Genomic DNA, 56587 nt, shown 5'->3' on the forward strand with positions numbered 1-56587 from the left:
TCCCGCGCCAGCAGCCACAGCTCGTCGCCGCGTGCGAGCAGTTCCCGTGCGACCTCGGCGCCGATGCCCGAACCGGAACCGGTGATCAGATGCGTAGCCATGGCGCCAGCCTAGGGGCGCGGGGGGACGGGCAGGCGGGTGCCCCGATTGCCGTAGGCCGCCCGGTGCCCGGTGGCAGTCACTGCAAAAAATACGACAATCACATACAAGGTTCCCGTACCACCACGAAAGCAGAGACACGTCCATGGCCAACACGACGTCGTTCAGCACCCGAGACCTCGGCATAGACCTCGGTACCGCCAACACCCTCGTGTACGCCCGCGGACGCGGTGTCGTACTCAACGAACCCTCCGTCGTGGCCGTCGACTCCCGGACCGGCCACGTGCTGGCCGTCGGGCACGAGGCGCGGCAGGCCGTCGGCCGGACGCCGGGCACCATCGTCGCGACCCGCCCCCTCAAGGGCGGCGTGGTCTCGGACTACGAGGCGGCGGAGGGCATGCTGCGGCAGTTCATCGCCAAGGCGCGCCGCAGCCGCAGCCGGGCCCCCCGGATCGTGGTGTGCACCCCGAGCGGGGTGACGGGCGTCGAGCGCCGCGCCGTCCTGGAGGCGACATCCCGCGCCGGAGCACGCTCGGTCCACCTCATCGAGGAGCCGATGGCCGCGGCGATCGGGGCCGGGCTGCCGGTCTACGAGCCCTGCGGCTCCATGATCGTCGACATCGGCGCCGGCTCCACCGAGGTCGCGGTCATCTCCCTGGGCGGCATGGTCGTCGCCCGCCACTCCCGCATCGCGGGCGACGCGCTCGACGCGGCCATCGCGGCGTACGTCGAGAGGCAGCACACCATCGCGGTCGGGGAGCGCACGGCCGAGCAGATCAAGATGACGCTGGGCCGCGAGGAGCAGATCATGGTCCGCGGCCGCGACAAGGTCACCGGCATGCCGAAGACCGTGCAGCTCGGCTGCGAGGCGGTCCTGGAAGCCCTGGACGCGCCGACGCAGTCCATCGTGGACGTCGTGTGCGGCACCTTCGACGCCTGCCCCGCCGAGCTGTACGGCGACATCATGGAGCGCGGCATCGTCCTGACCGGCGGTGGAGCCCTCCTGCACGGGCTGGACGAACGGCTCTCCCGCGAGACCGGCATGCCCGTCACCGTCGCCGACGACCCGATGGGCTGCGTCGCCGTCGGGACCGGCCGCTGCCTGGAGGACTTCACCCGGTTGGAGACCGCGTTCGCCGCTCCGGCCACCGTCGCGGTGGCGTAGGTCGCCCGCGTCCGGGTACCCGCACGCGACGGGAACACAGAACCCACCGAACCGGTAAGGAGCGAGGTCAAGGGATGTACGCCGTCAAAAGCACGCTGCCCGATCAGGAGCTCAAGGTCGTCGGTGACGCCCTGCAGGGCGCCCTCGTCGACCTCGTCGACCTGTCGCTGGTGGCCAAGCAGATCCACTGGACCGTCGTGGGTCCGCGCTTCCGCACCATCCACCTCCAGCTCGACGACGTCGTCGACACCGCACGCCAGTACTCCGACACCGTCGCCGAGCGCGCCTCCGCCCTCGGCGTACCGCCGGACGGCCGGGTGGGGACCGTCTCCTCGCACAGCGGCATCGGCCACGTCGTGGACGGCTGGCAGCAGGACACCGACGCCGTCGCGACGATGACGGCCGCCCTCGGCACGGTCGTCGAACGCATGCGCGAGCGCATGACGGCCGTGGGCAAGGTCGACCCGGTGACCGAGGACATCTTCATCAGCGTCACCGGCGAGCTGGAGAAGCACCACTGGATGTTCCAGGCCGAACACAAACAGTGACGCGCGGGGGCGGCGAGGTGTCCGCTCCGCACGGATGACGGAAGACCCCCGGCACGACGGCCGGGGGTCTTCCGTCGTCGGCGGCGCCCTGTGGTGGACTGGCGGCATGTCGACCCGTGTGCTGTACCTGCTCGGCTGCGCGGCGCCGCCCGTGCGGTACATCGACCGGCCGGTCCGCACCGCCCAGGCCGAGGGGTGGGAGGTGTGCCTCGGGCTCACACCGACGGCGGCTGAGTGGCTGGAGGAGCGTCTTCCCGAGTTGGAGGACCTGACCGGGCACCCGGTGCGGCACCGGCAGCGGCGGCTGGGCACGCGGTCGCCCTGGCCGCCCGCGACCGTCTCCGTCATCGCCCCCGCCACGCTCAACACCGTCAACACCGTCGCGCTCGGACTCACTCCCACGTGGCTGTCCGGCCACGCCGTCGAGGCCGTCGGGATGGGGCGGCCCCTCGTCGTCCTGCCGTGCGTCAACAGCGCGTACGGCACGCACCCGCAGTTCGCCCGATCGGTGGAGACGCTGCGCGGGGCGGGAGTGCGGGTGCTGCTGGGCGCGCCGGACGGCTTCGTGCCCCGCCCGCCCGGCCGGGGCGATGCCGAGGGGTATCCGTGGCACCTGGTGTCCGACGCCCTGCGCGAGGTGCCGCCCACCCGGTGAGCGCTGGGGCGGGCCGCCCGACGCCACCCGGCCGGGGTCCTACGCTGGTGGCGTGATCACGTTGATGACGTACGGCGGTACGGCGGCGGCGGACGCGCCCGGTACCCGCACCGGTGGTGTCCCCCTGGCGGCCGCCGGGTTCGTCTGGCCGCACTGCGCGACCTGCGGGGGCGCGATGCAGTTCCTCGCCCAGATCCGGCTGGAGGATCTCGCGGGGGCGGGCCGTGGCCTCTTCGCCGTGTTCCTGTGCGCCAACGACCCCGGCCGGTGCGCGTCCTGGGCGCCGCGCTCGGGCGGCAACCGGGCGCTGGTGCTGCCCCCGCGAGCGCTGACGGCCGCCGCTCCCCCGGCGTCCGGACGCACCGGTCTGGGTGAGGTCAGTGCCGTGACGTACGTGGACGTCGACGCCGCCACGTACTTCGACGCCGCCACCGGCTGGGCCAAGTCCGAGGAGCGCTCGCCGCGCGAGGTGCTGGGCAAGCTGGGCGGGGAGCCCGAGTGGCTGCAGGGGGACGAGACGCCCCGCTGCACGGGCTGCGAGGGCGTGATGACGCTGGTGGCACAGCTGGAGGAGGGCCACGACCACCGCACGGCGGCCGACTTCGGCGGCGGTGGCTCCGGGTACGGGTTCCTCTGCGCGCCGTGCGGCGAGGCCGTCTTCCTCTGGCAGGCGTAGGCCGGGCGCGCGCCGGGTGGTGGAGCCGGGTCAGGAGGCGCGCTTGCGCGTCGCCTTCTTGGCGGGCTGCTTCTTCGCCGTCTTCTTGGCGGTCGTCTTCTTCGCGGGCTCCTTGGCCGCCGACTTCTTCCCGGACGCGGTCTTCCCGGCCGTCGACTTCTTGGCCGGTGCCTTCTTGGCGGGTTGCTTCTTCGCACCGCCCTCCCCGGCCTCCTCGCGCTTGAGCGGGGTGACGGTGCCCGCCGCGCCGCCGCGGGCCTCCCGGGCCGCCGCGACGCTGCTCTCCAGGGCGGCCATCAGGTCGATGACCCGGCCGCCGCGCGGTTCGGCGGGTGCCTCGGCCGGTTCCCGGCCCTCCTGCTTGGCCTCGACGAGTTCCTCCACCGCCTCCCGGTAGTCGTCGTGCAGGTCCGCCCAGTCGAGGTCGCCGAGGGACTCCATCAGCGTCTCGGCCATGTCCAGTTCGGCGTCACGCACGGTGACGTCGGATGAGGGGGCGAGGCCGTCGGCGGAGCGGACCTCGTCGGGCCAGAGCATGGAGTGCAGGACGAGGGTGTCGTCCAGGGCACGCAGCAGCCCGAGGGACTCGCGGCCGCGCAGCGCGAACTTGGCGACGGCGACCTTCCCGCTGCGGCTCAGCGCCTCCCGCAGCAGCACGTAGGGCTTGGCGGCGGAGGTGGTCTCGGCGCTCATGTAGTAGGCGCGGTCGAGCTGGATGGGGTCGATCTCCTCGACGGGGATGAAGGAGAGGATCTCGATGGTCCTGGCCGTGGGCAGCGGGAGGGAGGCCAGGTCCTCGTCGGTGAGGAGGACGGTCTCGCCGCTGTCGGCCTTGAAGCCCTTGCCGATCTCCTCCGGCGGGACCTCGATCTCCTCCAGCTCGCAGAACTTGCGGTAGCGGATGCGTCCGCCGCAGCCGTGTGCGGTGTGCACCTGGTGGAAGCTCACGGAGTGGCTCTCCGTCGCCCCGTAGAGCTGGATGGGGATGCTGACGAGGCCGAACGAGATCGAGCCCTTCCAGATGGACCGCACGTCACCACTCCTCGCCGGTCGCCGTCCGCTCTGACGCCCTCCGCACCTCTTGTGCGTTTGATGAGGTTCCCATGGGATTATCAGGTTATGCCGCCGATGACGAACGTGGCGGGCCGACGGCTGGCCCTCAGCAACCTGGACAAGGTCCTCTACCCCGACGGCACCACCAAGGGCGAGCTGCTTCACCACTACGCCACCTGCGCCGACGTCCTCCTCCCCCACCTCGCCGGACGTCCGGTCAGCTTCCTGCGCTACCCCGACGGCGTCAGCGCCGAGACGTTCTTCGCCAAGAACGTGCCGCCCGGCACGCCCGAGTGGGTGACGGTGGCCGAGGTGCCGCGCTCCAGCCGCTCGACGGGCCGGCAGATCGTCATCGACGACCTGCCCTCCCTGATGTGGGCGGCCAACCTCGTCACCGAACTGCACGTGCCGCAGTGGCACGCCGACGCTCCCGCGCAGGCCGACCGGCTCGTGCTCGACCTGGACCCCGGCGCTCCGGCCACCGTCGCGCAGTGCTGCACGGTGGCCGCCTGGCTGCGGGAGCGGCTCGCCGCCGACGGGCTGGAGACCTGGCCCAAGACGTCCGGCGGCAAGGGGCTGCACCTCATGACCGCGCTGCGCCCCACGCCGTCCGAGGCGGTGAGCGCCTACGCCAAGCGCCTCGCCGCCGAGGCGGAGCGCGAGCTCACCGGTCTCGCGGTGCACCGCATGGACCGCAGCCTGCGCCCGGGGAAGGTGTTCATCGACCACGGCCAGAACAACGCGGCCAAGACCACCGCCGCTCCCTACACCGCGCGCGCCGCCCGCACCCCGACCGTCTCCACGCCGCTGACCTGGGAGGAGGTCGACGCCGGAAGCGAGGGCGCACCGCTCGTCCTGCGGATCGGCGATCTGCCGGAACGTGTCGGGACGCACGGGGACCTCTTCGCACCCCTGCTGGACACGGCGCGGGCCCGCCCGCTGCCGACGCGCTGACGCCTCCCCCACGCGGGGGCATACCGCCCCGCCAGGCAGCGGGGTGGCATGCCCCGGACGGGTGACGGGGCCACCGTAGAATTGCCGCACCATGGCCTACCTCGATCACGCCGCCACGACGCCCATGCTGCCCGAGGCGGTACGGGAGCTGAGTGCGCAGCTCACCGTCACCGGAAACGCCTCCTCCCTCCACGCGGCGGGGCGCCGGGCCCGCCGCACCGTGGAGGAGTCCAGAGAACGGGTGGCCGCCGCGCTCGGGGCCCGGCCCAGCGAGATCGTCTTCACCTCGGGCGGCACGGAGGCCGACAACCTCGCCGTCAAGGGCCTGTTCTGGGCCCGCCGCGCCGCCGACCCGCGCCGGACCCGCGTGCTGGCCAGCCCCGTCGAGCACCACGCGGTGCTGGACGCCGTGCACTGGCTGGCCGACCACGAGGGCGCCCGCGTGGAGTGGCTGCCCGTCGACGCCGTCGGCCGCGTCCACCCCGAGGCCCTGCGCGAAGCCCTCGCCCGCGATCCGCACGACGTGGCCCTCGCCACCGTCATGTGGGCCAACAACGAGATCGGCACCCTCCAGCCCGTGCCGGAGCTGGCGGCCGTGGCCGCCGAGGCGGGCGTGCCCCTGCACGCGGACGCCGTGCAGGCGCTCGGCCAGACCGCCGTCGACTTCGGCGCGACGGGCCTGGCCGCCATGGCCGTCAGCGGCCACAAGACCGGTGGCCCCTACGGCATCGGCGCCCTCGTGCTGGGCCGCGACCAGAGCCCCGAGCCGCTGCTGCACGGCGGCGGGCAGGAGCGCGACGTGCGTTCCGGGACGCTGGACGTGCCCGCCGTCGCCGCCTTCGCGGTCGCCGCCGAACACGCGGCGGCCCGGCACGCGGAGTTCGCCCGCGAGGTGGGCGCCCTGCGGGACGCGCTGGTCGAGGCCGTGCGGGCCGCCGTGCCCGACGCCGTCCTGGGCGGCGACCCCGACCCGGCCGGCCGGCTGCCCGCCAACGCGCACTTCGCCTTCCCCGGCTGCGAGGGCGACTCCCTGCTGCTCCTGCTGGACGCCCAGGGCATCGAGTGCTCGACCGGTTCCGCCTGCACGGCCGGGATCGCCCAGCCGAGCCACGTCGTGCTCGCCACCGGGGCGGACCCGGAGCTGGCCCGGGGCACGCTGCGCTTCTCCCTCGGGCACACCTCCACCGCGGCGGACGTCGCCGCGCTGGCGGAGGCCATCGGGCCCGCCGTGGCCCGCGCCCGCTCCGCCGGGCTGAGCTGACGCCGCCCGGTGGGCGGGGGCGCGCCCACCGGGTGTGTTACGGGAGTGATCTCCTGGGGTAGGCGGGTCGAAGGCAGGCCCGCTGTCCAGTCCGAAGGGAAGCGCATGACGTCCAACACCCCTGAGCCCCAGGATCCACGCCCGGAGGGCCCGATGGGCCGGCAGGGCCCCTACGACAAGCCGAGCGACCCCTACGGGCCGCCCGGTGGCACCGGTGCGCCGGGCTCGCCCGGCGCACCGGGCACCCCGCCCGGCTACGGCGGCCCGGGCGGCGGCGGGCCCCCCGGATACGGCGGGCCGGGCGGTTACGGCGCGCCCGGTGGCTACGGCGGGCCGGAAGGGTACGGCGGACCGCCCCGCAGCCCGCGCAACGGCTTCGGCATCGCCGCGCTCGTGCTCGGCATCGTCGGCGTCCTGCTCTTCTGGACCGTCATCGGCGGTCTGCTGCTCGGGCTGCTGGCGGTGATCTTCGGCATCCTCCACCTGCGCCGCAAGAAGAGCGGTGAGGCGGCGGGCCCGATGGGTCTCATCGGCCTCATCCTCGGCGCCCTGGGCCTGGTCGGCTCGGTGATCGTCCTCATCGCGGGCGTCTCGCTCCTGAACTCCGAGGAGTTCGGCAGCTACCGCGAATGCCTGAACGACGCGGGCAACGACCAGGCGAAGATCGAGGAGTGCGCCCGCGAGTTCAACGAGGACCTCAACCGCTAGGGGTGGCTCCCCCGCCGGACGGCTGCGGCACGGGCCGGGCGTCCCGCACCATGCGCAGGTAGCGCTCCCAGTCCCAGTGCGGACCGGGATCGGTGTGGTCGGCGCCCGGCACCTCGTTGTGCCCGACGATGTGCGTGCGGTCCCTGGGCAGGGAGTACCGGTCGCAGATGTCGGCCGTCAGCCGCGCCGAGGCCCGGTACATGGCGTCGGTGAAGTCGCCGGGCCGGTCGACGAACCCCTCGTGCTCGATGCCGACGCTGCGTTCGTTGTACGCGCGGTTGCCCGCGTGGTAGGCGACGTCCAGTTCGCGGACCATCTGCGTCACCCGACCGTCCGACGTCCGCACGACGTAGTGCGTGGCGGCCCGGTGGCCCGGATCCTGGAAGACCTTCAGCGCGGTGGCGTGGCTGCCCTGGATGACGTGGACGACGACGCGGTCGATGGTGAAGTCGTGCGGGCGGCTGGCGAGCCGCCAGTTGGCCTCGGAGGCGGCGAGCCACTCGGCCTCGGCGAAGTCCACCTCGCCCTCGGTGCGCGGCACGGCGTTGCCCGGCACCCGGTACCACAGGCCGCGCAGGTCCTCCCGGAACCCGTAGCCGAGGCCGCCGAGCGCGACCGCCGTCCCGCCGGTCAGCAGCGCTCTGCGGCTGACCCTCCCCCGGCGCTCGACCTGCTGCCCTCCGGGCTCCGCGGCCATCTGCCCCCCTGCTGCTCTCGTCCTGCGTGACGTTCCGGTTCCGGTGCGCGGGCCGGCGCGCGTCCCGGCGCCGGCCTCGCGGCCTTCCCCGTACCGACAACGCCGCGGTCTCCCGCGCGGTTCCACCGGGAGCACGGCCGGAGGGTGTCGGCGGCGGCACGTACCCTGGGAGGCGCTATGACTGACTCCACCGCTGCCCTCCCCACCGGCCCGAGCCCCGACCGTCGGCTGCGGGTGCTCGCCGCCATGTCCGGCGGGGTCGACTCCGCCGTGGCGGCCGCGCGCGCGGCCGAGGCGGGGCACGACGTCACGGGCGTCCACCTGGCCCTGTCGGCGAACCCGCAGTCGTTCCGCACCGGCGCCCGGGGCTGCTGCACCCTGGAGGACTCCCGCGACGCCCGCCGCGCGGCCGACGTCATCGGCATCCCGTTCTACGTGTGGGACCTGGCGGAGCGCTTCAAGGCCGACGTGGTGGAGGACTTCGTCGCCGAGTACGAGGCGGGGCGCACCCCGAACCCGTGCCTGCGCTGCAACGAGAAGATCAAGTTCGCGGCGCTGCTGGACAAGGCACTCGCCCTCGGCTTCGACGCCGTCTGCACCGGCCACTACGCGACCGTCGTGGTGGGCGCCGACGGGCACCGCGAGCTGCACCGGGCGAGCGACGCCGCCAAGGACCAGTCCTACGTCCTCGGGGTGCTGGACGAGCAGCAGCTCGCGCACGCCCTGTTCCCCCTCGGCGACACCCGGGCGACCAAGGAGGAGATCCGGGCCGAGGCCGAGCGCCGGGGGCTGGCGGTGGCGAAGAAGCCGGACAGCCACGACATCTGCTTCATCGCCGACGGCGACACCCAGGGCTTCCTGGCGCGGCACCTGGGCACCGCCGAGGGCGACATCCTCGACGAGACCGGGGAGCGGGTCGGCACCCACACCGGGGCCTACGGCTACACGGTCGGGCAGCGCAAGGGGCTGCGGCTCGGTCACCCGGCGCCGGACGGCAAGCCGCGCTACGTGCTGGACATCTCGCCGGTGGACAACACGGTGACCGTCGGCCCGGCCGAGGCGCTGGACGTCACGGCGCTGACGGCGATCCGCCCGCGCTGGTGCGGGACGCCCCCCGCCGGTCCGGGCGCGTACACCGCGCAGTTGCGGGCGCACGGGGCCGAGACGCCGGTGACGGCGGAGCTGGCCGACGGGGAGCTGCGCGTCGCCTTCGCGGCACCGGTGCGCGGGGTGGCGCCGGGGCAGGCCGTCGTGCTCTACGACGGCACCCGTGTCGTCGGCTCCGCCACCATCGCGACGACGACGCGCGCCGTCCGCGCCCGGGGCTGACCCCGGCTCACCGGGTCACCGGGTCAGGACCCGCGCCAACTGCCGGGACTGGGCGACGAGCCGGTCCGCGCTGTCCCACACCTCGGCGTCCTCCTCCAGGAAGCCGCCCGCGAGGTTGCGGGTGGTGATCGCGACGCGGACGGGTCCGGGCGCCGGCCGGCAGCGGATGTGCGCGGTGAGCTCCACCGTCGGCACCCACCCCGTGATGCCCAGCTCGAACGCGGTCGGCGGCAGGGCGTCGACGGCGAGGAGGAGGGCCAGCGGGTCCAGGTCGCGGCCGTCGGCCAGGGCGAACCAGGCGCGCATCTCGCCGCGTCCGCTCGGGGCTCCGACGGCCCAGCCCACGGTCGCGGGGTCGAGGCGCAGATCCAGCCGGGCCGCGATCGGGGGTGCCGTGGCGGGGTCGTGGTGGGGGTCGTCAGCGGCGCTCAGGCACTGGTCGGCGGGCGGTATCGGCGGGGGCTCCGCGCTGGTGCGGACCTCGTCGGTGAGGCGGTCCAGGTCCCCGTAGGTGGCGAGCACGCGGAGGCGCTCCGTCTCGGTGCCGTCGTTTGCGCGCTGGAGCAGCGTGGCGGACCCGGCGGCGAGGGTGCGGCCCGGCGGTGCCGGGTCGGTGCGGACGACGGCCGGGCCGGGACGGCTGGCGGTCAGGTAGTGCGCGGTGACGGTGAACGGGTCCGGCTGGGCGAGGGCGTCGCCGAGGGCGCGGGCGGTGAGGGCCAGCAGGTAGCCGCCGTTGACGGCCTCCCCGATCGCCCAGCCCGCCGAGAGGTCGGCGTCGTAGAGCCCGGGGTGCCCGCCGTCGCGGCGGCGCACCTGCGTGTCACGGTCGAACTCGCTGTTCCCGAGGGTGGCGGGCGGCGATGCGGCGGCCCGCCCGTCGTGCAGTGCCTGAGTCATACCGGGACCGTACAAGCTTTTATTACCACTCGGTAGGTTCAGGGGTGGGATCATCGTCCCCATGCTCCACGTGCTCTACCTGGTGGGTGTCGCCGCCTTCGCGGCCAGCGGGGTCCTCGCGGCCCACCGCGCGAACATGGACCCCTTCGGCGGGCTGGTCCTCGCCTTCGCCGCCGGTGTCTCCGGCGGCACCCTGCGCGACCTCATCCTCGGCCGCGATCCGCTGTACTGGACGCAGGACTGGATCCTGCTGACCGTCATCGCGTCCGTCGGCGTGGTCACCATGGTCTACCTGCGCTTCCGCACCCTGCCGCACCGCACCCTGCTGCTCGTGGACGCCGTCGGGCTCGCCGTCGTCACGGTCATCGGCGCGCGGGCCGCCCTGGAGTCCGAGGTGACGCCGCTGGCCGTGCTGATCCTGGCCGTCCTGACCGGCGTCACCGGCGAGGTGGTCCGGGACGTCCTGTGCGGGGAACTGCCTCCGCTGCTCCTGCGCGAGGAGGTCTACGCCACGGCCGCGTTCGCCGGGGCGCTGTGCTACCTGCTGCTCGACTGGGCGTCGGTGGGCCAGGGCGCCGCGACGGTCGTCTCGGCCGCCGTCGTCCTGGCGCTGCGCATCGCCGCCATGTACTTCGGCCTCAGCCTCCCGAGGTCCCACTCGCACCTGGAGCAGGAGCAGGGCTGAGCGACGGGCCGGGTCCGGCGACGGCGGCCTTGCCGCCGCCGGGACCCGGCCGCGTCACACGGGCGACGTCTCGGGCGTCGACGCCGGCGACGCCTCCCCGGCGGCCCGGGTGATCGTGCCGTCGGCGATCTCGGCGGCGTAGTGGCACGCCACCCGGTGGCCGTCGCCGACATCGCGCAGCGCCGGCCGTTCCGTGGCGCACAGCGTCTCCTGCTTCCACGGGCAGCGCGTGTGGAAGCGGCAGCCCGTGGGCGGATCGGCCGGGGAGGGCAGGTCGCCGGTGAGCAGGATGCGCTCGCGACCGTCCTCCACCACCGGGTCCGGCACCGGGACGGCCGACATCAGGGCGCGGGTGTAGGGGTGGCGGGGCTCGGCGTACAGCAGGTCGCTGGGCGCCTCCTCCACCAGCGAGCCGAGGTACATCACGCCGATGACGTCCGAGATGTGCCGGACGACGGCCAGGTCGTGCGCGATGACCAGGTAGGTCAGGCCCATCGACTCCTGGAGCTCCTCCAGCAGGTTCAGCACCTGCGCCTGGATCGAGACGTCCAGCGCGGAGACCGGCTCGTCGCAGATGATCACGTCCGGTTCCAGCACCAGGGCGCGGGCGATCCCGATGCGCTGCCGCTGGCCGCCGGAGAACTCGTGCGGATAGCGGGAGAGCGCGTTGGCGGGCAGTCCGACCTTGGCGAGGATGTCCAGGATGCGCTTCCTGCGCTCCCCGGCGTCCGCGCCGATGCCGTGCGCGGTCATGCCCTCGGTGAGGATCGACTCGATGTTCTGCCGGGGGTCGAGGCTGCCCAGGGGGTCCTGGAAGACCATCTGGAGGCGTCGGCGCGCCCGGCGCATCTCCTCGCCCGGCAGCGCGGCCAGGTCGGTGCCGTCGAAGACGACACCGCCCGAGGTGATGTCCACCAGCCGCAGGACCGCGCGACCCAACGTCGTCTTGCCGCAGCCGGACTCGCCCACCAGACCGTAGGTCTGGCCGGCCTCCACCGACAGCGACACCCCGTCGACGGCGTAGACGTGTCCCACGGTGCGGTCGAAGAAGACGCCCCGCTTGACCGGGAAGTGGACCTTGACGTCGTCGAGTTCGAGCAGGCTCATGAGCCGGCCTCCGTCTTCTTCAGGTCGGCTGTGTTCCCGTGGTCCCCGCCGTCCCCGTGCATCTCGTGCTTCACCGGGTTCACGCACCGGGCCAGGTGCCCCGGGGTGTGCGGCTCCGTCAACTGCGGGGTGCCGGTGAGGCACTCCATCGTGTAGGAGTCGCAGCGTGGGGCGAAGGCGCAGCCGTCCGCCCAGTCGATGCGGTCGTTGATGGAGCCGCGGATGGGCCGCAGCGGTTCGCCGCGCGGGGCGTCCAGCCGGGGGATCGAGCCGAGCAGCCCGTGCGCGTAGGGGTGGGTCGGTGCGGCGAACAGCGGACGCCGCGCCGCCGACTCGACGACCTTGCCCGCGTACAGCACGTTGACCTGGTCGCACAGCCCGGCGACGACGCCCAGGTCGTGGGTGATCATCAGCAGGGCGGTGCCCTCCTCGTCCACCAGCTCCTTGAGCAGCTCCAGGATCTGCGCCTGGATGGTGACGTCGAGGGCGGTCGTCGGCTCGTCCGCGATGAGCAGCCGGGGCGCACAGGCCACGGCCATCGCGATGAGCGCGCGCTGCCGCATGCCGCCGGACAGCTGGTGCGGGTACTCCTTCAGCCGCCGGGTGGGGTCGGGGATGCCGACGCGGTCGAGCAGGTGGGCGGCCTCCTTGCGGGCGGGCTCCCCCTTCATCCCCCGGTGCCGCTTGAGGATCTCCGTCACCTGGACGCCGATGGGGACGACCGGGTTCAGGGAGGACAGCGGGTCCTGGAAGATCATGGCCAGCTGCGAGCCGCGCAGGTCCCGCATCCGCGCGGTGGACAGGCGCAGCAGGTCGGTGCCGTCGTAGTCGGCGCGACCGCCGATCGTCACGCCCCGGCTCGGCAGCAGGCCCATGAGCGCCAGCGACGTCACGGACTTGCCGCAGCCGGACTCCCCCACGAGGCCGACGACCTGACCCTGGTCGACGTCGAAGGAGACACCGGCCACGGCCTGCACGTCGCGGCTGCCGCGCCCGCTGAAGGTGATGGTCAGTTCGTCCACGGAAAGCAACGGCATGTCATCAGCTCCGCAGTTTCGGGTCGAGGGCCTCGCGCATCGCCTCGCCCAGCAGGGTGAAGCCGAGGGCGGTGATGATGATGCCCAGCGCCGGGTACACGGCCAGCATCGGAGCGCTGTCGAAGTAGCCCTGGGCCTGGGCGAGCATGACGCCCCACTCCGGTTCGGAGGCGTCCGGGTTGCCGAGGCCGAGGTAGGACAGGGCGGCCGCCTCGATGATGGCGGTGGCCAGGCTGAGCGTCGACTGCACGATGACGGGGCTGAGCGAGTTGGGCAGCACGTGGCCCAGGGCGATGCGCCGCTTGCGCACGCCGAGGGACTGGGCCGCCAGGACGTAGTCCGAGCCGCCCTGGGCCAGCATCGCGCCGCGCAGCAGGCGCGCGAAGATGGGCACCTGGACGACGCCCACCGCGATCATGACGGTGGTGAGCGACTGGCCCAGCACGGCCGCGATGGAGACGGCCAGCAGCAGCGAGGGCAGCGCGAGCATCATGTCGATGAAGCGCATGACGACGGTGTCGAACCGCTTGCCGGCGGCGCCGCCGAGGGTGAGGGCCGCACCCGAGGCGCCGCCGATCAGCGCGCCGACGGTGAAGCCGAGCAGCGTGGCGACGATGCCCACCAGCAGCGTCTGCCGGGCGCCGATGAGCATCCGGGAGAACTCGTCACGGGCGAGGTGGTCCAGGCCCAGCCAGTTCTCGGCGCGCGGGCCGACGAAGATGTTCTGGTTCGTCAGCACCTCGCCGCGCCAGGTGTGCGTGTCGGTGGGGTCGTAGGGGGCGATCCACGGCCCGAGGATCGCGAGCAGGACGAACGCCCCGATGATGACGCCGCCGATGAGCGCCATCTTGCTGCGCCGCAGTCGGCGCATGGCCTCGACCCACAGGCTGTTGCCGGTGGTCGTCTCCCTGCTCGCGGTGAGTTCGGCGAGCCGGTCGATCTTGTCGGTCTTGGTGCTCATCAGTGCACCCGCACTCTCGGATCGATGAGGCTGTACGCCAGGTCGACCAGCAGGTTGATGATGACGTAGGCCAGCGCGATGAACATGATGAAGCCGACGAGCACGGGGTAGTCGCGCTGGTCGATGGCGGTCTTGATGAACGAGCCGATGCCGCCGAAGGCGAACACCGACTCGGTCAGGACGGCGCCGGAGAGCAGCCCGCCGGTCAGCAGACCGATGGCCGTGACGACGGGCAGCAGGGCGTTGCGCAGCACGTGCCGGCCGCGCACCACGCTCTGCTTGAGGCCCTTGGACTCGGCGGTGCGCACGTAGTCCTCGCCGAGGACCTCCAGGACGCTGGCGCGCGTCATGCGCACGATGATGGCCAGCGGGATGGAGGCCAGCGCCATCGCGGGCAGCACCAGGTGCTGCACGGCGTCCCAGGAGGCGTCGAACTCACCGGTGAGGATGCCGTCGAGGACGTAGAAGCCGGTGACCTCGGTGGCGTCGAGGCCGGTCGTCTGGCGGCCGAAGGCCGGGAACCAGCCCAGCTGCACGGCGAAGAGCGCCTTGAGGAGGTAGGCGAGGAAGAAGACGGGGATGCAGATGCCGAGCAGCGAGCCCGACACGGCCGACACGTCGAGCCAGCTGCCGCGCCGGCGGGCGGCGAAGTAGCCGAGCGGGATGCCGACGGCCACGGCCATGAGGATGGCCGTGACGCCGAGTTCGACGGTGGCGGGGAAGGCCCGGGTGAACTCGTCCCACACCGGCTGGCCGGTCTGCGTCGAGGTGCCGAGGTCGAGCCGGCCGAGCCGCTCCAGGAAGCGCCCGTACTGGACCCACAGGGGCTGGTCGAGGCCGAGTGCCCTCTCGATCTGGGCCTTGTCGGCCGCGGTGGCTCTCTCGCCCAGGAGGGCCGCCGCGGGCCCACCGGGCAGCAGGCGCACCCAGACGAAGAGCAGGACCGACAGACCGAGCAGGGTGGGTATGAGCTGCAGAAGTCTTCTGACGACGAGACGCAACACCCCGCGCTACCCCCTTTCTTGGGGTTCGAACTAGGGCATCGGACGCGGGACCGCCCGGCCACCTGGATGTCGTGGCCGGGCGGACCTCACGCGATGGTGGGGGACTACTTGAAGGAGACCTCGGCGAAGTTCTCCTGCGTCAGCGGGGAGACCTCCGGCGGGTTCACCTTGTCGGAGAACGCGATGGAGGGCGGCGAGGAGGAGATCGGCACGCCGGGGACGTACTCCATGATCGCCTCGTTGGCCTTCTTGTACAGCTCCACACGCTGGGCGACGTCCGGCTCGGACTCGGCGGCCTTCACCGCGTCGAAGACGGCGTCCTCACGGAAGCCCCACTGGGCGTCGAAGCCGCTGAACCAGGTGCCGATGAAGTTGTAGCCGTCGTTGAAGTCACCGGTCCAGCCCAGCATGTGCAGGGCGCAGGAGCCGTTCTCGGTGGCGTCCAGGTAGTCCGGGGCCCACTTCATGGGCTTCGGGTTGACCGTGATCCCGGCCTTCTCCAGGTCGGCCTTCATCAGCTCGAACATGTCGGCCGGGGCCGGCATGTAGGGGCGGGTGACCTCGGTCGGGTAGCAGAAGTCGACGCTCAGCTTCGACTCGCCCGCGTCGGCCAGCAGGTCCTTGGCCTTGTCGGTGCTGAAGTCGTAGGTGGCGACGCCCTCGGAGAACCCGTCGACGGTGTCGGGCATGAACTGCGTGGCGACGACGCCGCCCTCGGGGAGCTGGGTGTTGACGAGGTTGTCGCGGTCGATGGCGTGGGTGATCGCCTGCCGGACCTCCTTCTTCTCCAGCGCCTCGTTGGCCCCCTGGGACATGCCCAGGTAGAAGATGTTGAAGACGCCTCGGACGGGGACCTGGAAGCCCTTGTCCTTCAGCCCCTCGACGTCGGACGGCGCGACCAGGTCGTAGCCGTCGATGTTGCCGGCCTCCAGCGCCTGACGGCGGGCGTTCTCCTCGGAGATGGTGCGGAAGACGAGCTTCTCGACGCCCGCCTTCTCCTCGCCCCAGTAGTCGTCGAAGCGCTCCAGGGTGACTTCCTGGTTGCCCTTGTCCCACTCGGCGATCTTGAACGGCCCGGTGCCGGCGACCGTCCCGGCCTCCTGGCTGTACTTGGGGTAGGTGAGGGCGTCGCCCTCGCCCGTGGCCGATTCCTTCTTGTACTCCGCGATGGCCTTCGGGGAGTGGATGGCCAGGGCCTGGAGGGAGAAGCCGCCGGGCAGGTTCGCCGACGCCTCGTTCACCGAGATGACGGCCGTCAGCTCGTCCTGCGCGGCGCAGCCCTTGTAGTTGGGCTCGGCGGTGTCCTTGCTCTCGTTCTTCGCGAAGCCGCCGAAGACGGTCTGCCAGTAGTAGGAGATCGCCTTGTTCTGGTACGTACCGGTCCAGTTGAACCAGTAGTCGTAGTTCGCACAGACGGCCTCGGCGGTCAGCTTCTCGCCGTCGTGGAAGGTGACCCCCTCACGGAGGTTGAACGTCCACTCGGTGCCGGCCTCGTTGCTCTCCCACGACTCCGCCAGGCCGCCGACGAGCTCGCTGCCGCCCGGCTCGTGCTCGATGAGCGCCTCGAAGGCCTGCCGGGTGACGCGGAACGTCTCGCCGTCGCTGGCCAGGGCCGGGTCCAGGGAGCCGGGGTCACCGGGGGCGCCGAAGACGAAGGTGTCGCCGCCCTCGCCGCCACCGTCGTCGTCCCGCTCGCTGGCGCATCCGCTGGTTATCAGTCCGACCGCAAGGGTGGCCGCGATCGCCGTGACGACCCTGGATCTGGTTCTACGCATCGTCCACCTCAGGGGTCTGGTGGTGCAACAGATTCTGGTCGCCCGCACATTACTGTGCATCCATAGAGGTGTGAACCGTCCGCATGCCGGTGATACCGAGCTGAGACCCGCTGCTAAAGCGCCGATAAAAGCGCCCCTGGGCGGCGTAGCGGGCGATATCCCCCGGGCCCCGCGGCAGGGGTGCGCGCAGGGCCGTGCGCGCTCGCGCGTCAGCGGGCGTGGGGGTGGCCGTAGCCGGGGGTCGGCGCGGGGTGGTGCGCGGTGGCCGCCGCGTCCCGGTCGAAGAAGGGACGCGCGTTCGCGTGCAGCCACAGGGCCACCGGGTCGTGCGCGTCGGACATCGTGACGGCGGAGACGGGCAGCCCCGGGGGCAGCGCTCCGGCGGCCTGCCGCACGGTGCTGAGCGCGGTGTGCGCGGCCTGCCCGGCGTGCGGCCCGCCCTCGTGGACGTCGACGCCGATGGCGAGGAACGCGGAGCCGTACGCGGGGCGCACCCAGGCCCGGCGCAGACTGCGGACGGCGGGCGTGCGCTGGGCGTGGTGGGTCAACTGGGCGTAGAACTGCGGTGCCCGCACGGTGGGTTCGCCGATCCCGAGCGGCCCGGCCGGGAGCCGGTCGAGCCCCACGGCGAGGCGGCGCAGGTCCGGCCACGGGATGCCGAGGCCGCCGCCGGGCCCGTGCGGGTCCAGCCACAGCCCCAGGTGGCGGGGATAGAGCAGATGGGCGGCGTCCCGACCGGTGGACGCCCCGTGGCCGCGGTTCCAGCCGCTCGCCTCCAGCGCGCGCGGAGAGGTCGCGCAGGGGACGTAGCCGTGCCCCGCGACGTCCAGGCGCGCGTACCGGGCGTCCGGGTCGTCCGGACCGCCGTGCCACAGGAAGGGCAGCAGGGGCGCACCGGCGAGCGCGTGCAGCAGCGCCTCGTACCGGTCGTACCTGTCGTCCCGGACGGGCGACACCTGGCGCAGCAGCACCTCGACGCTCTCACCCGCGCTCACGTCCGCCGCCCTTCTCCGCATTCGACCTGCTCGGGCACCAGCCGTGCGCCCCCCGACATGAAATCAGCTTACGAGCCCCGGACGGCACGGCCGGGACCGCTCACCCGCGGTGCGCCGCCTACCCACCCGTCCCCGCCCCGGCCCGCGTCGTCGTACGCGGACCAACCCGGCAGTCTACTCAGAGGGGGCGTGAGTAGAAGGGCCGGACGCACTCGCGCAGCCAGCCGACGACCGGGTCGTGCGGCGCGGCGTCGAGCAGGACGAGCTGCACGGGCCACCGCACCGTGTGCGTGCTGAGCGCGCGGGCCAGCGCGTCGTGCGTGGCCTGCCGCGCCTCCGGTTCCAGGAGGTCCAGCTCGACGCCGACGAACAGCGCGGGCGGGTCGCCCTCGGCGCTGGCCAGGCCGCGCCGGGCCGTCCGTATCTGCGGCAGTCGCCCGAACTCGGTGGCGGCGGCGGACAGGAAGTCCACCGGATCGTCCTGCCAGTCGGGCTCGAACAACCGCACCCGCGCGCCCCTCGGCGCCCCCGGCCCCGCCTCCGCGTCGCCCTCCTGACACAGCAGCGCCACCGCCTCGGGCGGGACCGGCGCCCCGACGGCGCCCTCCGGGTTGACCACGATGCCGACGTGCGGCGGCAGGCCCCGGGCGAACTCCCGGGCCGGGACGACGGCGTAGCTCATCGGCACCCGCACGCAGTGCACGAACTGCTCCTCGGAGCTGTAGACGGGCACGTACGGCACGCCGTCCCGCTCCACGGTGGGCAGATCGACGTCCCGGCTGTCCGGGCCGCCGCCCTCGGGCAGCGGGACCCACAGACTGCTGCGGCCCAGCACCTCCATCAGCCGGGCACCGGCGTGCGGCTGCCCCACGGAGGCGGCCAGCGTCTCCTCCAACGCGTTGCCCGGCCGGCCGCCGGCGGGTCCCGGCCCGGGGGTCGGAGGCTGCGGTGACGGGTGCGGCTGCTGGGGAGCTGTCATGGGCGAAACCCTAGCGGGGGACGTCGTCCGGCAGGCAGGGCTCCGGGGATTGACCCGGACGGTGGCCCACCGCGACCGTCCGGTTGCGCGCGGTCACTCCCCCTTCCACGGTGGAGGGGTCCCCGCAGTACCGAAGAGGTGCCCACCGGTGCCTCCGGCACACAGGAAGTCACCCTTGATGCTCTCGTCCCGCAAGACCGCCTCCCTCACCGTGGCCGCAGCCCTCGCCGGAACCCTCGCCCTGACGCTCGTCGGCACCGCCGGAGCCGACCCGTCCCGTCCGGCCCCCGCTCCCGCCGCCCCGGCCGCCGAGCGCGGCACCGCGCGGCTCGCCGAGGACGCCCGGCGACTCGACCTGATGGGCGACGGCGTCTCCTCCGTCATGGAGCTCGTCGAGGACGTCCTCGAAGCCGACCCCGTCGCCGGGTACGACATGCGGGAGCACCGCGAGGAGGTCCTGGCGGAGCTGCGGGAACTGGAGGCGTCCTTCGCGGCGCCCGGGGCGGGGCGGTGGCGGCAGCCGACCGCCGTGCCCTCGGACCTGCCCCCCGCCCTGCCGACCTGCCTGCCCGTGAACCTGCCCCCCGGAGCGCCGGAGGTGCCGCTGCCCCTGCCGACGTGCGACGCGCCGTCCGCGCCCGCCGGGTCGCAGGGGTCGGAGGGAGCCGCGGCCGTTCCCGCCGCGCAGGCCCCGAAGGACGCGCTGGACGACCTGCGGGCCGCGCTGGACCGGCTCTTCGACGCCCTGCCCGAACAGGGCCCGGACGGCCTGACCGAGCCGCTGGCGGAGGTGGTCGCGGCGGCGGCGAGGCTGGTCGCCGAGCTGCTTCCCCCGGACCTCGGCGCGGCGCGGAGCTGACCGCGCGCCCGGGCCGGGCCGCACACCCGGGCCCGTCAGCGGCCCGGCGCCCCCGGGGCGGTGCCGCGCAGGGCCCGGGTGTACGCCCGGTCCACCAGGAGCGCCGCGTCACAGGCGGCGGGCAGGCGTCCCGCCGCCAGGTCGGTCAGCAGCCGGGCGGTCGCCCGCCGGTGCCGCGCGAACGCGAACGGCGAGACGGTACGGCCCCGCTCGGCCTGCCCGGCCAGGGCGACGTCCACCGGGACGTCCAGGACGACGAGATGGAGCCGCACCCCGCGCCGCCGCGCGTCCCGGGCCAGCCAGCGCCGCACCCACGGCAGATTCCCGCAGTCGTGGACGACGACGCCCGCCCCGCCCGCCAGCGCACGGCGCAGCCGCCGGTAGTGGTCCAGTCGCACGGCGGGCCGGTAGAGGGCGTAGGGCAGCCAGCGCGGCATCCGCCGGTCCCACCGCTCGCGGACGTCCTGGGAGTCCACCGAGAGCGCCGTGCCGTCGAGGTGGTGGAGGAGGGCGCGGATGAGGGTGGACTTGCCGCTGCCCGGCAGGCCGGAGACGACCACCCGGTCCCCGGCCGGGAACGTGGGCGGCCGGAGCGCGCGGCGTCCCCGCAGGTCGCGAACGGCGGGGGGCAGCGTCTCGGCGTCGGGGACGGCGCTCTGGTGGGGCACGGCGGGCAGCGCGGCCGGGCAGGGATGGGCCTGGGGTTCGTTCCGGATCATGCCGTTTCTCCTCCCGGGGCGGCTCGCGGTCGCGCGGCCACTCCTATGATGACCGTTCGCCACGCTGCGGTTCCCCCTCGCTACCCTGCGGACCCGTCGCGGGACGGGGTGCCGCTGCGGCGGGTCGCGTGCAATGATGAGCCCGCGAACTTCATACCGGCCGTTCGAACCCGCGCGGGAGAGTCTCCACATGCTGGTCACCGGTTCACCGGTCACCGGACACGGAGCGCCGAAGGAGCAAGTCCTCCCTTGAATCTCTCAGGCCCCTGATACCGCGCGAGTGAGGCAGATCTGAAAAGCGGGCGGGCCCCGAGGCGGGGCCGGTCCCACCCAAGGTGCAAGCCGTGGCCCGTTCGGGCCTGCGGCGAACCTCTCAGGTTCCGATGACAGATGGGGAGGACATGTCCGCCCTGCCTGGGAGCCCCTTGAATGTCTGACGCCCTGCCCGAGAACGCCCCGCCCCGACGCACCGCCCTCGACTCCGTGCACCGCGCCCTCGGCGCGACGATGACGGACTTCGCCGGCTGGGACATGCCGCTGCGCTACGGCAGCGAACGCGACGAGCACCACGCCGTCCGCACCCGCGCCGGCCTCTTCGACCTCTCGCACATGGGCGAGATCACCGTCACCGGCCCGCAGGCCGGTGAGCTGCTGGACTACGCGCTCGTCGGCAACCTCTCCGCCGTCAAGGCGGGCCGCGCCCGCTACACCATGATCTGCGACGAGAACGGCGGCATCCTGGACGACCTGATCGTCTACCGGCTCGCCGACGGCCGCGAGAGCACGTACATGGTCGTCGCCAACGCCTCCAACGCGCAGGTCGTCCTTGACGCGCTCGTCGCCCGGCAGGCCGGGTTCGACGCCGCCGTGCGGGACGACCGCGACGCCTACGCCCTCCTCGCGGTGCAGGGGCCGAAGGCGCACGGCGTCCTCGCGAGCCTCACCGACGCGGACCTGGAGGGCCTGAAGTACTACGCGGGGCTGCCGGGCACGGTCGCTGGGGTGCCCGCCCTGATCGCCCGCACCGGCTACACCGGTGAGGACGGGTTCGAGCTGTTCGCCGCGCCGCAGGACGCGGAGAAGCTGTGGCAGGCGCTCCTGAGCGCCGGAGAGGGCGAGGGCCTGGTGCCGTGCGGCCTGTCCTGCCGGGACACCCTCCGGCTGGAGGCCGGCATGCCCCTGTACGGGCACGAGCTGACCCGCGCGACGACACCGTTCGACGCCGGCCAGGGCCGGGTGGTGAAGTTCGAGAAGACGACCAACGACGGGCGCTTCGTCGGCCGGGACGCCCTGGAGGCGGCGGCCGAGCGGGCCGCCGCCACCCCGCCGCGCGTCCTGGTGGGCCTGGTCGCCGAGGGCCGCCGCGTCCCGCGCGCCGGATTCCCGGTGGTCACCGCCGACGGGACGCGGATCGGTGAGGTCACCTCCGGGGCCCCCTCCCCCACCCTCGGCAAGCCGATCGCCATGGTCTACGTGGACGCCGCCCACGCCGCGCCGGGCACCGAGGGCGTCGCCGTCGACATCCGCGGGACCCACGAGCCGTACGCCGTCGTGGCCCTGCCCTTCTACAAGCGGGAACGCTGAGCGGGCACCCGTCCGGGTCACCCGCCGCCCCGCCCCCGGCGGGTCCGGCCGCGCCTGACGCACCCCTTCCCCACACCACCACCCCTCATCCGGGAGAATTCACCTCATGAGCAACCCTGAGCAGCTGCGTTACAGCAAGGAACACGAGTGGCTGTCGACCGCCGAGGACGGCGTCGCGACGGTCGGCATCACCGCGCACGCCGCCGGCGCGCTCGGTGACGTCGTCTACGTCCAGCTTCCCGACGTGGGCGACACCGTCACCGCGGGCGAGACCTGCGGCGAGCTGGAGTCGACCAAGTCGGTCAGCGACCTGTACGCCCCCGTCACCGGCGAGATCGTCGAGGCCAACCAGGACGTCGTGGACGACCCGGGCCTGGTGAACTCGGCCCCCTTCGAGGGCGGCTGGCTCTTCAAGGTGCGCGTCACCGACGAGCCGGACGACCTGCTCTCGGCCGACGAGTACACCGCCTTCACGGCCGGCTGAGCCCCCTTCGAACCCGGACGGACACCTCTCATGTCGCTTCTCAACCGTTCCCTCCACGAGGTGGACCCGGACGTCGCCGCCGCCGTCGACGCCGAGCTCCACCGCCAGCAGTCCACCCTCGAGATGATCGCCTCGGAGAACTTCGCGCCCGTCGCGGCGCTGGAGGCCCAGGGCTCGGTCCTCACCAACAAGTACGCCGAGGGCTACCCGGGCCGCCGCTACTACGGCGGCTGCGAGCACGTCGACGTCATCGAGGACATCGCCCGCGAGCGGATCAAGGCGCTGTTCGGCGCCGAGGCCGCCAACGTGCAGCCCCACTCGGGCGCCTCCGCCAACGCGGCGGCCATGTTCGCCCTGCTCAAGCCGGGTGACACGATCATGGGCCTGGACCTGGCCCACGGCGGTCACCTCACGCACGGCATGCGGATCAACTTCTCCGGCAAGCTCTACAACGTCGTCGCGTACCACGTCGACCCGGAGACGGGCCTCGTCGACATGGACGAGGTCGAGCGCCTGGCGCAGGAGCACCGGCCGCAGCTGATCATCGCCGGCTGGTCCGCGTACCCGCGTCAGCTCGACTTCGCCGCGTTCCGCCGCGTCGCGGACGCCACCGGGGCGCTGCTCATGGTCGACATGGCGCACTTCGCGGGCCTCGTCGCCGCCGGGCTGCACCCCAACCCGGTGCCCTTCGCCGACGTCGTCACCACGACCACGCACAAGACCCTCGGCGGGCCGCGCGGTGGTGTGATCCTCTCCAAGCAGGAGCACGCCAAGAAGATCAACTCGGCCGTCTTCCCCGGCCAGCAGGGCGGGCCGCTGGAGCACGTCATCGCGGCCAAGGCGGTCTCGTTCAAGATCGCCGCGACCGACGAGTTCACGGAGCGCCAGCAGCGCACCCTGGCCGGTGCGAAGCTGCTCGCCGAGCGGCTGACCCGGCCCGACGCCGTCGAGGCCGGGGTCTCCGTCCTCTCCGGCGGCACCGACGTCCACCTGGTCCTCGTGGACCTGCGCGACAGCGAGCTGGACGGCCAGCAGGCCGAGGACCGGCTCCACGAGATCGGCATCACCGTCAACCGCAACGCCGTGCCGAACGACCCGCGTCCGCCGATGGTCACCTCCGGGCTGCGCATCGGCACCCCGGCGCTGGCCACCCGCGGCTTCGGCGAGGACGACTTCCGCGAGGTCGCCGACATCATCGCCGAGGCGCTGCTGCCGGACTTCGACGAGGCCAAGGCCAAGTCGCTCGCCGTCCGCGTCACCGCGCTCGCCGACCAGCACCCGCTGTACCCGGGCCTGACCAAGTAGTTCCGGGTAGCCCCAGCCGGGCCGGACGCCCCCGCACCACCCCGCGCGGCGTCCGGCCCCGCACCTGACCGCACGCTCCACCCACGAGCTGACGAGGGAGTCCGCACCGTGGCCATTTCCGTCTTCGACCTCTTCTCCATCGGCATCGGCCCGTCCTCCTCGCACACGGTCGGCCCGATGCGCGCCGCGCGCATGTTCGCGGCCCGGCTGAAGAACGACGGGGTGCTCGCGCAGACCACCTCCGTCCGCGCCGAACTCTTCGGCTCACTCGGCGCCACCGGGCACGGCCACGGCACGCCCAAGGCCGTCCTGCTGGGCCTGGAGGGCCACTCACCTCGCTCCGTCGACGTCACCCGGGCCGACGCCTGGGTCGACCGCATCCGCCACGAGGGCCGGCTGCGCCTGCTCTCCACCGAGATAGGCGACGCCCACGAGATCGCCTTCGACGCCGACACCGACCTCGTCCTGCACCGCCGCCGCTCGCTGCCCTACCACGCCAACGGCATGACGCTGTTCGCCTACGACACCGACGGCCGCCCGCTGCTGGAGAAGACCTACTACTCGGTCGGCGGCGGCTTCGTCGTCGACGAGGACGCCGTCGGCGAGGACCGCATCAAGCTCGACGACACCGTGCTGCGCCACCCCTTCCGCACCGGCGACGAGCTGCTGCGGCTGACGCGCGAGACCGGCCTGTCGGTCTCGGCGCTGATGCTGGAGAACGAGAAGGCGTGGCGCACCGAGGAGGAGATCCGCGAGGGTCTCCTGGAGATCTGGCGCGTCATGCAGGACTGCGTGGCGCGCGGCAGCAGCCAGGAGGGGATCCTCCCCGGCGGGCTCAAGGTGCGGCGCCGCGCGGCGACGACCGCCCGGCAGCTGCGCGCCGAGGGCAACGCCGAGGCACACGCCATGGAATGGGTGACGCTCTACGCGATGGCGGTCAACGAGGAGAACGCCGCCGGCGGCCGCGTCGTCACCGCCCCCACCAACGGCGCCGCCGGCATCATCCCGGCCGTCCTGCACTACTACGTCAACTTCGTCCCCGGCGCCGACGACGACGGCGTGGTCCGCTTCCTCCTCGCGGCGGGCGCGATCGGCATGCTGTTCAAGGAGAACGCCTCGATCTCCGGCGCCGAGGTCGGCTGCCAGGGCGAGGTCGGTTCGGCCTGCTCCATGGCGGCGGGCGGCCTCGCGGAGGTCCTGGGCGCGTCACCCGAGCAGATGGAGAACGCCGCCGAGATCGGCATCGAGCACAACCTCGGCCTGACCTGCGACCCGGTCGGCGGCCTCGTGCAGATCCCGTGCATCGAGCGCAACGGCATGGCGGCCGTCAAGGCCGTCACCGCCGCGAAGATGTCGCTGCGCGGCGACGGCCGCCACCACGTCTCGCTCGACAAGGCGATCAAGACGATGAAGGACACCGGCGCCGACATGTCCGTCAAGTACAAGGAGACCGCCCGCGGCGGCCTCGCGGTGAACATCATCGAGTGCTGAGGGGAAGGGGCCCTGACCAGCGCGTTCGTATCTTTCAGCGCGGTCAGGGCCTTCCCTGCCGACGCGGCGGACAGCCCCTGAAGCCCCCTGGGACAGACGTGGGAGTCCATGGCGGATCCCTCGCCGATGGGCGCTTGCCCTGGAGGTTCGCGACACCCGCGCAGCGATGGATGTCCCTCCGACCCATCCGCTCAGAGAATCACCCCCGTGCAATAACAAGAATTTTGTTAAACTCGACCCCATGGTTACCTCCCAGGCGCCCGGCGAAGGACCCGTCCGGCCCGTATCGGTCTCCCTCCACGAGGGAACCATCGCTGCCCTCAAGGCGCGTACGGGCAAACGAGGCATGTCCGCCTACGTCGAGACCCTCATCCAGCGCCAACTGGAACGGGACCGACTGCGCGAGCTCATCGAAGACGCGGAAGCCGAACACGGTCCGGTCGACCAGGCGGCGGTCGACGCCAAACGCGCCGTTCTCCGCGGCGACGCCGCGGGCTCGGCGGACGCCGCGTGAGCGGCACGCTCGTCCTGGACTGCGAGGGCCTGTCCCAACTGGTACGACGCACGCCCGCGATCACCGAGTGGCTGGCTGCGGCCGAATCCGAAGACATCCGCGTCGTCACCAGCTCCGTCACCCTCGTCGAAGCACGCGACCCCAGGGTCAACCAGGCCCGCTTCGACTACGCAGTCTCCCGCGTGAACATCATCCCGCCCACCGAAGCCATCGCCCGCCATGCGAGCAAGCTCCTGGCCGCGGCCGGACTACACGGCCACAAGTACGCCCTCGACGCCATCGTGGCCGCCACCGCACTCACCTCGCCAGCCCCAGCGACCGTCCTGACGTCGGATCCCGAAGACCTCCTGGCGCTCTGCGGCCCCGGCATCCGCGTCATCAAGGTCTGACCGCGAGGCCGCGACTCGACCCGCCTCCTGTGCGCATCAGAGCGCTGCACGGAAGGCCTCGGGTGGCAGCCTCGCCACTGCGTCACATCGGCCGCTGCCGGCCCGATCGCGACAGCGCAACACACTGCGAGGAGGCCCAGAATTTGCGTGGCGGGCTTCCGCCCGAGTTCCCGGTCGTCCGCATGACACTCAGTGTGGTGGTCCGACACTCCAGCGGCCCTCACCGATTCAGCCGCATGCAGGTCTCGGTGTCAGCAGGAGGTGCCCGGGGAGGCGGGGGCGTCGGCCTGCGCGGTGGGCGGGGTGGCGCAGCAGCCGCCTCCGTCCGCCTCCGTGACCTCGGGGGCGTCGTAGAGGCCGGCGCCCCCGCACACGCCCGACTCGGGGAGGGTGAGCTCGACGCGCTCGGCGGATTCCCGGTCGCCCGCGAGGGCGGCGGCGATCGAGCGGACCTGCTCGTAGCCGGTGAGCGCGAGGAACGTGGGGGCGCGGCCGTAGGACTTCATCCCGACGAGGTGCACGTCCTGCTCGGGGTGGGACAGCTCGCGCACGCCGTGCGGATAGACGGTGCCGCAGGAGTGGACGTTGGGGTCGATCAGGGGCGCGAGCGCGACGGGCGCCTGGAGCCGGTCGTCCAGGCCGAGGCGGAGCTCGGTGAGGAAGGACAGGTCGGGGCGGAAGCCGGTGAGGACGATGACCTCGTCCACGGGGCCCGTGCGGCGGCCGTCCTCGGCCACGAGCACCAGCCGCTCGCCGTCCCGCTCGACGGCCTCGGTGCGGAAGCCGGTGACGGCCTCGGCGTGCCCGGACTCGACGGCGGCCCTGGCCCGCAGGCCGAGGGCGCCGCGGGCGGGGAGCTGGTCGGCCTCGCCGCCGCCGAAGGTGTCGGTGCCGATGCCGCGGCGCAGCACCCACACGGCGTGGGTGCCCGGCTCGGCGTCCGCGAGGTCGGCCAGTTGGGCGAGGGCCGTGAAGGCGGACGCGCCGGTGCCGACGACGGCGACCCGCTTCCCGGCGTACCGGGCGCGCACGGCCGGGTCGTTCAGGTCGGGCACCCGGTAGGTGAGGCGGGCGGACGCCGCGCGCTCCCCCAGGGCCGGAAGGCCGTTGCCGCCCAGGGGGTTCGGCGTGGTCCACGTGCCGGAGGCGTCGAGGACCGCGCGGGCGGGGATGCGCTCCTCCCGGCCGTCGTGGGTGGTGAGCTGGACGGTGAACGGCTGCTCGGCCCGGTCGGCGTCCACGACGCGGTCCCGCCCGGCCCGGGCGACGCCCGTGACGGTGGCGCCGTAGCGCACGCGGGCACCGAGGACGTCGGCGAGGGGCTGGAGATACCGCTCGGCCCAGTCGGCCCCCGAGGGGTACGCGGCGCCGTCCGGCCGGACCCAGCCGGTCGGCGCCAGCAGCTTCTCGGCCGCCGGGTCCACGACCTCCGACCACGGGGAGAACAGGCGCACGTGACCCCATTCCCGTACCGCCGCACCGGCCTGCGGGCCGGCCTCCAGCACCAGCGGCTCGATGCCGCGCTCCAGCAGGCGCGCGGCCCCGGCCAGGCCGACGGGGCCGGCCCCGATCACGACGACGGGCAGTTCAGAGGGGGTGGACACGGTCACGACGACTCCCATTGTTTCGATGTATGTCGATGTCTTGCACCGTCAGCGTCGCACTTGATTTGACGAACGTCAACATTTACAGATATCGAATCAACGCTGACCCGTGGAACGGGTGGAGAGGCCGCCCGTCACCCCGGGCGGCCTCGTCAGAGGAGCACTTCGGCGATGTCGCGGGCCGCCTCGCGGGCAGGGCGGCCGACACCGATCAGAGTGGCGGAGGCCGGTCCGGTCCAGTCGCCGTAGCCGAGCAGATGCAGGCGCGGCTCGCCGACGGCGCGGGTGCCGTGGGTGGCCAGTCGCCCCCTGGGGCCCCGCAGGCCGAGGGGAGCGAGGTGGGAGAGGGCAGGCCGAAAACCGGTGCACCAGATCACCGCGTCGACCCGGGAGGTCGTGCCGTCAGGCCACCGGACGCCTTCGGGCTCCATGCGCGGGAACATCGGCCGGGCCTTCAGCCGACCGGTGTCCCGCGCCGCACGGACCGGGGGGACGGCGACGATGTCACCCAGGGAGGCGACACCGCCGGTGTCGCTGCGCCCCTCGTCCAGCGCGCGGCGGCGCGCGGTCGCGGCGTCGAAGAGGGCACGGCCGTCGATGTCGTCCGCGAGGAAGTGCGGCGGCCGCTGGGTCACCCACGTCAGGTCCACCGTCGAGGACAGGGCGAGGTCCGCGGCGATCTGTGCGCCGGAGTTGCCTCCCCCGACGACGAGCACGCGCTGCCCGGCGAAGTCGGCCGGGCAACGGTAACCGACGGTGTGCGACTGACGCCCCCGGAAGACGCCACCGCCGGGGACAGCGGGGACGAAGGGGCGCCACCAGGTTCCGGTCGCGGAGACGACAGCGCGGGCCGACCAGTCCCCCTTGTCCGTCTCCACCCGCAGCCGGGAGCCGTCCCGGTGCACCGCTCGTACGCGAACCGGGCGGTGCACCGGGAGGGAGTAGTGGCGTTCGTAGTCCGTCAGGTACGCCACCACGTGCTCGGCATCCGGGTACTCCTCGCCCGGCTGGGCCGGCATCAGGCGTCCGGGCAACGAGGAGAAGGCCGCGGGTGAGAACAGCCGCAGGGAGTCCCAGCCGTGCTGCCACGCCCCGCCCGGGGTGTTCTGCGCGTCGAGAACGACGAAGCCGATCTTCGCGCGGCGGAGATGGTAGCCGGCGGCCAGCCCCGCCTGGCCGCCACCGATCACGACGACATCGGTCGCGGTGGTCACGCGACGACGCCCACGCTGGCGGGCGTCCGATGCGTGGGACCGCGGAGCTCCGACTTCGACCGGGCCTGCATCCACGGCGCGCGACGCCCCAGGGCGTCGCGGACGTCGGCGCCGAGTAAGCCACCGGCGAGGCACCCGGAAGCCCTCCCGCCTCCCATGCCGTGTCCGCGCAGGACACGGGATGGGCCGATGGGATGGATTCGACCCGTGACGCCCCCCTCATCCCGCCGACCGATGCGGAGTGCATCGTGGGGCAGGAGCGACGCGGCCCGGAACCCGGTCGGGTACGCAGTCGCTCGAAACAGATCAGCGCAGACCGACATCGTCACAGGGTGACCGTCTCACACCGGAACGCAGCGGCGCCAACTCGGCCCTCCCCCATGGCGGATGAGGCCCACCGCAACGCGTCCGTCCGCATGCGGCCCGCACATGCCGGGCCCGGGTCGCACCGGCGGCGGGCCGAACAGCCGCCCTACACCGGACGCCCGGGCATCCGGACGACGACCCCCTGATTCGATTATCATCTATCTTGACGCGCATCGAATCAAAGGGGAGGATCCTGAAGGGCGACCGCCGTGGAGACCGTCGGCCGCCCCCCACCCGCCCCTGCTCGAAGACCCGAAGAGAGGGATCTCATGAGTGCTCGTCAGCTCCCCGTCGTCATTGTGGGAGCTGGGCCCGTCGGCCTGGCCGCGGCGGCCCATCTGATCGAACGCGGCATCGAACCCCTGGTGTTCGAGTCCGGGCCGACGGCGGGCGCCGCTGTCCGCCAGTGGGGTCACGTCCGCCTCTTCTCCACCTGGTCCGAAGTCGTCGACCCGATCGCCGAGAAGCTCCTGGCACCCACCGGCTGGTCGGTACCGGATCCGAAGTCCTGTCCCACGGGGTCGGACTGGGCCGAGCAGTACCTCCGGCCTTTGGCGGACGTCCTGGGCGAGAGGGTGCGCTACGGCCGCACCGTCACCGGAGTCTCCCGGCGAGGACGCGACCGGGTGGTCGACGCCGAGCGCACGGAGCAACCCTTCGTGGTCCACGCCCGGGGTGAACGAGGCCCCGGGGAGCAGTTCCTGGCCCGTGCGGTCATCGACGCCTCGGGCACCTGGTCCGCCCCGGGTCCGGCCGGCGGCAGCGGACTGCCCGCCCTGGGCGAGGAGGTCGCGTCCGAGCGGATCACCTACCGCGTGCCCGACCTGGCCCGCCCCGCGGTCCGCGCGCGCTACGCGGGCAAGCGCACGGCTGTCATCGGGTCCGGCGCCTCGGCCTTCACCGCTTTGGCCATGCTCGCCGACCTCGCGCAGAGCCGGGAAGGACGCGGTACCCACGCCGTGTGGGTCCTGCGCCGGGGCATGTCCGACTCCACCTTCGGCGGCGGCGCCGCCGATCAGCTGCCCGCCCGCGGTGCCCTGGGGCTCGCCGCCAAGGCGGCCGTCGAGGGAGGCCACGCGGAACCGGTCACCGGATTTCGCGTCGAGGCGGTCGAGCGCGCCGCCGAGGGACACCTCATCCTCGTCGGCGAGGACGGGCGCCGCGTGGGACCCGTGGACGAGGCCGTGGTCCTCACCGGCTTCCGTCCCGACGTGTCCTTCCTGGAAGAAGTCCGCCTCCGCCTCGACGAACGGTTGCAGGCCCCGGTGGACCTGGCGCCGCTGATCGACCCCAACCAGCACTCCTGCGGCACCGTCTATCCGCACGGGCACCGCGAGCTGTCCCACCCGGAGCAGGGCATCTTCCTCGTCGGGATGAAGTCATACGGCCGGGCACCCACGTTCCTCGCGCTGACCGGTTACGAGCAGGTCCGTTCGATCGCCGCGGCCCTGGCAGGAGACCTCGCCTCGGCCGACCGCGTCGAACTCGCCCTCCCGGAGACCGGCGTGTGCGGCGGCTCCGGCCTGTTCGACGGCGTCACGACCGACCAGGATGGCACCGGGTGCTGCGCCACGCCGGATCTCGGAACCTCCTCCACCGGCAGACCCGAAGCGGCCGTGACGCCCGACGCCGCGCCCTTCGAGGAACCGTCGGGTGGTTGCTGCGGCTCATGACCGCCTCGACCGACGAAGGGGCCGTGAGCGACCAGGAGCGCGCACGGCCCCGCGCCGTGCTTCCCGCGCTCTGCCTGACCCAGGTGGTCAGCTGGGGGACGGTCTACTACGCCTTCCCCGTCCTGAACCCCTCGATCGTCGCCGACACGGGGTGGAGTGCCGGAGTGACGAGCGCCGCGTTCTCCCTGGGGCTCCTGGTCTCGGCACTGGCCGGCATCCTCGTGGGCCGCATCATCGACCGCCACGGACCACGCGCGATCATGACCGGCGGCTCCGTCGTGGGGGCCGTCAGCCTCCTGGTGCTGTCCGGGGCCCCCAACCCGGCGGTCTTCACCTTCGGCTGGCTGCTGGCGGGGCTCGCCATGGCCGCCACCTTCTACCAACCCGCCTTCGTCGCCATCACGCGTTGGTGGGCGCCGGGTCACATCCGTCCGCTGACCGTGCTGACTCTCGCGGGCGGACTGGCCTCCACGATCTTCGCCCCGCTCACCGCGGCGCTGGACGCACACCTGTCCTGGCGGACCACGTACCTCGTGCTGGCCGGGGTCATCGCAGTCGTGACCGTGCCCGTTCACTGCACCGCTCTGCGCGCACCCTGGCCACCCTCGGCACGCCGGCGGGAGAGCCACCCCACGACCGGAGCGACGAACGCGGCGCTCAGTCGTCCCTTCCGCATGCTGGCACTGTCCCTGACCCTGTCGGCTCTGACCACCTCGGCCGTCGTCATCGCCCTGGTTCCGCTCTTCCTCGAACGCGGCTACAGCGCCGCACAGGCGGCCTGGGCCCTGGGCTTGGGCGGCGCCGGCCAGACGGTCGGCCGGACCCTGTACGCCATGCTGGCCCGGCGCTTCGGAGCCGTGGCCAGGACCACCGTGCTGGTCTCCCTCAGCGGCGCCGCGACCCTGGCGTTCTCCGTGATCCAGGGGCCCTATCCCCTGCTGCTCACCGTGGCCGTGATCGCGGGGATGATCCGCGGCAATCTGACGCTGCTCCAAGCCACCGCGGTCACGGACCGCTGGGGCACCGGTGACTACGGGCGGCTCTCCGGCCTGCTGGCCGCCCCCACCACCACGGCCGCCGCCCTGGCTCCTTTCGTCGGCACGGTCCTGGTCGCCCCCCTGGGCGGATACGCCCCGATGTTCGCGCTGCTCGCCGGGTGTTCCTTCCTTGCCGCAGCCGGCTCCCTGGGCACCCGAGCCGACAGCGGATGACGGTGCGGGCGTGCGCGGCGGATGCCTGCGGGGCGGCCTCGGCCCTGGGTGACGGGGGCGCTGAGGCAGCCGCACCAACACGTTCTCTTATCATCAACATTCACTGTTGACAGCTGGCATCGTGCATGGTTTGCTGGGTTCCATGCGATCAAGCGCGACGGGCAGGGCCTCCACCGTTCGGCCACTCCCCCAGAGCGACCAGGCACGTGCGCTCGCCCCCATGCTGCGAGCCATGGCCGACGAGACCCGGCTGACACTCCTGTTGCTGCTTGCGATCGAGTCCCGCACGGTCAAGGAGCTGCACCAGCTGACCGGCTTGAGCAGGACGCTGATCAGCCACCACCTCGCTCCGCTGCGCGAACAGAGACTCGTCACCGTATTTCCGAAGGGCCGCAGCAACGTCTACGCACTGTGCTGCGAGAGCCTGCGAGAGCCGGCACGCCTCCTGGCTGCTCTGACCTCGATACCGTCGGCCCCCGGGGCCCTCACCGTCGGCGGCGAGCCCCCCGCGGCCACCACCGACGGCACCAGGCCGTCGCTGCGGACCGCTGCGCACCCCTAGCGGGACCAGAGCCCGTGGTCGACGGGCACATGGCCCGAACCGTTTCACGAGAAGGGAATGCCACTTATGAGCAACTCCGGCAAGAAGGGCGGCGTGCTGGGCCGCCTCTTCGGATCCGACAAGTCCGACAGCGACTGCTGCAGCGTACAGATCGTCGAAGAGACGGACGAGCCGCAGGAGAAGAACGCCGCGCCGAACGGCGAGGCCGAGGCTCCGTGCTGCGGCACCGAGAGTCAGCGCGACGCCTCCGCCGAGGAAGCTCGACGCTGAGGGGTGAGGGGGCGTGCCTGACCGGGCTCCCCCGCCTCAGCCCCCTCACCCAAGGCGCCTCTTCCCGCTTCGCGGCGGGGGGAGGCGCCGAGGCGGCTACGCGTCCTTACCGTGCGTGCGGTGCACCTTGTGCTGCGCGGCTTGGGCGACCGGGCGCACGACCAGGAGGTCGACGTTGACGTGTCGGGGCCGAGTCACCGCCCACAGCACGGTGTCCGCGACGTCCTCCGCCTTCAGCGGTTGCTCCACCCCTTCGTACACCCCCGCCGCGCGTTCCTGATCCCCCCGGTAGCGGTTCAGGGAGAACTCCTCCGTGTGCACCATCCCGGGAGCGATCTCGATGACACGGAGGTCCTGCCCACACACTTCCAGGCGCAGCGTCTCGGCCAGTGCGTGCTGGGCGTGCTTGGCCGCGCTGTAGCCGCCTCCACCCTCGTAGTTGGTGAAGCTGGCGGTGGAGGTGAGCACCACCACGGTTCCGTCGTTGGTCGCTCTGAGGAGACCGAGCAGCGCCTGCGTCATGTGCAGGGTGCCCAGGACGTTCACCTCGAACATGCGCCGCCAGTCCGCCGGCTCCGCCTGTCCCACCTCTTCCGTACCGAACGCCCCACCGGCGACGTTCACCAGGACGTCACACCGTTCGAGGGAAGCGGCGAACTCGGCGGTCGCCTCCCGGTCGGCGACGTCCAGGGGCCGGGCTTCCGCCGAGCCTCCCGACGCGGTGATGCTCGCGGCCAGCTCGTGAAGACGCGCCGCCCGCCGGGCGGCAAGGACGACCCGGTACCCGGCCGACGCAAGGGCCCGGGCGGTGGCCGCGCCGATTCCGCTACTCGCTCCGGTGACGACAGCAGTGCGCTGCACTTGTTTCCCCTCTCGGCATACGGAGACGTTCGCCCTCGGGTTTTCGGTCGGAATCTTTTCCGAACACGGAACGCATCACCCGCGTAGCGAAGTATCGCCCAGGAACCTGATACGCAATACTGTCACGACGGGCGGATCAGCCGTCAACCTCGGTTCCGAAGAAATACAGGGAACAGGGAAGTGTTCAACCACTTCCACCCGAAATGACTCTGCTCGCTGTCGAGCACGTCAGCCGCCCCGGGAAGGACCGAAATCGAGTGACGCACGCGACGTCATGGTCAGTGGGTCCCCTCCGGCTGGCTACGCGGCCACGTGCGACGTCGCACGCGCCTTCTGTAAACCGCTGGTCTTCGAGAACTCGATGGCTGCCGGTGGAACATGGAGATCCACGACCGAGGCGGGGAGCTGCTGGCGCATGCGCCTCAGGTGCGTTCCGGCGCCTCTATTCCTGCGGGCGCAGGAGGATGGCCAGCACCGCGAGGGCTCCGGGAGCACTGCGGTAGTAGACCCAGGTGCCCCTTCTCTCCGAGGTCAGCAACCCTGCCTCTCGCAGCTTCTTCAGATGGTGACTGACCGTCGGCTGGGAAACACCGACATCGGATATGTCACACACGCACACCTCACCATGAGGGTGAGAGGCAACGCGAGAAAAAAGACGAAGACGAATCGGGTCGGACAATGCCTTGAACATTCGGGCAGCCCTTTCGGCAGCTGCCTCCGATATGGGCTCCGAGGTCAGTGGGGCGCAGCACGACACCACCGCCCCCGAACGAGCCCTCGACGGCTTCTCCCTCGATTCTTCGATCCCCGCGTTCAGCATAAATACATGTTTGCACCAATCATTGACCTTGCCAAGTGGCGGCCGAGTGCACAAGCTGAGCCGCGCGGCACGCGGCTACGACGACCACAGAATGCTCCGCAGGTTCTCCAGCACCTCCGGGTCCTCGATCGTGGCGGGTACCGGCTCCTCGCGCCCGTCGGCGATTCCTCTCATGGCCCTGCGAAGGATCTTTCCGGAACGGGTCTTCGGCAGGCGGTTGACGACATCCACCCGCTTCAGGGACGCGATCGGACCCACGTGCTCGCGTACCCGGGTGACGAGATCGGCGCGCAGCCGCCCGAGGTCTTCCGTGGCGCCCGCCTTCAGCACGACGAGCGCTCGCGGCACCTGGCCCTTCAGTTCGTCCCGCACGCCGATCACCGCGCACTCGGCGACATCCGGGTGGGCCCCGACGGCTGCTTCCATCGCCCCGGTGGAGAGCCGGTGCCCGGCGACGTTGATCACGTCGTCCGTCCGGCCCATGACGTACACGTATCCCTCGTCGTCGACATAGCCGCTGTCGCCGGTGAGGTAATGGCCTGCGCACGGGTGCGGGGCGGCCTCGACGTAGCGGCGCTCCTCTCCCCACACCCCCGTCAGGGTCCCGGGCGGCAGGGGCGGCCGCAGGCAGATCGCCCCCTCCGACCCCGGGGCCGCCGGGTTCCCGTGATCGTCGAGGATCCGTACGTCGAAGCCCGGTACGGCTAGCCCCGGGGAACCGGGCTTGAGCGGGCGGTCTCCGAGGCCCCGGAGACCCGCGCAGATGGGCCAGCCGGTCTCGGTCTGCCACCAGTGGTCCACGACCGGCACCCGGAGCAGGTCACTGGCCCAACGGTGGGTGGCCGGGTCGAGTCGCTCGCCCGCCACGAACAGGTTCCGCAGCGACGTCAGGTCCCGGGACCGGGCGAGCCGACCCGCCGGATCCGCCTGGCGGACGGCCCGCAACGCCGTCGGAGCGGCGAACATGCCGGCCACACCGTGCTCGGCGACGACCCGCCACAGAGCACCGGCGTCCGGAGTGCCGACCGGCTTCCCTTCGTAGATCACCGTGGTGGCGCCCACCAGCAGAGGGGCGTAGACGACGTAGGAGTGTCCGACGACCCAACCGATGTCGGACGCCGCCCACCACACCTGTCCGCCCTCGATGTCGTAGACATGCCGCATCGACCACGCCAGCGCGACCGCGTGGCCTCCGTTGTCCCGCACGACCCCTTTGGGCCCTCCGGTGGTTCCCGAGGTGTAGAGGACGTACAGGGGATCGGTCGCGGGCAACGGCACACAGTCGACCGCCTGGGCGGCGGCCACGGCGGCCTCCCAGTCGAGTTCGCCGGGGCGCACCTCGGCACGGCACTGCGGTCTCTGCAGCACGACGACGCGTGGCCGCAGGCGCAGGGAGCGCAGGGCTTCGTCGAGAACGGGCTGGTACGGCACGATGCGCTGGGGCTCGACGCCACAGGAGCCGTAGACGACGACCTTGGGGCGGGCGTCAGCGATCCGGGTGGCCAGTTCCCGCGCCGCGAAGCCGCCGAACACGACGGAGTGCACCGCACCGATGCGGGCGCACGCCAGCATCGTGATCACCGCCTGCGGGACCATCGGCATGTAGAGGACCACACGGTCCCCCCTCCGCACCCCCAGACCGCGCAGAACCCCCGCGAAGCGTGCGACCTGGTCCCTCAGCTCCGCGTAGGTGTGGCTTCGCTTGACGCCCGTGACGGGGGAGTCGTACAGCAGGGCGACACGATCAGCGCAGCCACTCTCGACGTGACGGTCGACGGCGTTGTAGCACGTGTTGAGCCAACCGTCGGGGAACCAGCGGTGGTAGGGGGCACCTGCGCCGTCCAACACCTGGCGAGGAGGACGGTCCCATGCGAGGGAGCGCGCCGCCTCCGCCCAGAACTCCTCGGGGGCCTCCAGGCTTCGGCGGTACACAGCGGCGTAGTCGTCCACGGGGTCTCCTGTTCTCGGGCACGGGCCGGCCCGCCGCCGGCACATCCCTCGTCAGCACAGAGGTGGAGCGGTCTCCAGCCGGGTGGTGTCCACGTCGCAGGCCGCCAACCACACGTATCCGTGCGGCTCCAGCTCGCAGACGAGTTCGCCCTGCGCGTTCTGCGACGTCCGCATCTCCCCGCACAGGTACCGCAGCCCGGGCTCGGGACGGCGCAAGCCTTCCGGCGGGGTGAAGCGGCTCCTCCGATGGGACACGTTGTGTACGGCCAGGACCCGGCAGCCGCCGTCCCCACCGGCTCGCACGGCCGCCCACAGTCCGTCGCCCAGAGCGATCGCGCGGAACCCGGCGTCAGCGGCGAAGACCGGAGCGACCTCCGGGTGGCGTAGAACATCGCTCGTCGCCGGGTCGGGGACTCCGGAGGCGAACGAACACAACACGTCGAGGAGGCGCTGGGGCACCACCTGGGGCCCTCTCGTGTCCGGGGCGGCGTGGGAAGTGGGAGTTGCCGAGGCCGTCGTCGTCTTCACAGCAGGGGACTTCCTTCCATGGCTGGGCCGGGTTCGCGGCCCAGCAGCTTCAGTACGGTGGGCGCCACGTCCGCCAGGGAGCCGCCCTCGGCCATGGCTCTGCCCGCGATGTGCTCCGCTCCCCCGGTGACAACGACCGGCACGGGGTTGGTCGTGTGTCCTCCGTACGGCAGCGGTGCGCCGTCCGGGCCGCGTTGGAGCATCTGCTCAGCGTTGCCGTGGTCACCCACCGCCAACATCCAGCGCCCCTGCTCCCCGGCGACGGCGGCGATGCGGCGGACCGCGGCGTCGGTGTGCTCGGCGGCCCGCACCGTCGCCCCCAGGTCGCCGGTGTGGCCGACGACATCGATGTTGGCCAGGTTGGCGACCACGAGGGCGACGTCGCTCCGCGTCGCGGCGGAGCACACCGCGTCGACGACTTGCGCGAGGCCCATCTGCGGCCGCCGCCGGTAGTCGGGAGCGGAGTCCGCGACGACCCGCACGTGCTCCTCGGTGGCTCTTGGGCGGGGATCGCGGCCGTTGAGGTAGTACGTGACGTGCTCGAACTTCTCCCTCTCCGCGATGCGCACCGACAGCAGCCGCGCACGCTCCAGTTCGTCGGCAAGCCCTCCGGAGGCACCGGCCCTGCGGGTCAGGGGTTCGACCTCGGCGCGGGTGTCGTACTGGGCGAGGCTGGACAGCCAGGTCTTCCTCCCCGTGCGCTCCAGGTGGTCGGCCAGCCCGTCCACCAGTTGCCGCACGCGATCGCTGCGGAAGTTGAAGAAGAGGACGGCGTCCTGGTCCGCCATCGTCGCGGCGGGTCGGTCTCCGGTCCCCGCAAGGACGCTGGGAGGGACCCACTCGTCGCCTCGCTCGGGATTCTCCGCCGCCTCCCGGAGGCGGTGGCGCAGGAGTCCGCGCCCGTCGGCCATGGCCAGGACCGCGGCTTCGGTCAGGTCGTGCCTGCCCGACTTGTCCATGGCGTAGCCTCTGCCGATCACGGTCGCCAGACGCCCGGTTCCCGCATCCGCCATCAGCCGCTCCACCTGTGCGAGGTAGCGCGCAGCGGTTCCGTCCGCCACGTCCCGCCCGTCGGTGATGGCGTGCACCCAGACCCGCGGCACGCGGTGCGCCGCGGCGGTGGCGAGAAGCACGCCGAGGTGGTTCAGGTCGGAATGGATCTGCCCGTCCGAGCAGAGGCCGACGAGATGGAGAGCTCGGTCCGCCGAGGCCGCGGCGGCACACATCTCGTTCAACCGCGGGTGGCCGCGCATCGCTCCCGAATCGATGTGCTGCCGAACCAGCAGGCTGTCATAGGGCAGTGCCCGGCCGGCACCGATGATCAGGTGGCCCGTTTCGGAGTTGCCGACGGTGTCGGGGAGCAGACCCACGGCCTCCCCGGACGCCTGGAGCAGCCCGGCGGGGCACGTCGCCCGGATGCTGTCCAGAAAGGGTGTGCGGGCCAGAGCGAGGGCGTTCCCCCGGTCTGGCGGGGCGTGCCCCCATCCGTCCAGCACGAGGAGCACTCCCGGTGAGCCGGGTGTACCGAGGCCGGTCATGCCGTACTCGCCTTGCCCGGGTGCAGCTGGTCGAGGACCCGCCAGAAGCCGGGGAACGACTTGGCGACGCAGCCCGGGTCCTTGATGGTGACCCCCTCCGTGCGCAACCCCGCGACGGCGAAACTCATGGCGATGCGGTGGTCGTCGTAGGTCTCGACGCCCGCCCCGCGCGGAACGCCCCCGACGATGTGCATGGCGTCGGCCGACTCGTGAACCGTGATGCCCATCCGGCGCAGTTCGTTGGTGACCGCGGCGATGCGGTCGCACTCCTTGACACGCAGGGAGGCGATGTTGGTGATGCGCGTGTCGCCCTCGGCGAAGGCCGCGACGACGGCCAGGGTGGGAACGACGTCCGGCATGGCCTCCATGTCGATGTCGACGCCGCGCAGCGGGCCCCCCTTCAGGGTGACGGAGTCACCGTTCAGCTGGACGCGGCACCCCATCCGCTCCAGCACCTCGGCCAGGCCGACGTCACCCTGCCGGGAGTCGGCGCCGATGCCCGGAATCGCCACCTCCCCTTCCGTGACGGCGGCGGCGGCCAGCAGGTAGGACATGCCGGAGGCGTCCGGTTCCACGGTCACACGGCCTCCACGCGGCTGCTGCCCGCACGGGACGGTGAAACTCCGGTAGCCCTCACGTTCGATCCGTACTCCCATCTCGGCCAGCGCCGCGATGGTCATGTCGACGTAGGGCTGGGAGATCAGCTCGTCCACGACCTCGATCCGGGTGTCGTTCGCGGCGTGCACGGAGTTGATCAGCAGGCTTGAGGTGAACTGGCTGGAGACGGTGCCACTGATCCGCGTCCGGCCACCGAGGAACGTGCCGCCGGTCACCCGCACGGGTGGAGATCCGTTCCCCCGCACCGCGACGGCCTCCACGCCCAGCATCGGCAGGGCGGACAAGAGGTCGCCCATGGGGCGTTCCTGCATGCGCGCGTTGCCGGTGATGGTGGTCGTGCCCTCGGCGTGGCCCGCCATCGCGATCAGGAACCGGAGCGGCGTGCCGGCTCCCCCCATGTACACGTCTTCCGCCGGCGCGCGCATGGCGTCCCCGGTCGGTTCCACCAGGATGCTCGAGCGCTCCTCGTCGATCGTGGTGCGGACGTGCCCGAAGGCGGCGACGGCGCTGGCGAAGTATCGGGTGTCGTCCGAGAGCAGGGCTCCCTCGATCAGGGTCTCCCGGCCGCTGAGGGCCGCGATGGCCAGGTAGCGGTTCGTGTAGCTCTTGGAGCCCGGAGGTGTGGCCTCCGCACTGATGCCGCCGCAGGGCACGACCGTCACCGCGTCCTGCTGGAGGCGCGGGTCCGACGTTGCGCTCATCGTTTCTCCCAACTCTCTTCGACCTGCCGTGACCGCCCGTACGTCACCGCTCCACCCAGGAGACCGTCCGAGGAACACCTGTCGAGAGCCGAGGAGTCCGGCCTCCGGACCCGCCGGCCCGAGAGGTACGGGCTCCGTGCGTCCCGGATTGCGCCTCACCGTTGTGGCTCTTCCGCGCGGCCACGCTGCACGGAATGGACGTCGTCATCGCCGGAACCCGCCCGGGGTGCACGAGTGGTCGACCGCTTGCCGTCTGAGCCCTTCCCGACCCATCAGCAATCATTAATGGGTTTGCAGACGGTCGAGTAGTCGAGAGTTGGCCATTTGACGGAACCCCGACGGTGGCACCACCCCTGACAACCGAAGGTGACGACCGCGTCGCGACGCCAGGGCCGAGTGCCACGTCACGGACGCTCCCGGACGGGGAACCGGACGCCCCGTCGAGCGTCCCTCGATCGCGATGACAGAACCCGACCCGCCCCGTCGCACCACCTGCGCCGCCTCCTGATCGCTATGCTTTCAGCGGTCCGCCGTACCCCCTGGCGGGCGCCTCGGGCCCCGACCCCGGCAGCGGGCCCAACCGCCGCCTCCCGCCCGCCCGCACCACCTCGTCACGGAACGTGATGTCGGGACGCCCGGGCATCGCTCTCCCCTTTCGGCGGCCGTCGCCTCGTGGCTGAATTGACACCAAGCGCCGCTGTTCCACCACCGCAAACATCCACCTCTGACTAGTATCAACAGCGCACGCTGTTGATAAAGCTGTGACGCCGCTCCCGAGGAGACCCCCATGCCGCCACGACCGAGGAGCCGCGCGCACGCCGCCGCGTCGGCCCGCCACCCACGGGAGCGCGGCCAGGCCCTGAGCCTGGCACCCATCCTCCGGGCCATAGCGGACGAGAACCGCCTTCTGCTGATCATGCTCCTAGGACAGCGAACCCGGACGGTGAAGGAGCTCCAGGAGGCGACGGGCCTGAGTCAACCGCTGGTGAGCCACCACCTGACGGCCCTACGCAAACAGAGCCTGGTCACGGTCACCCAGAGCGGCCGGAGCCACGAGTACTCGCTCTGCTGCGACACGCTCGCCGAGTCGGTGCGCCTCCTGCTCGACCTCACCACCGGGGACTTCGCCGGAGACTCGGCAACGACCACAGAGGAAGCGCGCGATAGCCGATGACGGGACGGCTCGCAATCCCCGGGCCACCCGTTCATCACGTGACGCTGGCCACACATCACCTTGTTGTCACCCACTTCGACAGCTGTCACTCTAGACAGGTGTCTATGTAGGCACGCCGTCCCGTCTCGCCGGGACGCGCCTCTCCGCACGAACTTCCGTACCGGCTGCGCCCTTCCCCTCCCGCGCCTACGGAAGTGCTGCACCTCCCGGTCGGTCGGACGCCAACCCGCAGTCGGCCAACGAACTGGACCCGCGCTTCCGTCGTGTCAGGACAGGCGGAGCCAACGTCAGCGGTCTCGTGCATCGACGATGCCTCCCGCACGCGCGGCTCCGTCTCGTCACCCGGCAGGCACCCGCCGCCCCTCACGGGTGGAGGTGAGCCCGGTGCGGCCTTCGACGGAGAGGAACCACCAGTGCGAGCAAGCACAGCCCCCCACGAGACCGCCGAGCACAGGGGCGGGGCACCGCAACCCATCGCCGTCGTCGGGATGGCCGGCCGGTTTCCCGGTGCGGACGATGTCGACGCGCTGTGGGACATGCTGTGCCGGGGAGAAGAAGCGATACGCGAGGTCCCCGGCGAACGGCACGAGCTGGCGGACCTGTCCGGTCGAACCACGGGGCGGTGGGGCGGATTCCTCGAGCGGGTCGACCTCTTCGACGCGGAGCACTTCGGCATATCCCCGCGTGAGGCCGAACGCATGGACCCGCAGCAACGGCTGCTTCTGGAGGTCACGCAGGAAGCGATCGACGACGCGGGGTTCTCGGCCGACCGGCTCGCCGGTTCGCTCACGGGCACCTTCGTCGGTCAGCTGGGGAACGACTACTGGAACCTGCTACGCCGCAGCGCCACTCCCGCCGACATCCACCAGATGACGGGCTCGGCCTCACGTGCCGTCACCTCCGGTCGCCTGGCGCACTTCTGGGACCTGCGCGGCCCCAGCCTCACCGTGGACACGGCGGCGTCGTCCTCCCTGGTGGCGCTGCACCTCGCGCTGCAGAGCCTGTGGTCCGGTGAGTGCTCGACCGCTATCGCCGGGGGCGTCAACCTGGTTCTCGTCCCCGATGACACGGTGATCTTCTCAGAGGCCGGGATGCTGGCCGCCGACGGGCGCTGCAAGTTCGCTGACTCCTCCGCTGACGGGTTCGTGCGCAGTGACGGCGTGGGTGCGGTGATCCTCAAACCACTGCGGCAGGCGCTGCTCGACGGGGACCGGGTCAGGGCTGTGGTGCTGGGCAGCGCCGCGGGGAACGACGGCCAGTCGAGCGGGTACCTCGTGACGCCCGGGGCGGCCGGTCAGGAGCAGGTGCTGCGCCGGGCCTACCGGCACGCCGGGGTCGCTCCTCACGACATCGACTTCGTGGAGGCGCACGGGACCGGCACGGCCGTGGGCGACCCGGTGGAGCTGGAGGTTCTGGCTTCGGTATTGGGCGCGGACCGGCCGGTCGACCGCCCGTGTCTGGTCGGTTCGGTCAAGTCGAACATCGGGCACACGGAAGCAACGGCCGGAATCGCGGGATTCATCAAGACGGTGTTGTGCCTGGAGTACGGCGAGGTCCCCCCGAGTCTGCACGTGGACGAGCCGAATCCGTCCCTGACCCGGGACGGGGCGCCGGTACGCGTCGCTCGGGAGAGGACACCCCTGCGCCCCGTGGGACGCCCGGCGCACGCCTCGGTGAGCAGCTTCGGCTTCTCCGGAACCAACGCACACGTCGTCCTGCGGGCCGTGGACCCGGAGGAGGTGTCGCCGCGGGACCCGGAGCCGGACGACGGCGTCAAGATGCTCCTGCTCTCCGCGGCCGGCGACGAGCGGCTGCACGACCTGGCCGACTCCTGGACCCGATACTTGGCTCCCGGCGGAAGGGGGCGGCGGCACACCTGGGAGTCCGTGGCCCGCAGCGCGACCGTCCGCCGGAAGCCGGAGCCCTGCCGACTGGCCCTGCCTGCCGCCTCTCACGAGGAAGCTCTGGAGCAGCTGCGGCGTTTCGTGCGCGGCGAGCACGTTCTGGGCGGCTCCTTCACCGAAGACGCGCCACCGAACGCCCCCCGCATCGCCTTCGTGTACCCGGGCCAGGGTAGCCAGTGGAGAGGCATGGGCAGACAACTGCTGTCCACAGAGACGGTGTTCGCGGAGGCGATTGCCGAGTGCGACGCGGCGATCCGCGACGAGGCGGGCTGGTCGCTGACGGAACTCCTGACGACCGGGGCCGACGAGCGGTTCACCGAGCCGGCCGTCGTCCAACCCGCGCTGTGGGCGATGGAAGTCGGCCTGACGGCACTGTGGCGCCACTGGGGTGTGGAGCCGGACGTGGTGATCGGGCACAGCATGGGCGAAGCCGCGGCGGCCTGTGCGGCGGGGGCCCTGAGCCTCGCCGACTCCGCCGCCGTCATCTGCCGCCGCAGCGAACTCGCCGGGCGCATGAGCGGACAGGGCAGCATGGCCTGGGTGCGCCTGGGCGCCGACGACGCCGCCAAGGCCCTGGCGGGTCACGAGGAGCGGGTATGGATCGCGGCCCGCAACAGCCCGGCCTCCACGCTGCTCTCCGGTGAACGGGAGGCGCTGGCCGAGGTCCTGCGGACTCTCGACCGGGACGAGGTGCCCAACCGGTGGGTGAACGTCGACTTCGCCTCCCACTGTCCGCAGATGGACACGGTGCGCGACGAACTGACCGGCGCCCTGCGGTCGATCAGGCCACGGGCGGCTTCCGTGCCGGTCCGCTCCACCACGCTGGGCGAGGTCGTGGACGGTTCCGCTATGGACGCCGGCTACTGGGCCCGCAACATCCGCGAGCCCGTCGACTTCCTCGGCGCCGTGACCGGTCAACTCGCCGACACCGACACGCTCTTCGTCGAGATCAGTCCCCACCCCGTACTCGTGCACAGCGTTCGTGAGACCGCCGCCGCTCTGAGCCGGGAGGTCACGGTCGTCCCCTCGCTACGCCGGGAGGAGGACGAAGTGCGCTCCCTGCTCGTTTCACTCGCCGAGATGAGCACACACGGACTGTCCGTGCCATGGCCACGGCTGTACGGGCCCCGTCGGTTCGTCCCCGTTCCCTCCACGCCCTGGCGGCGTTCCTCGCACTGGCTCCCCGGGTCGCAGGCAGCACGTCCGACCCCTCGACCGGACCCATGGCGCACCACCGGTCCGGGCAAGGACACGGGATCGGGTACGTGGCTCGTCCTCACCGACAGCGGTCCACACGGTCGCGCCCTGGTCAAGGAACTGCGCGACCGAGGTCGGCGGGTGGTCGTGGCCACCGTCGCGACGACGCTCAAGCAGACCGACACCGACCGGTACCGGCTGCATCCCGATCGGCCCGACCACATCCGCACTCTGCTCACCGAGGTCGCGCGGCGGGGGCCGTGTTCGGGCATCGTCCACCTGTGGGGCATGGACGCGGTCCTGCCGCACGACGCCACGGCCAGAGAGCACGAGCGCGCCCAGGCACTCGGCCTGCGCAGCGTGGCTCACCTCCTGAACGCGATGCATCACGTGCCGTTTCCCGTGCCACCGCGCATCTGGCTGGTCGACCGCGAGAGCGAGCCCGTCGACATCGGAGAACTCCTCGGCGAGGGGAGCGTCGTCGACGCCGGGTCCCCGTCGCGGAAGGAAGACGTACAGGTGACCCCGCGCTCCGTGTCCGGGCCGTCCGTCTCCGCGGCGCGGGGCTCCGGTTCCGCCGACCGAGCGGCGACGGAGAGCGCGCTGGAGGACCAGGTCATCGAAGAGGCCGGTGAGGTCCTGGGTCTGCGCGGACGGCGGTTGAGTACCGAACAACCGCTGAAGCGAATGGGGCTGGACTCCCTGATGTCGGTCGAACTGCGCCGACGGATCGAGGACCGACAGGGGGTCCGCCTCTCGTTGCCCGGGCCGCTGGGTGACCACAGCATCACCGAGGTCGTCGCGGAACTCCGCGCCGCTCGCTCACCCCGCGCTGCGACCTCTTGACCGCCGTCTGCAAGGAGGACTCACCCTCATGAAGACCCCAGGGATCTACCTGACCGGCATCGGCGTCCATCTCCCCCCCAGCGTGGACGCCCGCGATGCCGTCGCCCGCGGTGAGTACGACGCCGCCGACCACGAGTGGTACGGCTGGACGGGCGCCGCTGTGGCCGGCGACACGCCCGCTCCCGACATGGCCGTGTCCGCCGCTCGGGAGGCGTTCTCCCGCGCGGGGCAGCCCGTCTCGGACCTCGACCTGCACGTGCACGCGGGCTTCTTCGAGCAGGGTCCGGAGGGATGGTCCGCGCAGCACTACGTCCTGCGTCATCTCACGGACCGGGACGTGCCGGCCTTCTCCGTCTGGCAGGCGTGCAACGGTCTGGTGGGTTCCTTCGACCTGGCCGCCTCGTACCTGCTGGCGTCGCCCCAACGGACCGCGGCCCTGCTGACGGGCGCGGACAACGTCGGAACGCCGAACTACAACCGGTGGGACTTCGGCATCCAGAACGGCGTGCTCGGGGACGCGGCCAGCAGCGTGATCCTCTCCAAGCGGGAGGGGTTCGCGCGGCTGTTGTCCGTCACCGCGGCCTCGACGTCCGAAGTCGAGGAGCAGTACCGCGGCGAGGAGCCGATCTTCCCCCCCTCGTTGACCGTCGGGCGGCGCATGAACATGAAGGAGCGCTTCGCCAGTCGTCGAGGAGTGGAGGAAACCGTCGCGGAGGTGGTGCGGAGACAGGGTGAGTTGCGCACCCACATCGCTCTGCAGGCACTGGCGGAAGCGGACATCGACGTCAGTGAGGTCACGCGTGTCACACATGTGTTCACCGGCCAGGAGAGCTATCTGAAGGTGATTCTCGACCCCATCGGCATCGATGTCGAACGCGGCCTGCTCGAGTTCGGTCGCCCTCTGGGGCATCTGACCGTCAACGACCAGGTCGTCGGTCTGAACCACCTGGTCGCCACCGGACAGGTCGGTCCGGGAGACCACGTCCTGCTGATCGCGCACGGTGGCGGTGTCTCCCTCAGCTGCGCCGTGGTCCGCATCGAGTACCGGCCCGCGTGGGCCCGGTGACCCGGGTCCCTTCATTCGTGGCGGGCGCCTGCCCGCACCCGCCGTCCAAGGAGGCTTTACGTTGATCACAGCTCAGGAGTTCGTGGACGCGCTCGAACAGCGCGGATTCACCGCGTCCAGCGGAGTGCCCTGCTCACACTTCGGGGGACCGATCGCGCTGCTCGGCGAGCACGGCAAGGAGTACGTGCCGGCCGCGAACGAAGGCGGGGCCCTGGCCGTCGCAGCCGGATTCTCCCTGGCGGGACGCGCTTCCTACATCATGCTGCAGAACTCGGGCCTGGGGAATCTCATCAATCCGCTGACCTCCCTGGTCATGACGTACCGGCTTCCCGTACTGACCTTCGTGAGCATGCGTGGCTGGCCCGATCCGGCCGACGACGAGCCTCAGCACGAGGTGATGGGGCCGCTGTGCCACCCCTTGCTCGACACCTTGGGTCTGCCCCACTGGACGCTGCGCGCGGACGAAGACGTGGAGCGGTACCACGCGGTGCTGGACGCCGCCGTGGACGAATCCAAGGCCGGACGTGCCCCGTTCGTGCTCGTGGAGCGGGGTGCGGTGGGGAAGGCGACGGGCTGCGGGACGGCAGCCGATGACGTCGACCGCATGACGTCGGTGGAAGCCATCCGGATCGTCCGGGAACGGGCCAAGGAGGCCGCCGTCATCTCCACCACGGGCTACACGTCCCGGGAGGTCTTCGCCGAAGCGGACGGTCCGAACACCTTCTACATGCAGGGTTCGATGGGGCACGCATCCGCTCTCGCGCTGGGCGTCGCCCTGGCCAAGCCCGCACGTCCCGTGGTGGTGCTGGACGGGGACGGAGCGGCGTTGATGCATCTGGGCACCCTGTCCGTCATCGGGGACCAGTCGCCCACCAACCTCGTCCACGTCGTGCTGGACAACGGCATCCACGAGTCGACCGGCGGGCAGCGAACGACGTCCGGCACCACCTCCTTCCCCGCCGTGGCCAAGGCCATGGGCTACCGGCACGTGCGGCAGTGCACGACGCCCGGTGAGCTCGACTCCTTCCTCCACACCGCGCTGGAGTCCGAGGGGCCCCACCTGTGCGCGGTCCCCACCCGGCCGCGCTCGGGCGCCGTCCCCCCGCGCGCCACCAGTGCGCTGTCGGCGGAGGAGATCAAGAAGCGCTTCATCCGGACTGTCACCGAGCAGGACGCCTGATCCTTCCGCACACGACGCCCTGGAGGCGTGGACCATGGCAACGATCTTGATGCTCCACGGAAGCCCGTCATCCCGCTCGCGCACCGCGGCCATGCTCCGGCACGTGGGGAGGTGGCTCAGCGACGCCGACCTGTCCGTACGGAGCGTGGCAGTGCGCGACCTGCCCTCAGCGGCACTCCTCAACGCCGACAGCGCGGACCTCGCGATCCGCGACGTGGTCGGGGCGGTCGAGGAGGCCGACGGCATCATCGTGGCGACTCCCGTCTACAAGGCCGCATACAGCGGTCTGTTGAAGGTGTTGCTTGACCTTCTCCCGCAGTCGGTCCTCGCGGGGAAGCCGGTGCTCCCCCTGGCCACGGGAGGAAGCACCGCGCACGTGCTGTCCATCGACTACGCCCTGCGCCCCGTCCTGACGGCGCTGGGTGCGGACCACGTACTCCGCGGCTACTTCGTGCTCGATCGCCTCCTCACCCGGCAGGACGACGGAGAGGTCCTCATCGACTCCGAGGTGGCCGCTCAGCTCACCGCTCGCGTGACCCAGTTCGCCGCACTCGTCCCCCGTGAGTCCACCCGCACGAAGACCTCGGCCCTCAGCCCCCTGGCGTGACCCCCGGGTACGGCAGGCGTCCGCAGTGCCGGACTCGGCACTTCCTCAGAACGGAGTGAACATGAGCATCACCTTCCACTGGTTCCTTCCCACCTACGGAGACAGCCGCCACTTCGTCGGCGGCGGGCACGGTCTGGCGTTGGCCAAGGTCGGTGAGGAACGGGAGGCATCCATCGGGTACCTGACCCAGGTGGTCCGGGCGGCGGAGCAGCTCGGGTTCGCCGGGGCACTGACCCCGACCGGCTCCTGGACCGAGGACGCCTGGCTCACGACGGCCATGCTCGCGCAGACGACCGAACGGTTGAAGTTCCTCGTGGCCTTCCGTCCCGGCTTCGTCAGCCCCACCCTGGCCGCCCAGATGGCCGCGACGTTCCAGCGCCACTCGGCGGGTCGCCTGATGGTCAACGTCGTTGTCGGCGGCGAGAGTTGGGAGCAGCGAGCCTACGGTGACTTCCTCGACAAGGACGGGCGCTACCAGCAGGCCGACGAGTTCCTCCACGTCGTGCGCGGCCTGTGGGCCGGCGAGACCGTCGACATGGAAGGACAGCACGTGCGGGTCGAGAAGGCACGACTCTCCCGGCTCCCCGATCCGGTACCGGAGATCTACTTCGGGGGCTCGTCCCAGGCGGCCGGCGCGGTCGCGGGCCGACACGTGGACAGCTACCTGACCTGGGGGGAACCGCCCGCCCAGGTGGCCGAGAAGATCGAGTGGATCCGTGGCCTGGCGGCACGCCACGGTCGCACACCGCGCTTCGGGGTGCGCATGCACGTGATCACCCGTGACACGTCGGAGGAGGCGTGGGCGGTGGCCCGGAACCTGCTCGCGGACTTCGACGAGTCGACCATCCGGAAGATCCAGGAGGGTCTGCGGCGCAGCGAGTCGGAGGGGCAGCGAAGGATGCTCGACCTGCACGGGGGAAGTGCCGAGCGCCTGGAGGTCTACCCCAACGTCTGGGCGGGAATCGGTCTCTTCCGAGGGGGCGCGGGAACGGCGCTGGTGGGAAGCCACGAAGAGGTCGCTGACCGCATCGCCGAGTACCACCGGGCGGGCGTCGAGGAGTTCGTGCTCTCCTCCCACCCCCATCTGGAGGAGGCGTACTGGTTCGGCGAGGGGGTGATGCCGCGGCTGCGGGACGCCGGGCTGTGGTCGCCCCCCGGGGCCCGGCCGGACCGACGTGCCGACCGGGCGGATCAGGTGCTCAGCGGGTGACCGTGGACGGGGGCCTCAGCTGCCGGTGGCCTCGCGCCAGGCCTCCAGGTAGGAGTCGAGCTCCTTGTCGATCGTCTGCCAGTCGGGAGTGAAGATCTCCACTCCGTCCAAGGCCTTCCGTGCCCGCTCGGCGTACTCCCCCTCGGGAGTGACGTCGGTGCGGGACGGGAAGCCGCCACCCGCGTCGCTGATCATCTTCTGTGCCTCCGGACTGACGAGGTAGTCCAGCAGCTTCTGCGCGTTCTCCTGCTGCGGTCCCCCCTTGACCAGCCCGCCGGCGTAGGGGAGGGAGAACGTGGTCGGAGCCTTGCCCTCCATGGCGGGGAAGAAGATGTCCTGGTTCGGCATGGCCTCGCGGTTGGCGAAGCTCATCTGGACATCGCTGTTGGACACCAGCAACTCGCCCTTGTCGACCTTGGGCACCAGCGCCCCGGTGGATGCGGAGGGACCGACGTTGTTGACCTGGAGCTTCTTCAGGTAGTCCATCGCCGGTTCCAGACCGCCGAAGTCGTGCATGCTCTTGATGACCACGGCGGTTCCGTCACCCGCCACACCCGGGGTGGAGTACTGGAAGCGCCCCTTGTAGCTGCTGTCCAGCAGGTCCTGCCAGGTCTCCGGCGGCGCGTCGAGTTCCTCGGTGTTGTAGATGAAACAGAAGTAGTTCTTCACCACGGCCGTCCACATGCCGTCGGCGTCCTTGTCCGAGTCGTCGATCTTCTCCCAGCCCGCGGGGCGGTACGCGTCGAGAAGCCCCCGGCTCTGCGCCTGCTGGATGAACGGGGGCAGGGTGAGCAGGACGTCCGCCTTGGTGTTGTTGCGTTCGCGGGTCAGGCGCTGCACCACCTCGCCGGACCCGCCCTCCACGTAGTTGACCTTGATACCGGTCTCTTCTTCGAACTTCTTGAACGCACGGTCGTAGAAGCCGTCTCCACTTTGGTACTTGAGGCCGTCCGCGCTGTAGACGGTGACCTCGTCCCCACTGTTCTCCCCGGCGCAGCCGGTGGTGAGGAGGGCCAGGAGAGCGGCGCCTGCGATACCGGCGCGCAACGTGTGACGCATGAAGGATCCTTGTCGGTTTCGGGAGCCCGCAGGCCCCGGAGGGACATCGTCCACCCACCGGCTCAGCGGTAGGAGGCTCTGTTTCGCAGACGGTTGAGCAACAGCAGGACCAGAAGGGTGGTGGTCATCAGCAGGACCGCTTGCGCCGACCCGATGAAGACCAGCCCCCGGTTGGTCGCCGCGTAGATGGCGACGGGCAGCGGAAGCCAGTCGGGCGGATAGAGCATCATCGTGGCGCTCAACTCCCCCATGGACAGGGCGAAGCACAGAGCCGTGGCACCGCTCAGCGAGGGAAGCAGCAGCGGTAGCTTCACGTGCCACATCACGTACGTCGGTGACGCTCCCAGACTCGCCGCGCTCTGTTCGTACACGGGGTTCAGGCGCAGGAGCGCGGCGGCCACGGACTGGTAGGCGAAACCGGTGACGAGGACCGCATGGGCCATGACGACGATGCTCGGTGTGCCGTTGAGAAGGACGGGAGGTCGGCTGAAGGCCACCAGCAGGGCGAGGCCGACGACGACGGAGGGGACGGCCACGGGCAGCATGAACAGGCTGTCGGTCAGGCGCCGCAACCTGGTCATCCTGTGGACGACGATGGCTGCCCAGGTACCGACGACCAGGGCGATCAGCGAAGCCGCCGCGGCGGTGAGGAGCGAGGTGGTCAGCGCGTCGAGGGCGTCACCGGAGGTCACCGTGGCGTAGTGCTCGGAGGTCGGCCCCGAGGGCAGGGCACCACTCCAGTTGGTCGAGAAGGAAGCGGCGAAGACGACGGCGAAGGGCAGGGCGAAGACCGGTAGGACGACGAGGGCGAACCCGGCGTGCACCAGTCCGCGTGCCCGCGGGCTATGTACCAGCACGGCGACCTCCGGACGCGCCGAGCGTTCCGGCTCGGTAGAGAAGGTAGAGGGACACGGACAGCACGACGCTGACCACGGCGACGACGCAGGCGGCCGGGTAGTCGTAGTCGAAGATCGCCTTGGTGTAGACGAGCAACGGCAGAGTCACCACGTCCTTGGCACCGGTGAACAACACGATGCCGAAGTCGTTCAGGCTCATGACGAGGACCAGGGAGCCACCCGCGACGAGGGCCGGGCGTGCCTCGGGGAGGATCACCTGCCGGATGACCCGCCCCGGCCGGGCACCGAGGGAGGCCGCGATCTCCAGTTGTGAGGTGTCGAGTTGGGAGAAGGCCGCCAACAGAGGGCGCATCACGAACGGGGTGAAGAAGGTGATCTGGGCCAGGAGCACGCCCCAGGGAGTGGCGAGGAAGTCCACCGGTCCGTTGGACGCCCCGGTCGCATCGGACCAGATGCCGTTGACCATGCCGGCCGAGCCGTAGACGAAGACGAGCGCGAGGGTGATGAGGAAGGAGGGGAAGGACAGGAAGATGTCGATGAACCGGCTGATGAGGCGGGAGCCGGTGAAGGGGACGAAGGCGATCACCAGCGAGAGGCCGAACCCGAGGAGCAGGCATCCCGCCGTGGCGCCGAGCCCGATGTACACGGTGGTGAACACGGCGCTGCGGAAGGCCTGGGAGTCGAAGGTGGACTGGTACACCTCCAGGGACGGCGCGCCCGTCTCGGGGGAGAAGGATTCCCACACCACCAGGGCCAACGGGTAGAGCAGCGCGAAAGTGATGCACAGGAGCGGCGGTAACAGCCACAGGCCGCTGCGTGAGGTGCGACGCCGGGTGGCCGGGCGGGGGGACGGCGGCCGGGTGACGGCTTGGGGAAGGGGAGCGGGGAGGGGTGCCTCGGCGGTCGTCACCGCACTCGCCCCGCGCGCTGGACCGGGCTCGTTGGCAGGTCGTCGCCCGGTTTGTCGGGAAGCAGGACGGCGTCCTGCGGAGCGAAGGTCACCGTGACCGTGTCGCCGACCCGGGGAGGGTCGCGCAGCTCGGCGACGTCCACGACGAGGGTCTCGGGGCCGAGGTCCAGGTAGAGCCGGTGGGTGGCGCCGCGCCACTGCAGTTCGGCGACCCTGCCGCGTAAGCCGTTGCCCGTCGGCTGCTCGGTGAGGCTCAGGTGGTGGGGTCGGATGCACGCGAGCACGTCGACTCCCGGGGAGACGATCTCCGGAGCGGTGACGAGCAGTGTGGTGCCGTGGTGGTCGACCTCGGCCCGTCCGTCCGGAGCGTGTGCCCGGACCACGACCGGAAGGAGATTGGCGCCGCCGAGGAATGTGGCCGTGAAGTCGTTGCCCGGTTCGCGGTAGAGCTCCTGGGGCGTTCCACAACTGACCAGTCGTGCGTCCCTCATGACCGCGATGCGATCGGCCAGGGTGAGTGCCTCGACCTGGTCGTGGGTCACGTAGAGGATCGAGACGTCGGGGAGTTCGCGGTGCAGCCGGGCCAGTTCCGCGAGCATTCCCGAGCGCAGCTGGGCGTCGAGCGCGGAGAGGGGTTCGTCCAGCAGGAGGACGCGGGGCCGGATGGCCAGGGCTCGCGCGATCGCCACCCGCTGCTGCTGACCGCCTGACAGCTCTCTGGGGTAGCGACGCGCGAAGTCCTCCATCCCCGTCATGCGCAGCGCTTCCCGGACGCGGGCGGGGATCTCCGCACGAGGCGTCTTGTGAGCGCGCAGGCCGAAGGCGACGTTGTCCGACACCCGCATGTGCGGGAAGAGCGCGTACTGCTGGACCACCATCCCGATGCCCCGGCGATGCGGCGGAAGCCCGGTGACGTCCTCACCGCCGATGTAGACCCGACCGTGCGCCGGGGTGGCGAACCCGGCGACGGCCCGCAGCGCCGTGGTCTTGCCCGAGCCCGACGGCCCGAGCAAGGCCATGACCTCGCCGGGGAGGAGGGTCAGATCGAGTGAGTCCAGGACCGTGGTGGCTCCGTAGGCCACGGAGACGGACTCGAAGCGTATGCCTGAGCGGAGCCGGCCGCCGCCGCTACCCCCGTGTGGTGCGGGGGGCGCCGGCCTGTGTCTGACGAAAGTGGACACGATTCCCCTTGGATCAAGACGACGGGCTGTACCTCGTGTGATGCGGGAGGGCGCGATTCGGCCGAGGGCCGGTGGGGTATCCGGACGTGGTGGTGGTACCCCGCACAGCGGCACGGAGAAGGCCCGGCAGCCCGGAGACCCAGCCGGCCGGGGGACGAGCGGCCTGTCCTTCGACACGGCACGTCCCCCTGTGCCACTCGCCGGGCGCCACGCTGTTCCCAGCCAGCCGCGCCTGACCGTCCCCTTCGATCTGTCGCCCCTCTCACCAGCGATGCATCAGCCATCATTCATGGATCAGTAGGTGCTGTACAGACGGGCGTCAGCCACGGCGCACGCGCGCCCCGCCCCTCCTGAACCACTCGCCGTAGCGCATCTCCGCAACGGCCGGAAGACCGCCGCGCCGGGGAACCACCAGGCAGTGCGCCCGCCGCCGAGAACCCGCGGAACCACCACCCAACAGGCCGGGCCCTCGCGCGGCGACGCGTCACAGCGCACCGGGTGGCCGAAAACGCGTGGTTGCGGTCGTCTCCCGTCGGGCTTCCGGCCGCGACCGCCCCCAGCTCAGTTGACACCAATGAATACTGTTGATATCAATCGTCTTATGGATGAAGTACTGGGCGTTCGCCTCATGCCGCCGGCGGAGCTTTCGAATCGGGACCGAGCACGCCTGCTCGCTCCCCTGCTGAAGGTCCTGGCCGACGAGAACCGACTCACGATCACCCTTCTCCTCGCCGAGCACTCCCGCACGGTCAAGGAACTGCAGCAGGCGACCGGCCTGAGCCAGACGTTGGTCAGCCACCACCTGGCGACCTTGCGCGACCAGCAACTGGTCACCTCCGCCCCACGGGGCCGAGCCAACGTGTACACGCTGTGCTGCGAGCAACTGGGCACCCCGGTGCGGTGGCTCGCCTCCCTGGCCGCGCTGACCCCCGAGGGCGCCGCCGCCTGCTGCAAGGGTGAGTGGCCGGGTGAATAGCTGGGGCGAGACCTTTCAGACGTTCGGAATCATCGCGGCCGAACTGGTCGCGCTCTTCCTCGCCATCTCCTTCCTGGTGGCCCTGTTCAACCGGCGGGTGGGAGCCAAGCGGATCCAGGGCTGGCTGGGCGGGGGCCCGGTCGTCGGGCCCCTCAAAGGCGTCGCTCTCGGAGCCCTGACCCCCTTCTGCTCCTGCTCCACACTGCCCATGCTCGCCGGCATGTTCAAAGCGGGCGTACCGTTCGTCACGGCGGCGAGCTTCCTCGTCGCCTCCCCCCTCCTCAACCCGATCATCCTGACCGCGGTGGCCGTGATCTTCAGTCTCCCGGTCATGCTGGGTTACGCGGCCGTCGCCTTCGTCGGCAGCCTGCTGATCGCGGCGAGCTGGAACGCCTTGGGACTCGAGCGCTTCGTCAAGCGCGTGCGCGTGGAGGGGGAGAAGGCGGAGGAGCCCTGGCAGGGACTGCGCGCCGAGATGCCGGGCGCCTGGCGCTCGGCCCGGTCGGACTTCCGTCCTCTGGTCCTTCCCCTGCTGGTGGGCGTGAGCATCGGCGCCTTCATCTACGGAGCCGTACCCGAGTCCTTCCTGACCGGATTCGCCGGACCGGACAACCCCGCGGCCATTCCGGTCGCCGCACTGATCGGTATCCCTCTGTACATCCGCACGGAGGCCGCCCTGCCGATCGGCCTGGCGCTCTCGGAAGCCGGCATGGGGATCGGCGCGGTCTTCGCCCTCATCATCGGTGGTGCCGGGGCGAGCATCCCCGAGGTCAGCATGCTGACGGCCATCTTCAAGCCGCGGCTCGTGGCGACCTTCGTCGCCTCCATCCTGCTGATGGCCATCGCCGGGGGCTTCATCATTCCGCTCTTCGCCTGACCCGGCGAGCCCTCGGCTCCTGGCGTCGGGCCGTGACGGCGGCCACGCGCCCGGAGCAGGACAGTACACACCACCCACCTCGCACCTCGGCACGACCAGCGCAACCACAGGTGAGAACACACGTTCTACAGGAGGACGCATGGACAGCGTGATCGAGCTCCGCATCGCCCTGGTAGGGGACAAGGGCAACCACGCGGAACCCGCCCATCCCAAGATCGAATCGCTGCTCGACGAGCTCGGAACCCCTGCCGAATGGCTTTCGACGGAGAAGATCACGGGTTCGGCGGACCTGGAGGGCTTCCACGGCATATGGGTGGTGCCCGGTGCGCCGTACCTGAACGAGGCGGGCGCCCAGCACGCCGTTCGGGTGGCTCGGGAAGCCGGCGTCCCGTTCCTCGGCACCTGCGGCGGCTTCTTCAGCGCACTGATAGGAAACGCGCTGGCCAACGGCGTCGACGACGTCGCGGGCGTGGTGGAGGACCAGGATCGCTACATGGCCCTGGCAACACCGTTCACGTGCTCGTTCACCGGGGAGAAGGCACCTCTCACCGTCAAGAGGGAGTCCCGGCTGGCGTCGATCTACGGCCACCCCGACGACGTGCAGGAAGTGTTCCACTGCTCGTGGTCGCTGAGCCGCGCGTTCATGGAGGCCGCGGTCGAGGGAGCCATGGAGTTCGTGGCCTGGGACGCCGACGGCGCCCCGCGGGCGTTGGAGGTGAAGGAGCACCCCTTCTTCGTCGCCAGCCTCTTCCAGCCGGAGCTCTCCTCCACCGCCTCCTCGGTGCACCCCGTCATCGCCCGTTTCCTGGAGGCTGCCACGCGGCATGCCGCCAAGACCGGTCCGGTCGCGACGTGAGGAGCCGCACGGGCGCCCCGCGCGCTCTCCGGCTTCGACCCGATCGGTCCTTCCGTGGTTCACCTTTCGGCCGCTGTTGATTCCGGCCACGCCGCGCCCCGGGGACGAGGGTTTCAACCGCCCGCCCGGGGCGCTCGCGAGCGCGGAATCCGGACCAACACTCGCCTCAACGGACGCCTACGTCCCAGCCGTTCGCCCCACTCACGCGCGGTCGGCTGCGAACGGTCGGGCCGCGGCAGAACCGACCGCGTCGCCCGGTCGGTCCACCCCGGGACGGGACCGTTCCGCATCCTTCATCAGGCCAGGTACGCCCCCCTGTCCGAGCGCCCCGGACCCGAGAGGTGGAGGCCCCTACCCCGTAGGGCGCACCGGCTGCCCCGGACGGTCGGATCGACGCACCTGAGCACCACCACGCGGTCCGGGCCAAGCAGTCGAAGCCCGGGCCCCGGGGCGCGGCCGGAGTCGCACGGCACACGCCGCGCGGGCCCCCGGCGCTCCCGGCGGCGGGGGCGCCGACGTGGCCGGAAAGTGCCGTCCCGCGAGGAGGCGGAGCGACATTGTCTTTTCACCGAGGGTTCTCATATCAATCATCGTTTGTTTAATATCTCCTGGCGTTGGCCCCCGTTGCCCCAGGAGGACCGTGCATGTCCCGCAATGCGTCAAACCTGGTACCCCCCGCACACCACGCGTCAGTGAGCACAGCGCCCGGTACCTCCGGGACTCCACACGCCGGACGGCTCCGCAGACGCGCTCTCCCGGCCGCCGTGCTCCTCCTCGGCTCGTTACTGGCGTCCTGCGCCGGAGGTGACACCGAGACCAGTGCCCTGAGCATCAGCGG

At 71.5% G+C, this 56587-nt stretch carries 54 protein-coding genes and 1 riboswitch (2 of these 55 only partly in view); of the genes, 30 read left to right on the forward strand and 24 right to left on the reverse strand.

Going from position 1 to position 56587, the window contains the following annotated elements:
* Nucleotides 1-101, reverse strand: the 5' end (the start) of a protein-coding gene (locus IF129_RS22870; protein ID WP_191211688.1) for an SDR family oxidoreductase. 601 nt of this gene lie to the left of the window's left edge; 101 of the gene's 702 nt are visible here — the first part of the coding sequence; the start codon lies at nt 99-101; the stop codon falls past the left edge of the window.
* 143 nt (nt 102-244) lie between these two features.
* On the opposite strand from IF129_RS22870, the gene mreB reads away from it, so the two are divergent.
* The 4 genes from mreB (at nt 245) to IF129_RS22890 (ending at nt 3143) form a co-directional block, all read left to right on the forward strand.
* Entirely contained in the window at nt 245-1264 is a 1020-nt protein-coding gene (gene mreB, locus IF129_RS22875) for a rod shape-determining protein (RefSeq protein WP_191211689.1), read from the forward strand.
* A 74-nt stretch (nt 1265-1338) separates the two neighbouring features.
* The gene (locus IF129_RS22880; RefSeq protein WP_191211690.1) at nt 1339-1812 is read left to right on the forward strand and encodes a Dps family protein; all 474 of its coding nucleotides are present in this window, start codon (nt 1339-1341) and stop codon (nt 1810-1812) included.
* A 106-nt stretch (nt 1813-1918) separates the two neighbouring features.
* A complete protein-coding gene (locus IF129_RS22885; protein WP_191211691.1) occupies nt 1919-2467 on the forward strand; it encodes a flavoprotein in 549 nt (182 codons plus the stop codon).
* 52 nt (nt 2468-2519) lie between these two features.
* Nucleotides 2520-3143 (forward strand): YwqG family protein, encoded by a 624-nt coding sequence (locus IF129_RS22890; RefSeq protein ID WP_318153896.1) that lies wholly within the window; start codon nt 2520-2522, stop codon nt 3141-3143.
* A 30-nt stretch (nt 3144-3173) separates the two neighbouring features.
* Here IF129_RS22890 and ku read toward each other — a convergent pair whose 3' ends face one another.
* Nucleotides 3174-4175, reverse strand: coding sequence for a non-homologous end joining protein Ku (ku, locus tag IF129_RS26575; protein ID WP_318153897.1), 1002 nt, complete (start codon nt 4173-4175; stop codon nt 3174-3176).
* A gap of 87 nt (nt 4176-4262) precedes the next feature.
* On the opposite strand from ku, the gene ligD reads away from it, so the two are divergent.
* From ligD to IF129_RS22905, 3 genes are all read left to right on the forward strand, one after another.
* Nucleotides 4263-5150, forward strand: a complete 888-nt coding sequence (gene ligD / locus IF129_RS26580) for a non-homologous end-joining DNA ligase (protein ID WP_224755436.1) — start codon at nt 4263-4265, stop codon at nt 5148-5150.
* A gap of 91 nt (nt 5151-5241) precedes the next feature.
* On the forward strand, nt 5242-6411 hold the full coding sequence (locus IF129_RS22900) for a cysteine desulfurase family protein (RefSeq protein WP_191211693.1): 1170 nt from the start codon (nt 5242-5244) through the stop codon (nt 6409-6411).
* Between the two features lie 105 nt (nt 6412-6516).
* Nucleotides 6517-7119, forward strand: a complete 603-nt coding sequence (locus tag IF129_RS22905) for a DUF4190 domain-containing protein (protein ID WP_191211694.1) — start codon at nt 6517-6519, stop codon at nt 7117-7119.
* Here the strand turns inward: IF129_RS22905 and IF129_RS22910 are convergent.
* Nucleotides 7109-7816 (reverse strand): N-acetylmuramoyl-L-alanine amidase, encoded by a 708-nt coding sequence (locus IF129_RS22910; protein WP_191211695.1) that lies wholly within the window; start codon nt 7814-7816, stop codon nt 7109-7111. The two genes, IF129_RS22905 and IF129_RS22910, sit on opposite strands and share 11 nt — an antisense overlap.
* A 177-nt stretch (nt 7817-7993) precedes the next feature.
* Here IF129_RS22910 and mnmA point away from each other — a divergent pair, with 177 nt between their 5' ends.
* The gene (gene mnmA / locus IF129_RS22915) at nt 7994-9145 is read left to right on the forward strand and encodes a tRNA 2-thiouridine(34) synthase MnmA (RefSeq protein WP_191211696.1); all 1152 of its coding nucleotides are present in this window, start codon (nt 7994-7996) and stop codon (nt 9143-9145) included.
* 15 nt (nt 9146-9160) lie between these two features.
* On the opposite strand, the gene IF129_RS22920 is transcribed toward mnmA, so the two are convergent.
* Nucleotides 9161-10033, reverse strand: coding sequence for a thioesterase family protein (locus tag IF129_RS22920; protein ID WP_191211750.1), 873 nt, complete (start codon nt 10031-10033; stop codon nt 9161-9163).
* A 73-nt stretch (nt 10034-10106) separates the two neighbouring features.
* Here IF129_RS22920 and IF129_RS22925 point away from each other — a divergent pair, with 73 nt between their 5' ends.
* On the forward strand, nt 10107-10730 hold the full coding sequence (locus IF129_RS22925) for a trimeric intracellular cation channel family protein (RefSeq protein WP_191211697.1): 624 nt from the start codon (nt 10107-10109) through the stop codon (nt 10728-10730).
* 54 nt (nt 10731-10784) lie between these two features.
* On the opposite strand, the gene IF129_RS22930 is transcribed toward IF129_RS22925, so the two are convergent.
* From IF129_RS22930 to IF129_RS22960, 7 genes are all read right to left on the reverse strand, one after another.
* Entirely contained in the window at nt 10785-11837 is a 1053-nt protein-coding gene (locus IF129_RS22930) for an ABC transporter ATP-binding protein (protein ID WP_191211698.1), read from the reverse strand.
* Nucleotides 11834-12874, reverse strand: a complete 1041-nt coding sequence (locus IF129_RS22935; protein WP_191211699.1) for an ABC transporter ATP-binding protein — start codon at nt 12872-12874, stop codon at nt 11834-11836. The genes IF129_RS22930 and IF129_RS22935 overlap by 4 nt, the downstream gene beginning before the upstream one ends.
* 4 nt (nt 12875-12878) lie before the next feature.
* The gene (locus tag IF129_RS22940) at nt 12879-13835 is read right to left on the reverse strand and encodes an ABC transporter permease (RefSeq protein ID WP_191211700.1); all 957 of its coding nucleotides are present in this window, start codon (nt 13833-13835) and stop codon (nt 12879-12881) included.
* Nucleotides 13835-14839 (reverse strand): ABC transporter permease, encoded by a 1005-nt coding sequence (locus IF129_RS22945; protein ID WP_191211701.1) that lies wholly within the window; start codon nt 14837-14839, stop codon nt 13835-13837. Before IF129_RS22945 ends, IF129_RS22940 begins: the two co-directional genes overlap by 1 nt.
* 104 nt (nt 14840-14943) lie before the next feature.
* On the reverse strand, nt 14944-16614 hold the full coding sequence (locus IF129_RS22950) for an ABC transporter substrate-binding protein (RefSeq protein ID WP_191211702.1): 1671 nt from the start codon (nt 16612-16614) through the stop codon (nt 14944-14946).
* Between the two features lie 209 nt (nt 16615-16823).
* Nucleotides 16824-17630 carry an enhanced serine sensitivity protein SseB C-terminal domain-containing protein gene (locus IF129_RS22955; protein ID WP_191211703.1) on the reverse strand — a complete coding sequence of 269 codons (807 nt, stop codon included), beginning with the start codon at nt 17628-17630 and terminating at the stop codon, nt 16824-16826.
* 157 nt (nt 17631-17787) lie between these two features.
* A complete protein-coding gene (locus tag IF129_RS22960) occupies nt 17788-18588 on the reverse strand; it encodes an enhanced serine sensitivity protein SseB (protein WP_191211704.1) in 801 nt (266 codons plus the stop codon).
* A 175-nt stretch (nt 18589-18763) separates the two neighbouring features.
* Between IF129_RS22960 and IF129_RS22965 the strand changes: the two genes are divergently transcribed.
* Nucleotides 18764-19447 carry a hypothetical protein gene (locus IF129_RS22965; RefSeq protein ID WP_191211705.1) on the forward strand — a complete coding sequence of 228 codons (684 nt, stop codon included), beginning with the start codon at nt 18764-18766 and terminating at the stop codon, nt 19445-19447.
* A 35-nt stretch (nt 19448-19482) separates the two neighbouring features.
* Here the strand turns inward: IF129_RS22965 and IF129_RS22970 are convergent, their stop codons facing one another.
* Nucleotides 19483-20166 carry an AAA family ATPase gene (locus tag IF129_RS22970; RefSeq protein WP_191211706.1) on the reverse strand — a complete coding sequence of 228 codons (684 nt, stop codon included), beginning with the start codon at nt 20164-20166 and terminating at the stop codon, nt 19483-19485.
* 165 nt (nt 20167-20331) lie between these two features.
* Nucleotides 20332-20451, forward strand: a riboswitch (glycine riboswitch).
* A 144-nt stretch (nt 20452-20595) separates the two neighbouring features.
* On the opposite strand from IF129_RS22970, the gene gcvT reads away from it, so the two are divergent.
* The 6 genes from gcvT to IF129_RS23000 all read left to right on the forward strand — a co-directional run bounded on the left by gcvT (nt 20596) and on the right by IF129_RS23000 (nt 25933).
* Entirely contained in the window at nt 20596-21750 is a 1155-nt protein-coding gene (gene gcvT, locus IF129_RS22975) for a glycine cleavage system aminomethyltransferase GcvT (RefSeq protein WP_191211707.1), read from the forward strand.
* Between the two features lie 106 nt (nt 21751-21856).
* Nucleotides 21857-22234: a glycine cleavage system protein GcvH gene (gene gcvH, locus IF129_RS22980; protein WP_191211708.1), complete on the forward strand. Its 378-nt coding sequence runs from the start codon at nt 21857-21859 to the stop codon at nt 22232-22234.
* Between the two features lie 30 nt (nt 22235-22264).
* A complete protein-coding gene (glyA, locus tag IF129_RS22985; RefSeq protein ID WP_191211709.1) occupies nt 22265-23539 on the forward strand; it encodes a serine hydroxymethyltransferase in 1275 nt (424 codons plus the stop codon).
* A gap of 108 nt (nt 23540-23647) precedes the next feature.
* Nucleotides 23648-25030, forward strand: a complete 1383-nt coding sequence (locus IF129_RS22990; RefSeq protein WP_191211710.1) for an L-serine ammonia-lyase — start codon at nt 23648-23650, stop codon at nt 25028-25030.
* 241 nt (nt 25031-25271) lie between these two features.
* Nucleotides 25272-25544 carry a hypothetical protein gene (locus IF129_RS22995; RefSeq protein ID WP_191211711.1) on the forward strand — a complete coding sequence of 91 codons (273 nt, stop codon included), beginning with the start codon at nt 25272-25274 and terminating at the stop codon, nt 25542-25544.
* A complete protein-coding gene (locus IF129_RS23000) occupies nt 25541-25933 on the forward strand; it encodes a type II toxin-antitoxin system VapC family toxin (RefSeq protein WP_191211712.1) in 393 nt (130 codons plus the stop codon). The genes IF129_RS22995 and IF129_RS23000 overlap by 4 nt, the downstream gene beginning before the upstream one ends.
* Nucleotides 25934-26184: 251 nt before the next feature.
* On the opposite strand, the gene IF129_RS23005 is transcribed toward IF129_RS23000, so the two are convergent.
* Nucleotides 26185-27543: an NAD(P)-binding domain-containing protein gene (locus tag IF129_RS23005; protein WP_381480458.1), complete on the reverse strand. Its 1359-nt coding sequence runs from the start codon at nt 27541-27543 to the stop codon at nt 26185-26187.
* A 146-nt stretch (nt 27544-27689) separates the two neighbouring features.
* Nucleotides 27690-28751: an ArsO family NAD(P)H-dependent flavin-containing monooxygenase gene (locus IF129_RS23010; protein ID WP_191211714.1), complete on the reverse strand. Its 1062-nt coding sequence runs from the start codon at nt 28749-28751 to the stop codon at nt 27690-27692.
* Nucleotides 28752-29386: 635 nt separating this feature from the next.
* Between IF129_RS23010 and IF129_RS23015 the strand changes: the two genes are divergently transcribed.
* The 4 genes from IF129_RS23015 (at nt 29387) to IF129_RS23030 (ending at nt 32833) form a co-directional block, all read left to right on the forward strand.
* On the forward strand, nt 29387-30790 hold the full coding sequence (locus IF129_RS23015; protein ID WP_191211715.1) for an NAD(P)-binding domain-containing protein: 1404 nt from the start codon (nt 29387-29389) through the stop codon (nt 30788-30790).
* Entirely contained in the window at nt 30787-32001 is a 1215-nt protein-coding gene (locus IF129_RS23020; protein ID WP_191211716.1) for an MFS transporter, read from the forward strand. The genes IF129_RS23015 and IF129_RS23020 overlap by 4 nt, the downstream gene beginning before the upstream one ends.
* Before the next feature lie 220 nt (nt 32002-32221).
* Nucleotides 32222-32563, forward strand: coding sequence for an ArsR/SmtB family transcription factor (locus tag IF129_RS23025; RefSeq protein ID WP_224755438.1), 342 nt, complete (start codon nt 32222-32224; stop codon nt 32561-32563).
* Nucleotides 32564-32629: 66 nt separating this feature from the next.
* Nucleotides 32630-32833 (forward strand): hypothetical protein, encoded by a 204-nt coding sequence (locus IF129_RS23030; RefSeq protein WP_191211718.1) that lies wholly within the window; start codon nt 32630-32632, stop codon nt 32831-32833.
* Nucleotides 32834-32929: 96 nt separating this feature from the next.
* Here IF129_RS23030 and IF129_RS23035 read toward each other — a convergent pair whose 3' ends face one another.
* The 6 genes from IF129_RS23035 to aroA form a co-directional block, all read right to left on the reverse strand.
* Nucleotides 32930-33694, reverse strand: a complete 765-nt coding sequence (locus IF129_RS23035) for an SDR family NAD(P)-dependent oxidoreductase (RefSeq protein WP_191211719.1) — start codon at nt 33692-33694, stop codon at nt 32930-32932.
* A 442-nt stretch (nt 33695-34136) separates the two neighbouring features.
* Entirely contained in the window at nt 34137-34514 is a 378-nt protein-coding gene (locus IF129_RS23040; protein WP_191211720.1) for an ArsR/SmtB family transcription factor, read from the reverse strand.
* Between the two features lie 75 nt (nt 34515-34589).
* The gene (locus IF129_RS23045) at nt 34590-36464 is read right to left on the reverse strand and encodes an AMP-binding protein (RefSeq protein WP_318153898.1); all 1875 of its coding nucleotides are present in this window, start codon (nt 36462-36464) and stop codon (nt 34590-34592) included.
* A gap of 51 nt (nt 36465-36515) precedes the next feature.
* The gene (locus IF129_RS23050) at nt 36516-36923 is read right to left on the reverse strand and encodes a hypothetical protein (RefSeq protein WP_191211722.1); all 408 of its coding nucleotides are present in this window, start codon (nt 36921-36923) and stop codon (nt 36516-36518) included.
* Between the two features lie 65 nt (nt 36924-36988).
* Nucleotides 36989-38530: a 2,3-bisphosphoglycerate-independent phosphoglycerate mutase gene (gene gpmI, locus IF129_RS23055; protein ID WP_191211723.1), complete on the reverse strand. Its 1542-nt coding sequence runs from the start codon at nt 38528-38530 to the stop codon at nt 36989-36991.
* Entirely contained in the window at nt 38527-39849 is a 1323-nt protein-coding gene (aroA, locus tag IF129_RS23060; RefSeq protein WP_191211724.1) for a 3-phosphoshikimate 1-carboxyvinyltransferase, read from the reverse strand. Before aroA ends, gpmI begins: the two co-directional genes overlap by 4 nt.
* Nucleotides 39850-40636: 787 nt before the next feature.
* Between aroA and IF129_RS23065 the strand changes: the two genes are divergently transcribed.
* From IF129_RS23065 to IF129_RS23090, 6 genes are all read left to right on the forward strand, one after another.
* Complete coding sequence (locus IF129_RS23065; RefSeq protein ID WP_191211725.1) at nt 40637-41023, forward strand: ArsR/SmtB family transcription factor; 387 nt, start codon at nt 40637-40639, stop codon at nt 41021-41023.
* A 413-nt stretch (nt 41024-41436) separates the two neighbouring features.
* Nucleotides 41437-44970, forward strand: coding sequence for a type I polyketide synthase (locus tag IF129_RS23070; protein WP_191211726.1), 3534 nt, complete (start codon nt 41437-41439; stop codon nt 44968-44970).
* A gap of 28 nt (nt 44971-44998) precedes the next feature.
* On the forward strand, nt 44999-46036 hold the full coding sequence (locus tag IF129_RS23075) for a ketoacyl-ACP synthase III family protein (RefSeq protein ID WP_191211727.1): 1038 nt from the start codon (nt 44999-45001) through the stop codon (nt 46034-46036).
* A 61-nt stretch (nt 46037-46097) separates the two neighbouring features.
* Nucleotides 46098-47216, forward strand: a complete 1119-nt coding sequence (aepY, locus tag IF129_RS23080; protein ID WP_191211728.1) for a phosphonopyruvate decarboxylase — start codon at nt 46098-46100, stop codon at nt 47214-47216.
* 34 nt (nt 47217-47250) lie between these two features.
* The gene (ssuE, locus tag IF129_RS23085) at nt 47251-47823 is read left to right on the forward strand and encodes an NADPH-dependent FMN reductase (RefSeq protein WP_191211729.1); all 573 of its coding nucleotides are present in this window, start codon (nt 47251-47253) and stop codon (nt 47821-47823) included.
* A gap of 61 nt (nt 47824-47884) precedes the next feature.
* The gene (locus tag IF129_RS23090) at nt 47885-49033 is read left to right on the forward strand and encodes an LLM class flavin-dependent oxidoreductase (RefSeq protein WP_191211730.1); all 1149 of its coding nucleotides are present in this window, start codon (nt 47885-47887) and stop codon (nt 49031-49033) included.
* 15 nt (nt 49034-49048) lie between these two features.
* Here the strand turns inward: IF129_RS23090 and IF129_RS23095 are convergent, their stop codons facing one another.
* The 4 genes from IF129_RS23095 to IF129_RS23110 form a co-directional block, all read right to left on the reverse strand.
* A complete protein-coding gene (locus tag IF129_RS23095; protein WP_191211731.1) occupies nt 49049-50092 on the reverse strand; it encodes a 2-aminoethylphosphonate ABC transporter substrate-binding protein in 1044 nt (347 codons plus the stop codon).
* A 62-nt stretch (nt 50093-50154) separates the two neighbouring features.
* On the reverse strand, nt 50155-50949 hold the full coding sequence (locus IF129_RS23100; protein ID WP_191211732.1) for an ABC transporter permease: 795 nt from the start codon (nt 50947-50949) through the stop codon (nt 50155-50157).
* The gene (locus tag IF129_RS23105; RefSeq protein WP_191211733.1) at nt 50936-51859 is read right to left on the reverse strand and encodes a 2-aminoethylphosphonate ABC transporter permease subunit; all 924 of its coding nucleotides are present in this window, start codon (nt 51857-51859) and stop codon (nt 50936-50938) included. Before IF129_RS23105 ends, IF129_RS23100 begins: the two co-directional genes overlap by 14 nt.
* Nucleotides 51856-52941 carry an ABC transporter ATP-binding protein gene (locus IF129_RS23110; protein ID WP_318153899.1) on the reverse strand — a complete coding sequence of 362 codons (1086 nt, stop codon included), beginning with the start codon at nt 52939-52941 and terminating at the stop codon, nt 51856-51858. Before IF129_RS23110 ends, IF129_RS23105 begins: the two co-directional genes overlap by 4 nt.
* A 700-nt stretch (nt 52942-53641) precedes the next feature.
* On the opposite strand from IF129_RS23110, the gene IF129_RS23115 reads away from it, so the two are divergent.
* From IF129_RS23115 to IF129_RS23130, 4 genes are all read left to right on the forward strand, one after another.
* Complete coding sequence (locus IF129_RS23115; RefSeq protein ID WP_191211735.1) at nt 53642-54016, forward strand: ArsR/SmtB family transcription factor; 375 nt, start codon at nt 53642-53644, stop codon at nt 54014-54016.
* Complete coding sequence (locus IF129_RS23120; protein ID WP_318153900.1) at nt 53997-54893, forward strand: permease; 897 nt, start codon at nt 53997-53999, stop codon at nt 54891-54893. The genes IF129_RS23115 and IF129_RS23120 overlap by 20 nt, the downstream gene beginning before the upstream one ends.
* A gap of 139 nt (nt 54894-55032) precedes the next feature.
* A complete protein-coding gene (locus tag IF129_RS23125; RefSeq protein WP_191211736.1) occupies nt 55033-55749 on the forward strand; it encodes a CTP synthase in 717 nt (238 codons plus the stop codon).
* A gap of 644 nt (nt 55750-56393) precedes the next feature.
* A protein-coding gene (locus tag IF129_RS23130; protein ID WP_191211737.1) for a phosphate ABC transporter substrate-binding protein crosses the window boundary here: on the forward strand, nt 56394-56587 show its 5' portion. 757 nt of this gene lie beyond the right edge of the window; only the first 194 of its 951 coding nucleotides appear in the window; its start codon is at nt 56394-56396; the stop codon falls past the right edge of the window.

This window comes from Streptomyces chumphonensis (assembly GCF_014779715.1).
GTDB lineage: Bacteria > Actinomycetota > Actinomycetes > Streptomycetales > Streptomycetaceae > Streptomyces > Streptomyces chumphonensis.

Bases quoted from the DNA above. Each gene is read 5' to 3' on its own strand.
- IF129_RS22930 (WP_191211698.1), bottom strand. From the start codon at position 11,837: ATGAGCCTGCTCGAACTCGACGACGTCAAGGTCCACTTCCCGGTCAAG.
- IF129_RS23030 (WP_191211718.1), top strand. From the start codon at position 32,630: ATGAGCAACTCCGGCAAGAAGGGCGGCGTGCTGGGCCGCCTCTTCGGA.
- IF129_RS22885 (WP_191211691.1), top strand. From the start codon at position 1,919: ATGTCGACCCGTGTGCTGTACCTGCTCGGCTGCGCGGCGCCGCCCGTG.
- IF129_RS22925 (WP_191211697.1), top strand. From the start codon at position 10,107: ATGCTCCACGTGCTCTACCTGGTGGGTGTCGCCGCCTTCGCGGCCAGC.
- IF129_RS23040 (WP_191211720.1), bottom strand. From the start codon at position 34,514: ATGCTGAACGCGGGGATCGAAGAATCGAGGGAGAAGCCGTCGAGGGCT.
- IF129_RS22955 (WP_191211703.1), bottom strand. From the start codon at position 17,630: ATGCGGAGAAGGGCGGCGGACGTGAGCGCGGGTGAGAGCGTCGAGGTG.
- IF129_RS22880 (WP_191211690.1), top strand. From the start codon at position 1,339: ATGTACGCCGTCAAAAGCACGCTGCCCGATCAGGAGCTCAAGGTCGTC.
- IF129_RS23015 (WP_191211715.1), top strand. From the start codon at position 29,387: ATGAGTGCTCGTCAGCTCCCCGTCGTCATTGTGGGAGCTGGGCCCGTC.
- IF129_RS22910 (WP_191211695.1), bottom strand. From the start codon at position 7,816: ATGGCCGCGGAGCCCGGAGGGCAGCAGGTCGAGCGCCGGGGGAGGGTC.
- IF129_RS23065 (WP_191211725.1), top strand. From the start codon at position 40,637: ATGCCGCCACGACCGAGGAGCCGCGCGCACGCCGCCGCGTCGGCCCGC.
- IF129_RS23115 (WP_191211735.1), top strand. From the start codon at position 53,642: ATGGATGAAGTACTGGGCGTTCGCCTCATGCCGCCGGCGGAGCTTTCG.
- gpmI (WP_191211723.1), bottom strand. From the start codon at position 38,530: ATGACCGGCCTCGGTACACCCGGCTCACCGGGAGTGCTCCTCGTGCTG.
- IF129_RS23075 (WP_191211727.1), top strand. From the start codon at position 44,999: ATGAAGACCCCAGGGATCTACCTGACCGGCATCGGCGTCCATCTCCCC.
- mreB (WP_191211689.1), top strand. From the start codon at position 245: ATGGCCAACACGACGTCGTTCAGCACCCGAGACCTCGGCATAGACCTC.
- gcvT (WP_191211707.1), top strand. From the start codon at position 20,596: ATGTCTGACGCCCTGCCCGAGAACGCCCCGCCCCGACGCACCGCCCTC.
- ligD (WP_224755436.1), top strand. From the start codon at position 4,263: ATGCCGCCGATGACGAACGTGGCGGGCCGACGGCTGGCCCTCAGCAAC.
- IF129_RS23125 (WP_191211736.1), top strand. From the start codon at position 55,033: ATGGACAGCGTGATCGAGCTCCGCATCGCCCTGGTAGGGGACAAGGGC.
- aroA (WP_191211724.1), bottom strand. From the start codon at position 39,849: ATGAGCGCAACGTCGGACCCGCGCCTCCAGCAGGACGCGGTGACGGTC.
- IF129_RS22900 (WP_191211693.1), top strand. From the start codon at position 5,242: ATGGCCTACCTCGATCACGCCGCCACGACGCCCATGCTGCCCGAGGCG.
- IF129_RS22935 (WP_191211699.1), bottom strand. From the start codon at position 12,874: ATGCCGTTGCTTTCCGTGGACGAACTGACCATCACCTTCAGCGGGCGC.
- IF129_RS22950 (WP_191211702.1), bottom strand. From the start codon at position 16,614: ATGCGTAGAACCAGATCCAGGGTCGTCACGGCGATCGCGGCCACCCTT.
- IF129_RS23090 (WP_191211730.1), top strand. From the start codon at position 47,885: ATGAGCATCACCTTCCACTGGTTCCTTCCCACCTACGGAGACAGCCGC.
- ssuE (WP_191211729.1), top strand. From the start codon at position 47,251: ATGGCAACGATCTTGATGCTCCACGGAAGCCCGTCATCCCGCTCGCGC.
- IF129_RS23025 (WP_224755438.1), top strand. From the start codon at position 32,222: ATGCTGCGAGCCATGGCCGACGAGACCCGGCTGACACTCCTGTTGCTG.
- IF129_RS22960 (WP_191211704.1), bottom strand. From the start codon at position 18,588: ATGACAGCTCCCCAGCAGCCGCACCCGTCACCGCAGCCTCCGACCCCC.
- gcvH (WP_191211708.1), top strand. From the start codon at position 21,857: ATGAGCAACCCTGAGCAGCTGCGTTACAGCAAGGAACACGAGTGGCTG.
- glyA (WP_191211709.1), top strand. From the start codon at position 22,265: ATGTCGCTTCTCAACCGTTCCCTCCACGAGGTGGACCCGGACGTCGCC.
- IF129_RS23020 (WP_191211716.1), top strand. From the start codon at position 30,787: ATGACCGCCTCGACCGACGAAGGGGCCGTGAGCGACCAGGAGCGCGCA.
- IF129_RS22905 (WP_191211694.1), top strand. From the start codon at position 6,517: ATGACGTCCAACACCCCTGAGCCCCAGGATCCACGCCCGGAGGGCCCG.
- mnmA (WP_191211696.1), top strand. From the start codon at position 7,994: ATGACTGACTCCACCGCTGCCCTCCCCACCGGCCCGAGCCCCGACCGT.
- IF129_RS22995 (WP_191211711.1), top strand. From the start codon at position 25,272: ATGGTTACCTCCCAGGCGCCCGGCGAAGGACCCGTCCGGCCCGTATCG.
- IF129_RS23095 (WP_191211731.1), bottom strand. From the start codon at position 50,092: ATGCGTCACACGTTGCGCGCCGGTATCGCAGGCGCCGCTCTCCTGGCC.
- IF129_RS22940 (WP_191211700.1), bottom strand. From the start codon at position 13,835: ATGAGCACCAAGACCGACAAGATCGACCGGCTCGCCGAACTCACCGCG.
- IF129_RS22970 (WP_191211706.1), bottom strand. From the start codon at position 20,166: ATGATCCGGAACGAACCCCAGGCCCATCCCTGCCCGGCCGCGCTGCCC.